We start from the raw sequence: 55,921 nt of genomic DNA, 5'->3' as shown, positions 1-55,921 counted from the left end.
AAGACGACCGCCGGCGTCTCGGTGAACCGATTCTGCTCGTCGGGACTGCAGACCATCGCAATGGCCGCCAACTCGATCCGCTCCGATGGCGCCGACTGCATTGTCGCCGGCGGTGTCGAGAGCATCTCGATTCCTGGCGGCGGCTCGCCAAAGGAATCGATCGATCCGGAACTCTTGAAGGTTGCGCCCGACATCTTCATGGCGATGATCGACACTGCCGATATCGTCGCCGAGCGCTACAAGCTCAGCCGCGAATATCAGGACGAGTTCTCGCTGGAATCGCAGCGCCGCATGGCGGCCGCCCAGCAGGCGAACAAGTTCAAGGACGAGATCGTTCCGATGAAGACCAGGATGAAGGTGGTCGACAAGCAGACCAAGGCCGAGTCGATCGTCGATTACGTCGTCGATCGCGACGAGTGCAACCGGCCGGAGACCACGATGGAAGGTCTCGCCAAGCTCGAGCCGGTCAAGGGCCCCGGCAAGTTCGTGACCGCCGGCAACGCCAGCCAGCTCTCCGACGGAGCTGCGGCCGTGGTGCTGATGGAAGCCAAGGACGCGGAGAAGCGTGGGCTTCAGCCGCTGGGCCGCTTCGTTGCCTGGGCGACCGCCGGCTGCGAGCCGGACGAGATGGGCATTGGCCCGGTCTTCGCGATCCCGAAGCTGTTGAAGCGCACCGGCCTGAAGATCGACGACATCGATCTCTGGGAGCTCAACGAAGCCTTCGCCAGCCAGTGCCTGTATTGCCGCGACAAGCTCGGCATCGATCCCGCCAAGTACAACGTCAACGGCGGCTCGATCGCGATCGGTCATCCCTTTGGCATGACCGGCGCGCGTCTCACTGGTCACCTCTTGCAGGAAGGTCACCGCCGCAAGGCGAAGTGGGGCGTGGTGACCATGTGCATCGGCGGTGGCCAGGGCGGCGCCGGCCTGTTCGAGATCTATTAGCTAAGCAGACACCGCGGCACGCGACGACGAAGGCATGACGCTCCCGGGCGCCGTGCCTTTTTCATGCATCGCTGGCCGCACGCCCTTGCGCCAGTCGGTGATGGAGCAGCCGAAGCGGTGGCGGAACCAGCGCGCCATGGCGCTCTGCGCGGAAAAGCCGAGCTGCTCGGCGATCGCAGAGAGCGGCCGGCCGGGTTCTTCGATCAGCTGGGTGACGAGTTCGGCGCGCTGCGTGTCGAGGATCTCGGAAAAAGTGGTGCCGCATTCGGCAAGATGCCGATGGATGGTGCGGCGGGTGCAGGCCAGATGCTCGGCCACGCGCTCGACCGTGCATTCGCCACTCGAGAGCAGCGAGCGCACGACTTCGTCGACCTTCTCGTCCCAGCTCGCAGGCCGCGCATCGAGAGCCTCGATACGCTTGCGCAGATAGCTCGCGACCAGGGGATGCGCGCTGGGGATTCGGCGCTCCATGTCGTGGGCCGATAGCAGCAGCGCGTTGGCTGCGGCATTGAAGGTCACCGGGCAGCCGAAGAATTCGCGATAGCGCTTGCGGTCGCGGGGCGGCGGATAGTGGAGGTGAACCTCCAGCGGCCGCCAGTCGCTGCCGAACAGCGACTGGATGATGCGGTGGACGCTGCCGAGCGCCATGTCGATGGACTGGCGCGGCGCACGCGGACGCCGTCCGCGCAAATGCATCGTGATGGTCACGATCTTCTTGTCGCGCGTGACGTCGAGCCGCATGCCATCGTGGTGGATATGGATGAAACGCGACAGCGCCTGGATTGCATCACCAATGGTGGCCTGCTCGCGAACGATGAGCCCGACCGGCCCGAGATTGGTCAGGCCGCCGAGCTCGGCGAGGCGCAAGCCGAAATCTTCGGCACCGGAGGCTTCCGCCGATGTTTCAAGCAGGCGGCGAAGACCCGCGACGGCGATGCGAACGTCGGGCTTTTCAAGGCAGGCCAGCGGAAGCCTGACCTTGCGCATCATCTGCTTAGGATCGAGGCCCGACGACCGGGCGACCTCGGGATAGTAGGTAAGGCCTGCGCTGCGAATGAGATCGGTCATGCGAACCGCTCCTGCCAGCCATTCCCGCAGTTGTCCCGAAATGTAAAATTTCTGTCCCAATCAGTCAAATCCCGGAACCAGGCTGAACATACATATCGAAAACCGAAGCACCGGCGTGGATGCCGGTTCATGACGGCGCGGCAAGGCGATGCAGCCTCGACGCCGTCTCGGCCCTTTTGACCAAGACATTGCTGAGCAGGATGATGCCGGGAAACACGCTTTCCAAGGGTGAGGTATTCGTCATCGATACTGACGCGTCCTTCCGCGAACAACTTTCTATGGCGCTCGAGCAGCAGGCCTATGAGGTCATCTGCTTTGCCGATGGTGCGTCTCTCTTGTTGGAGGCGAAGGTGCGCATGCCGGCCTGTGTTCTGCTTGAGATGCAGGCGCCGGATCAATCCGGCCTCGACGTCCTGAAGCGACTGCGCGCGGAAAATTGCATGGCGCCGGTCCTGGTGACGTCTGCCAATGGCAGCATCGCCATGGCGGTCGATGCCATCAAGAGCGGTGCGTTCGATTTCATCGAGAAGCCGTTCGAGAGTCATGAGATTGTCGGCCGGATCGATGCCGCCATCGATGAATTCGCCCAGCCGGATGCGAACCGGCAGCGCTGGCTTGCCGGTTGCGAGCCACTCACGGGGCGCGAAAGCGAGGTGCTGCAGCACCTTGCGGCCGGTTACACCAACAAAGAGATCGCTCGGGCGATGCGCCTGAGCGCGCGGACGGTTGAGGGCTACCGCGCCAGCATTCTGAGAAAGGCCGGCGCGAAGAACGTCACGGATATGCTCCGCCGGATCTACGGCCAAGGGTGAATCAAGCGTGAACCAAGGCTGAACCGGAGCTGTGCGCTGACGCGGCCAGATGACGCGTTCCGCGGCCATGGGGCGGCCGCGGTGCCGCCGCACGGAAACCCCAATCGAACCGGTTCCTTACCTGCTGCGTCTCACCACGATGGCGAGGCGTTTTTCGCCGCATCCGGCTGGCGATGTGGCGACATTGGCAGGAGGGAAATTCATGCGAACGATCGCGAAGAGTCTGGCGACGACGAGCCTGGTCCTGGTCACGTCGGCGATTGCGCTGCCGTCATGGGCGGCCGATCTGGATGCGACGTCGGCCATCGATGCCGTCACGGTCTACCCGGACGGCGCGAGCGTCACCCGCGTCGTCACGCTGGACCTGCCGTCGGGTGACTCGACGCTGGTCGCAAAGGATTTCCCGCTCGGCCTCGACACGTCCTCCTTGCGGGTTGAGGGCGAGGCGGGTGCAAAGCTCACCATCGGCACGATCGACGCGCGGCCGCCACGCCTAGCACCTCCGGTCAATCTGCCGGAACTCGACAAGCGCATCGAGACCTTGAAGGACGAGCGCGCGGATTTGCAGGGCGCGATCGATGCCGCCAATGCCCGACGCAAGTTTGCCGAACGCTTTGCCGAGGCCTCTCCCGCCGGCATCGGCGAGAAGGGCGAGGCCCGGCCGATGACCGAGTGGCGCGCGGCCTTCTCCGCGGTTGCCGAGGAAATCGCCACTGCCGATACCGCGATCCGCGATGCCATGCGAAAGCAGCGTGAGATCGATCGCCAGATCGCCCAGCTCGAAGCCGATCGCGCGGCCAAGCCGCCGAGCAAGCTGGAGGTGCGGGCCGAAATCGCCTCCGCAGCCGCGACGAAGGCGACGCTGCGGGTGACCTACAACGTGCGCAATGCGCGCTGGGCGCCGCTCTACGACGCCCGCCTCGACACTGGCGCCAGGGACCACAAGCCGCAACTCGAACTGGTACGCCGCGCGGAAATTACCCAGTCGACCGGCGAGGACTGGTCGAATGTCAGCCTCGGAGTCTCCACCGTTCGAGTCAGCCGCGGCGGCAGCGCGCCGGAGCTGAATTCGCTGGTCGTCCGCTATCCGCAGCTTCCGAAGCCGCTGGCCTTGGGAGGGCGGTCCGACGTGGCGATGCCTGCGCCGGACATGACGCGGCAGGCGCAGTCGCCGGCAATGGCCAAGGCCATAGAGGCCCCGGAGCCCCGCGAGCGTGCGGATGAGCAGCAGGCCAATGCCGAGATCGGCGATTTCCAGGCCGTCTACCAGATCGCGGGCCGCGTCAGCCTTGGGGCCAACGAAGGCGCCAAGAGCCTGCTCATCTCCACCATGACGGTCACGCCGGACCTCGCCATCCGCGCCGCGCCGGTGGTGGATCCGACCGCCTATCTCGAGGCCTCGTTCAAGCTCTCCGACGACACCAATCTTTTGCCCGGCAAGGTCGCGATCTTCCGCGACGGCGTGTTCGTCGGCCGCAGCAAGTTCTCCACCGCCGCGCGGACGGAGGCGATCCGCCTCGGCTTCGGCGCCGACGACAAGATCAAGATCGAGCGCGCGGTGATTCGGCAGAACGAGGGCACGGCGGGCGTGATCTCTTCGTCAAAGACCGACGCGCGCTCGTTCCGGACCGTCGTGCGCAACGGTCACGATTTCCCAATCCGCATCGCGATCGAGGATCAGCTCCCGGTCAGCGAGAACGAGGACATCGCGGTCGAGATGCTGTCCGCGACCACGCCGCCCACGTCGACCAATCTGCGCGACAAGCGCGGTGTGCTGGAATGGGCGTTCGACGCCAAGCCCGGCGAGGTGAAGGAGATCAAGTTCGGCTGGCGCGTGCGCTGGCCCAAGGACAAGGGCATCGTCATGGTGCCGGCGGGCTGAGGCGTTCTTAACCTCGCCCCGCACTCTCTGTTTGTCATGCCCTGGCTTGACACGGGCATCCAGTACGCCGCGGCTTCTCGATTCAAGCTCAGGCGTCTCTGGAATACTGGATCGCCCGGTCAAGCCGGGCGATGACAGCTTGGGTGTGGAGATGGCAAACCTCACTTCGCCTTCAGGAACTCGCCGACCTCGAGCAGCACGAACTCGTCGTCATCGGCCTTGTTCGGCTCGCGGCTGGAGGAGAACGGCAAATTGTTGTCGTTGCCGACGATGATATGCGTCTCGTCCACGCGATCGACATTCTCGATGGTGAAGAACGGGAAGGTGAGGACGCCGTCATTGAGCGGCTTCCGCGCCTTCTTTTCGGGATCCTTGATCTTCATCAGGTCGATATAGCCGATCTTGCGCACGGGCTTGCCGACATTGGCATCCGAGAGCTCGATCTTGTAGACGCGCTTGAACTTCGCGACGTCGGGGAAGCAGTTCTCGCCGCGCACGCCTTGCGGGCAGGCCTTGTCGGCGGTGCCTTCGCCATTGTCGCGTTCGATGACGAGACCGCTGGCCGGGTCGATCATGTTGAAGTCGCCGATGGCGTTGCCGTTCTGCTCGAATACATATTGCCAGTAGCGGCCGGTGAACTTCTCCGCGCCGACGTCGAATTCGAGGATGCGCGAGGCTTCCTTGCCGTCGACCTTCTCCCAATCCTTCTTCTCGGCGTCCCACAGCGGGCCTTCCAGCAGGCCGTAGAGGAACTTGCCGTCCTTCGACGACGCAAAGCCCTCGAAGCCCTTGGAGCGGCGCAGATTGACGTTGGTGTAGCTCGCGCCCGGCGCACCAGGGGATTGCACCGCCCAGTGGTCCGGCGAGCGCACCGGCTTGCCGTCAGCGATCGTCTCGAACACGCCAAGGATCTTGCCGGTCTTGTCGGCCTTCAGGATGTAGGGGCCGAACTCGTCACCGATCCAGAAGGTGTCGCCAATGATCTGGAAGCCTTCGGTGTCGAAGTCGGAGCCGGTGAGATAGCGCTTCTCGGTGTCCTCATGCACGATGCGGAAGGGCACCTTTTTGTCGGGATCGTGCAAAAACACCGTTTCCTGCCGCTCGATCTTGCCGCTGGTCCAGTCGATCTTGTAGTGGTTCAGGTACAGCATCGAGTCCGTCGAGTTGTAGCGCGAGCCCATGCCATTGTCGGTGATGACCCAGAAGGTGCCGTCGCCCATCGACTTGATGCCGGAATGGCCCTGGAGCGGCTGGCCTTTGAACGGCAGCGACACGCCGGTCGAACGCTCGGCGGACTTGCCCATGACGGTACCGAGCGCGTCGACGCGCTTGCCGGTGGTGTATTTGCCTGACGTTTTGAGGTCGGCGGGCGCGTCAGTCGGCGCATCGATGAAGGACTCGGCCGGCATCACTGCGTGGGCAGTCAGCGTCGCCGGGAATTCGCCCTCGTTTTGGGCAAGCGCGGCACCCGCGGTGAAAATGATCGTTGCGACGGAGGCAAGAAAGGTCGCGCGCATATGCGTCTCCTGTTAACGGACGCACGCCTTATGCGGACCACATATTGCAGTTTTGTGAAGCCGGGCAAAACCCCGCAGGCGCGGTTTACTCTTTTACCGCGCCGGTGAGCGAGGATACGTAGTAATCCACAAACAGTGAATAGAAGATCGCAACCGGCAGCGAGCCGAGCAGCGATCCCGCCATCAGCGCTCCCCATTGATAGACGTCGCCGGTGACGAGCTCGGTCAGGATCGCAACCGGCACCGTCTTGTTGGCGCCGCTCTGGATGAAGGCGAGCGCATAGATGAACTCGTTCCAGGACAGGGTGAAGGAGAAGATGCCGGCCGAGATCAGGCCGGGCACCGCTAGCGGCAGCGTGATCCGTCGCAGGATCTGCAGTCGCGTCGCGCCGTCGACCAGGGCGCATTCCTCGAGCTCGTAGGGGATCGACTTGAAATAGCCGATCAGGAGCCAGGTGCAGAACGGCACCAGGAAAGTCGGATAGACCAGGATCAGGGCAAGGGGGCTGTCGAACAGGCCGAACTGCACCACGACGGTTGCGAGCGGAATGAACAGGATCGACGGCGGCACCAGATAGGCGAGGTAGATGCCGAGGCCGACATAGGGGCTGCCGCGAAAGCGCAGGCGCTCGATCGCATAGGCCGCCAGCGTGCTCGCGAATAGCGACAGCGTGGTCGCGCCGATCGCGACGAACATCGTCGTCTTCAGCCAGCGCGGATAGGCCGTGTCGAACAGGAGGTGCTTGATGTGGGCCAGCGTCGGCGAGGTGATCCAGAACGGATTGTGCGCCTTGTAGTTCATCAGCTCGGCGTTCGGCTTGAACGCGGTGATGGCCATCCAGTAGAACGGAAACAGCAGGATCAGCACGAAGCAGCCGAGCGGCAGATAGATCATCATCACCCGCCGCGCGCGGGAATCCCAGGCCATCGTATCGGGCGTTGCGTTGGCAATGGCGGACGGGTGGGCGACAGCGTCAGTCATTGGCCTCTCCCTGCTGCCATTTGCGCCGCGCCAGGCCAAAATAGGAAAACAGCGTCGCGAACACCAGGAACGGGATCATCGAGACCGCGATTGCCGCGCCTTCGCCGAGCTCGCCGCCGGCGATGCCGCGCTGGAAGGCCAGCGTCGCCAGCAAATGCGTCGAGTTCACGGGGCCACCGCGTGTGATGGCGTAGACGAGCTGGAAGTCGGTGAAAGTGAAGATGATCGAGAAGGTCATGACGATGGCGAGGATCGGCATCATCATCGGGAAGGTGATGTAGCGGAAGCGCTGCCAGGCGCTGGCGCCATCGAGCATCGCGGCCTCATAGAGCGCGGGCGAGATGGTCTGCAAGCCCGCAAGCAGCGAAATCGCGACGAAGGGAATGCCGCGCCAGATGTTGGCTGCGATCAGCGAGAAGCGCGCCGGCCAGGGCGTGCCGAGGAAGTCGATGTTGGTGGTGCGCCAATGCAGCACGTCGACCAGCAGATACGAGATGATCGAAAATTGCGGATCGTAGATCCACCAGAAGGCGAGTGCGGAGAGCACCGTCGGCACGATCCAGGGCAGCAGCACGATTGCGCGTAGCACGCTCTTGAACGGGAAGTGATTGTTGAGCAGCAGCGCCAGCCAGAAGCCAAGCGCGAATTTCCCGAACGTCGCGACGGCCGTGTAGAAGATACTGTAGAACACGGCGCCCCACCACAGGGGATCGGTGAGCAGATACTGGAAATTCTCAAGACCGACGAAGACGCCGCGCCGGCCGATCGTGGTGTCGGTGAAGGCGAGCCAGATGCCCAGACCCAGCGGATAGGTGAGGAAGACCGCAAGCAGCCCGATCGCCGGTGCGAGACACATCACGATCAGGAACGGTTTGTAGTCGAACAGGCGCACGAGCCGTGATTGCTGCCGGTGGGCAAGCGCGGCGGAGGGCAGTGTGGTCACGGACATTGGCTGACTGTCCTCTCTCGAACTGTCACCACACCGTCATTGCGAGCGAAGCGAAGCAATCCAGTCTGGCTCCCCGGATGCAGTCTGGATTGCTTCGTCGCTTCGCTCCTCGCAATGACGGTCTTGCTACCTGCGGAAATACCGCTTCGCCCGGCGCTCGGCTTCCGCAGCAGCTTGCTCCGGTGTCGCGGCATCGGTTGCGACCGAGGCGAACATCTGCACCAGCACGTAATCGGCACGGATTGCGCCGGTCGCGGTCGAGATCGGGCCCTCGTAACCGTCCCAGTACCGGTTCGACATCGTGTCCTTGAAGATCTTCAGCTTCGGATCGCCGGACCACACCGCGGACTCCGCGTAATTGGCGAGCGGCTGCGCCCAGTAGCCGCTGTTGGCGATCAGCCAGGGGTCGTACTGCTCCTTCTCCATCATGAATTGCAGGAACGCCTTCGCCGCGTTCGGATACGGGCTGTGCTTGAACACCATCGCGTTCAGCGTCAGGCCGCCCATGGGCGATGACTTGGCGACCCCCTTCGGCAGGAACTGATGTTCCGTGTCCTCGGCGATCTTCGCGGTCGCCGTGTCGTTCTTCAGCGAGAAGTACAGTGAAATGCCGTTCGCCGTCAGCGAGATTTCCTCGGACGAATAGGCACGGTTGTTGCTGACGTCGTTCCAGGACGCCGTGCCTGCGATGAACGTCGGAAAGAGCTGCTTCACATATTTCAACGCTTCCACGGTCGCCTTGCTGTTGATCGTGAGATTGCCGTCGGCGTCGAGCAGTGATCCGCCGAACGACCACAGCATCCAGCTTGCGAAACCGTTGCCGTCGCCGACGGCATTGCCGAGCGCGAACCCGGCCGGCTTGCCCGCCTTGTGGAGCTTTTGGCAAAGATCGAGGAAGCCGGCGTGATCGTCCGGCACCTTGTCGAAGCCGGCGGCCTGGATGATCGACTTGCGATAGACCAAGGGGCCGCCAGTCGCGCCGAACGGCAGGCCGATCCAGTTGTTGCTCTTGGCTCGCTTGCCGTACTTCTCCGCCAGGAACAGCCAGCCACCGTAGCGCTTGCCGAGATATTCGGCGACGTCGGACAACTCGATCAGCTTGTCGACATAGATGTGCGGGGCGTCGGAAAAGCCGATGATGATGTCGGGGCCGGCGCCGGAGTTGGCGGTGACCGCGGTCTGCTGGTTGATGTCCTCCCAGCCGACAAAATCGACCTTGACTTCGACGCCGGTCGCCTCGGTGAAACGTCTTGCGTTGGCACGGAACACGTCCTCATCCGGCTGCACGAAGCGCACCGGCCGCAGCATGCGCAAGCTTGCGCCCTTCTCGATCGGCAGCGACGGCGCTGCGACGTCGGCAGCCTTGATGCTGGATGGCGTTTGCGCTGCAGCGCCGGCGGCTGCAAACGCCGCAACGGACAGCCCAAGCCCGAGGGCATCACGACGGGTGATGTCATTCCTCATCAGTTCCTCCCTTTTTGTCCCTTCCCGGCGTTGATCGCCGGTGAAGGGTCTTCCATGTGGCTTATTCTTTCACGCGAACCGGTCTCCATTCATCCGAAGGTGCATCGCAGGCTTAGCTGTTCGGACCGCGATCCATGCTGAAGGGTTGCCAGCGTCGCAGCGCCGTGTTCTGCAGCACCGACGGATTGACGCAGCTTACCGGCCACATCCCCTGAAGCACCAGTGACAATTCGTAGCCCACGCGCCGCTTGCGCGCTTCGTCAAACCGTGCCGAAGCCGATGCAACGTGCGCGGTCAGGGTCACGTTCTCCATGCCGAGCAGTGGGTTGTTGTGCGACGGCGGTTCCTTCTCCAGCACGTCGAGCGCGGCATGCGCGATCCAGCCTTCCTGCAGGGCCTTGATCAGGCTCTGCTCGTCCACGGTGGCGCCGCGCCCGGTGTTGATGAAGATCGAGCCCTTCTTCATTTGCCGGAAATGCTTCTCGGTCAGCATGTGGTGGACCTCCGGCCGGGCCGGCGCGTGCATCGAGACGAAGTCCGATTGCGCCAGCACCTCGTTCAGCGTCGCCGGCATCACGCCGTGATCGTACATCAGCGTTTCCTGGATGAAGGGATCAAAGGCCATCATCCGCAGGCCGAAGGGTGCGGCGCGCTTGGCAACCGCGCGTGCGACGCGGCCGAAGGAGATGAAGCCGAGCGTCTGGCCCATCAGCCGCGGAATTTTCAACAGCGCCGGCCGGCCTTCGGCCCAACGCCCCTCGCGCACCATCCGGTCCTGCTCGACCAGGCGGCGGAAGCCCGCAAGCAGCAGCATCATGGCGTGGTCGGCGACCTCCTCGATGAAGGTATCGGGGATGTTGGTCACGGGAATGCCGCGGGCAGTTGCTGCCTTTACGTCGACGCTGTCGACGCCGACGGAGCCGAGCGTGATCGCCTTGCAGTTTTCCAGCGCGTCGATGATGGCTTTGGTGATCGGGATGCCCTTGGCGTAGATCGCATCGGCGTTGCGGGCTGCGGCGATGAACTCGGCCTCGTTGGCCGGCGCCTCGACGATCTCCGCATCGATCGGATCGAGCGCCTCCCGCTCGAGGGAATAGTCGCTTCCCGCCACCGTGAAGCTCGCGCCCTTCGGCGTCACCACCCTGAATTTCGGCATTTCCTGCTCCGATTTGGTTTGTCGGTTCTTGTTGTCTGATCCGGCCTTGGCGCCGGGTCCTTGCGTCTTTTACGCGAAATCGAGCTTGGCGCGTACAATCGTCGGTTGTCGAAAGCTGCGGCGTTTGCGGGTTTTTGGCCTCCTCTGCGGACTTCTACGGAGGCATCGTAACAAGTTGCTAATGGGTCCCACACTAAAAGTTGATTCAAATTCGATCGATCCACCCGCGTGCCGTTTCCTCTTGTCCGCCGGAGCCGCCTCGTGAAGTTGAGCAATCTGAAGATCGCCCCCAAGCTCGGCATTGTTGTCGGCGTCACCCTGTTGGGGCTCTGCATCTCCGGGGTTCTGGCCGGATATCTGATGAAGCGCGATATGGTGAGCGCGCGCATCGACCAGACCAAGGCGATCGTCGACATGGCCCGGAACTATGCTGCCGCGTTGATGAAGCGAGTGAATGCCGGAGAGATGACCAGGGATGCCGCATTGGCGGAACTCCGCCGTTACGGCAATGCGATGACCTACGACAAGGGCTCTGGCTACCTGTTTGGCACGACCTCTGACGGCATCACGCAGCTTGCGCCTGATCCCAAGCAGGTCGGCACCAATCGCATGGAGGTCGAGACCAACGGCCGCAAGCTGTCGAAAGAGTTGATGGACGGCGTCAAGGCCAATGGCGAGATCCTGCTCTTCTACGAATACGTGAAGCCTGGCCAGGAGAAACCGATCCGCAAGCTCGGCTATGCCGTCGCCGTTCCCGGCTTCGACATGTATCTCGGGACCGGCGCCTACCTCGACGACATCGATGAGAAGATGGGCCCGGTCTACTGGTTGCTCGGGCTCTCTATGCTCGGCATCGTCATTGTCGCCGGCAGCGTTGCCTGGCTGCTCGGCCGTAGCATCAGCCTGCCGCTGAACAGGCTCGGTACGCGCATGAGCGAACTCGCGGACGGCAAGCTCGAGGGCGATATCCCCGGCGTCGGTCGTGGCGACGAGGTCGGTGCGATGGCCTCGACCGTTCAGATATTCAAGGACAATGCGATCCGCATCCGCGATCTCGAGAAGACCGAGGCGCTTGCAAAGGAAAGCGCCGCTACAGAACGTCGCAGCGCGATGGAAGGCATCGCCAGCGATTTCGAGCGCAGCGTGAACGGTATCGTGCGTTCGGTTTCTTCGGCTGCTGCCGGCATGCAGACCACGGCGCGGTCGATGACCGCGACCGCGAGCGATGCCAGCGCGCGCGCGGCCACCGTCGGCGCCGCCTCGCAAAGGGCATCCGGCAATGTCGGCACGGTTGCGGCCGCCGCCGAAGAGCTGTCGAGCTCGGTCACCGAGATCTCGCGTCAGGTGACGCGCTCCACCGAGGTCGCGAGCAGGGCGGTCAGCGATGCCGAGCGTACCAACACCACCGTGCAGGTGCTGTCCTCCGGTGCCGAGAAGATCGGCGAGGTCGTCAAGCTCATCCACTCGATCGCGGCGCAGACCAATCTGCTCGCGCTCAACGCGACCATCGAGGCGGCGCGCGCCGGCGAATCCGGTCGCGGCTTCGCGGTCGTCGCCTCCGAGGTCAAGGCGCTCGCCAACCAGACCGCGAAGGCGACCGAGGAAATCTCCGCCCAGGTCGCGGCGATGCAGACCTCGACCAGCGACGCGGTCGCCGCGATCGCCGGCATCACCCAGACGATCGCCGAGATGAGCGAGATCACCGCAGGAATTTCCGCGTCGATCGAGCAGCAGGGCGAGGCGACGCGCGAGATCGCCCGCAACATCCAGTCGGTCGCAGCCGGCTCCAGCGAAATCAACGCCCATATCGGCAGCGTGACCTCGGCGGCCGAGGCGACGGGTACCGCAGCCTCCGACGTGCTGTCGAACGCACGCGAGCTCGACAACCAGTCCGGCGCACTGCGAAGCGCCGTCGATGGCTTCCTCGCCAAGGTGCGGGCGGCGTAACATCCGCGATGAATTCGTAGGGTGGGCAAAGGCGCGTGAGCGCCGTGCCCACCTTTTCTTTTGAAGTCGTGGTGACTCTGCGGTGGGCACGCTTCGCTTTGCCCACCCTACGGCGCCGCCACGCGTGGCAGCTCTAGCACTGCTGTCATGCCCTCGCGAAGGCGGGGCATCCAGTACGCCGCGGCTTCTCGGTTCAAGCTGCGCTGCCTCTGGAATACTGGATCGCCCGCTTTCGCTTTCGCGGGCGATGACAGCCTCCTAGGTGGCCCCTTACTGCTTGGCGCGCTCGCGCCAGCAGCGCAGAATCATTGCGACGCCGAGCCCTGCCGCGATGCGATCACGACGCCGGCGAGCACCAGCGCGTAGCCGACGAGATGGAAAAGTTGCAGCCGCTCGCCGAGCAGGAGGATCGCCATCGCCGAGCCGAACACCGGCACCAGATGAAAGAACGGTGCGGCCCGGTTCGGTCCGATCAGCGCCACGCCGCGGTTGAAGAAGAGATAGGCAAGGGTCGAGGGGAAAATCAGGATGTAGGCCAATGTCGCTAGCGTCGTTGCGTCGGGCTTCAAGACGTTGCCCGCGGAAAATTCCCACACCGCGGCCGGCAGCAGCATCATCGCCCCGCAGCAGGTGGTGAAGGAGAGGAAGGAGAGTTGATGGATTTTTGGCCGGCGCGGGATGAAGGCGGAATAGAGCCCGAACGCCACCAGCGAGGAGGCGAACATGATGTCGCCCCGGTTGAAGCTGATGCCGGCAAGCGCTGCGAGATCGCCACGCAGGATGATGATGAGGACGCCGAGCAGCGAGATCGCGATGCCGGCGAATTGCGCAGCCGTCAGGCGGACGCCGAACAGCACCAGCGACCATAGTGCCACGAACAAAGGTCCGGCCGACTGGATCAGCAGCGCGTTCAGCGCCTCGGTATATTGCAGGGCCCAGAACGAGATCGCGTTGTTGAAGGCGAAGCCGACCAGCGACAGGAACAGCATCAGCGGCAGATGCGCGCGCAATGCCTTCCAGTCGCACCTCAGATACGGCCACGAAAACGGCAACAGGATGAGGAAGACCCCGAACCAGCGGATCGTGGTCAGCGTGAGCGGCGGCACATGCGCGCCGACATGGCGTGCGAGCACGATGTTGCCGGCCCAGAACAGCGAGCTCAGGCTCAGGAGCAGATAGGGTTGGTTGTTGAGCCAGCCGGCCGGATTCGAGGCCGGTGGCGCGGGCGAAGCGATCGTCATTGGTTTTCGTGAGGAAGCTTGCGCCGGATCGCGGCTGCGCCACAAGTCCCACCGCCGCAATGCTACAATGCAACGGAGATCAGGCAGGCTGCTTTGACGGTCAATATGTTGAACATCGGCGCGCGATCTCATCGTTTCCGCTTACAAGGGGGAGAACGGATGGGTGCGGCGCGCTCGGATGAATGCGCCGTTCAGGTCGCCTGCTTGCGCGAGGCGACGAACACGCCCGACAGTACCAGCGCAAAGCCGACGAAATGGAAGGCCTGCGGCAACTCACCGAGAAAGATCATCGCCATGATCGAGCCGAACACCGGCACAACATGGAAGAACGGTGCGGCGCGGTTGGCGCCAATCAGCGCGACACCGCGGTTGAAGCAGAGATAGGCAAGCGTCGAGGGAAACACCGCAACATAGACCAGCGTCAGAACGTTCGGCAGATCGAGCTTCATCACCGGGCGGGCCGATAACTCCCAGATCTCCAGCGGAACGAGGCACGCCGCGCCGCAGCCGAAGGTGAAGGCGAGGAACGACAGGCCGTGGATCGCTGGCCGCTTCAGGGTCAGCACCGAGTAGAGCGCGAAGATCACCAGCGCGACCATGAAGATCAAATCGCCCTTGTTGAACTCGATGTTGGAGAGCGTGGTGAAATCGCCGTGCAAGAGGATGGTCAGCACACCGCAAAGCGAGAGCAGCACGCCGAACGCCTGCGCCGCGGTCAGCCGGACGCCCAGGATGATCAGCGACCACAGCGCGACGATCAGCGGCGCGGCCGATTGCAGGAGCAGCGTGTTCAGCGCCTGGGTATGTTCGAGCGCCCAATATTGCAGCGTGTTGAAGGCGCCGATGCCGGTGATCGACAGCACGATCATCAGGTAGAGCTTGCTGCGGATTGCCGGCCAGTCCTTGATCAGATGCTTCCAGGCGAATGGCAGCACCAGCAGGAACGCGAAGGACCAGCGCAGGAAGGACAGTGTCACCGGCGGGATGTGGCCAGCGGCGAGCCGCCCGACGACGGCATTGCCGGCCCAGCACAGCGCGGTGATGCTGAGCAGGAGATAAGGCTGGTTGGCGATCCAGTGCTGCCTCGGTGCGGCAAGGCGCGTGGTCTGGTCGGCGGCGGACATCGTGATTGTTATGGCCCCGGTTCATGCACCGAGCCGCCCAGCCCGGCGGCGGCCGGGCCGGCTCAAACCCGGCGTGTCCACAGACACGGAAATCGGCCTGATATCAATGGCGCGCGACGCATCGCGTCCATGCGCCCGTCCAATGCGACGGGAACCCTGTCTTCAAGTCTTCTGCTTGGTGCGGATCGCAAGCGGCTTCAACAACTCGGCACAGCCGAGATAGACGACGACCAGGGCCGCGATGCCGGCCAGCATCAGCGGCGGCGGAGCGACGAAGCCGAACCAGGCGCCGACCGGCGTAAGCGGCACGATCATCGCGACCATGAGGGCGATCAACGAGGAGACCGACAGCACGGGATCGGGCCAGTTATGCCAGGGACGTCCATTGGTGCGGATGATGAAGATCACGAGAATCTGCGTCGCCATGGATTCGACGAACCAGGCGGTGCGGAATTCGTCCGGCGTGGCGTTGAACAGGAACAGCAGGGCGCCAAAGGTCAGGAAATCGAACACCGACGACAGCGGTCCCATGATCGCGGCGAAGCGCACGAGGCGCGACATGCTCCATACCTGCGGCTGGGCGGTTGCCTGCGCCGAGACGCGGTCGAAGGGGATGCCGAGCTCGGAGAGATCGTAGAGCAGGTTGTTGAGCAGGATCTGCGTCGGCAGCATCGGCAGGAATGGCAGCGCGATGGAGGCGATCGCCATCGACAGCATGTTGCCGAAATTCGAGCTCGCGCCCATGCGGACATATTTGAGAATGTTTGCGAAGGTGCGCCGGCCCTCCTCGACGCCATCGGCGACGACTTCGAGATCCGAGGCAAGGAGGATCATGTCGGCTGCGGCCTGCGCCACGCCGGTGGCGCCTTCGACCGAGAGTCCTATATCGGCGACCTTCAGCGCCGGTGCGTCGTTGATGCCGTCGCCGAGGAAGCCGACGACTTCGCCGCCTGTTTGCAGCGCCTTCACGATGCGCGACTTCTGGTCCGGCGCGAGCCGCCCGAAGGCGTCGGCGGATTGCACCCGAACCGCCAGCGCCTCGTCGCCGAGTTCGGCGATATCAGGCCCTGAGAGCACGCGCTCGGCGTTCAGCCCGACGAGGCCCGCGAGCCGCTTCACCACCACGGGATCATCGCCCGAGAGGATCTTGAGCTTGATGCCTCCGGCGGCGAGCCGGGCGATCGCGGCCGCAGCGGTCGGCTTTGGCGGGTCGGCGAAGGCGCAAAAGCCTTCGAAGGTGAGATCGATCTCATCATCGGTCTCGACCTCGCGCATCGCGCCTGTCCACCGGCGCGAGGCAATGGCGACGGTGCGCAGGCCCTCGGTCGCGAGCTGACGCACGCGCGCCATTGCCGCCGCACGTGTGTCGTCGTCGGTCGTGCAGAGTTCGAGCACGGCCTCCGGCGCGCCCTTGACGATCAGCATGGCGCCTTCGGGGCCGTTCGCCAGCACCGATCCCAACCGCCGCGAGAAATCGAACGCCTGGCGGCCCGCGAGTGTCCAGCCCTGCGTGGCGCCGGCGCAGCCTGCGACCAGCGCCGCATCGAGCGAGCCGCGGTCGCCGCCGAGCGCGGCCGCGATGGCGCCGAGCCTTGCAGCGCGCGCATCTTCCTTGCCGCTGGCGTCGAGACTCTGCGCAAGCGTGATCTCGGCCGAAGTCAGCGTGCCTGTCTTGTCGGTGCACAGGACCGTCATGGCGCCGAGATCGTGGATCGCCGCGAGGCGTTTGACGATCACCTTGCGGCGGGCCATGCGTAGCGCACCGCGCGACAGAGTCACCGTGGTGATCATCGGCAGCAGCTCCGGCGTCAGCCCGACCGCGAGCGCCACCGCAAACAGCAGCGAGTCCAGCACCGGGCGGCCGAACACCACGCGGATGGTCAGCACGACCAGCACCAGCGCCAGCGTCGCGCGCGCGATGACGAGGCCGAATTCGCGCAAGTCGCGCTCGAACGGCGAGGGCGCCCGCGCTTCCGCAAGTGCGGAGGCCGCAGCGCCGAACACCGTGTCGCGGCCGGTGCGCACCGCGAGTGCGATCGCCTCGCCGGTCTGCGCCACCGCGCCGCGGAACAGCGCATTGGACGTGTCGTCCGGGACATCGGCGGCGCCGGCGCGCTTCTGCACGGGGTAGGGCTCGCCGGTGAGCGCCGCTTCGCCGGCGGTGAACGCCGTGCTCTCGAGGATCAGCGCGTCCGCCGGAATGATGTCGCCGGCGCGGATGCGCAGGATGTCGCCGGGCACCACCTGTTCGACGTCGATCTGGCAGAACGTGCCATCGCGCTTGACCTCGGCCTTCAGCGCCACCGAACGGCGCAGGATTTCGGCGGCCCGGACCGCATGTCCTTCCTGGACGGTGTCGAGCCCGATCGACAGCGTCAGGATCAGGACGATGATGAGTCCGCCGATGTCGTCCCCCGTCAGCATCGAGATGATGCCGGCGACCAGCAGGATCAGCGACAAGGGCTCGAAGAGCCGCCGCAGGATCGCGCGCAACGCGCCCTCGATCCGCGGCGGCGCGTCGCTGTTCCGGCCGAAGCGGCTGAGCCGCTCGGTGGCATCACGCGTGGTCAGTCCCTGCAAGCCGCATCCGAGCTGCCCGGCGAGCGCGTCGGCTGAAAGGCACCAGAACTGGCTGGCCTGGTTTCCCGAGGGTTCGGTCACGGCATGTCCGAAAAGGGTCTTGCGGCCCGCAGAAGGTAAAGGGTGGAGGTGACAGCCATCCCTTAGGCAACCCGGCGAACGAGGTGGTTGATGCGTATCAAATCCACGGTTCCAAAGGTTGCCTGCGCGGTCCCGAACCTTTCCGGATTTTAAGGGTATATCAAAGGCTTGGATCGCGCGTTAGGCCTCGAAAAGGCCCCGTTCTTGCTTGCCTAGAGAGGCCGCTTCCGTTATCCGGTTGGCTGCCTCGCATGCGAGCGGCCCCGGCCGTGGATTGGGCTGGGCGCCGGCATGATCCCGGAAAAGTGGGTACCGGTTTTCCGCTAGGATCATGCCACTTAAAGACATCTGCATAGGGAATACCCGCGAATGGCCAATGTTGTCGTCGTCGGCGCCCAGTGGGGCGACGAGGGAAAGGGCAAGATCGTCGACTGGTTGTCGGAGCAGGCCGACATCGTCGTCCGTTTCCAGGGCGGCCATAACGCCGGCCATACGCTGGTCATCAATGGCGAGACCTACAAGCTCGCGCTGTTGCCCTCCGGCGTGCTGCGCGACCAGAAGCTGTCGGTGATCGGCAATGGCGTGGTGTTCGACCCGCAGGCCTTCCTCGACGAGGTCACCAAGCTCAGGTCGCAGGGCGTCGCAGTCAGTCCGGACAATCTGCGCGTCGCCGAGAACGTCACCCTGATCCTGCCGCTGCATCGTGAGCTCGATGCGCTTCGCGAATCCTCCAATGCAGCGACCGCGATCGGCACCACTCGCCGCGGCATCGGCCCCGCCTATGAGGACAAGGTCGGCCGCCGTGCCATCCGCCTCATGGACCTCGCCGATCTCGACACGCTGCCGCACAAGATCGATCGACTCCTTGCTCACCACAATGCATTGCGCCGCGGTCTCAATCTGCCGGAGTTCGACGGCAAGGTTATCCTTGCCGAGCTCAGCGCGCTGGCGCCGCAGTTATTGCCCTATGCCGAGACGGTGTGGCGGCTGCTCGACATCAAGCGGCGCGAAGGCAAGCGCATGCTGTTCGAGGGTGCGCAGGGCGCGCTGCTCGACGTCGACCATGGCACCTATCCGTACGTCACCTCGTCCAACACCGTGGCGGCGCAGGCCGCGACCGGCGCTGGCCTCGGGCCCGGCGCGGTCGGCTATGTGCTGGGTCTGTGCAAGGCCTACACGACCCGCGTCGGCCAGGGGCCGTTCCCGACCGAGCAGGACAACGAGATTGGCCGCAAGATCGGCGAGCGTGGCCGCGAGTTCGGCACCAACACCGGCCGTCCGCGCCGCTGCGGCTGGTTCGACGCCGTGCTGGTCCGCCAGGCGGTCAGGACCTGCGGCATCAACGGGCTGGCGCTGACCAAGCTCGACATCCTCGACGGTTTCGATTCGATCGAGGTCTGCACCGGCTATCGGCTGGATGGCAAGGAGATCGACCATTTCCCGGCCGGCGAGGGCGCGCAGGCCCGGGTCGAGCCGATCTACGAGACCATCGAAGGCTGGAAGGAGCCGACCGCGAACGCCCGCTCCTGGGCGGATTTGCCGGCTCAGGCCATCAAATATGTGCGCCGGATCGAGGAACTGGTGGGCTGTCCGGTCGCGCTTCTTTCCACGAGCCCCGAACGTGAAGATACTATTCTGGTACAAAACCCGTTTGAGGCTTAACGATATCTTACCGGGACAGGCGCATAGTTGAGTTGAAATGGCTGATTACTATCCGCTGATCGCCCGCGCTATTGCCGCCCTGGATCCTAACGCTCCCGGCGAAAGCCGCCGCGCGCTCTATGAACGGGCGCGCACGGCGCTGATCGCGCAGCTCCGCAGCGTGCAGCCGCCGCTCTCCGAATCCGAGATCACCCGCGAACGGTTGTCGCTCGAAGAGGCCGTCCGCAAGGTCGAATCGGAAGCCGCCCAGCGCGCCCGCGAGGCCGCGCGTCCCGGCGGAGGCTCCCGCACCGGCAGCGGCAGTGGCAGTGGCGATGCCTTCCGCCGGGCCAGCGCCCGCGCCACCGAAGGCACTCCACCGGCCGCGCCGCCTTCGGCCTCGTCGCCGGCCCCGCGCGCCGCGCGTCCCCCCGCGCCGCCGCCGTCGCGCAACGACCGACCTCCGCTTGTTGGGGACGAGCTCGGGGACCGCGACGCCCAGCGTCAGGCCCGTCCTTCTCGTCCGCAGGCACCGCCTCCGCCGCCAATGCCGGAGCCGCCGGCAGCGCGCGATCGTTCCGCCTCGCGCCGTCCGCCTGAAGGCGCCCCACCGCCACCGTCACTGCCGCCGCAGGCGCCGGGCGTCCGCGGCTTTCGCGACATCACCGCGGATGCCGACGACCTTGGCCGTGCCGCGGCGCAGGCCAACCGCGCGGCGCGCCGGACCTACGCCAACGTGCCGTCGCCCTCGCCTGAGTTCGACCGGCTCGAGCCGAATCTGGAGAACCGCGGCGGCGAGCCGCCGGACGCCCCGTATTCCTATGACGAGTCGATCGAGGAGGCTGAGCGCTATGCGCCCCGGCCGGCGGCACCGCGCCCGCACATCCCCGTCCTCGACCGCGACACCAAGAAGCGCCGCTCCGGCTCCGCCTTCCCGTTCAAGAGCGCGATCGCCGTCGGCATCGTGCTGATCCTGGTCGGCGCCGGCATCCTCTGGGGCAAGCAGGCGTTGCAGACCGTGAGCGGTCTGTTCAAGCCGTCCCAGACGCAGGTCGTGGAGGCGCCGAAGGATGCGTCGCAGCCGGCGCCAAAGCCGAAGATTCCGGATCGCGTCGGCCAGCCCTCGTCGACCGAGCAGCCGGCCGCGCCAGTGGCGCAGAAGGTCGTGCTCTATGACGAGGATCCGTCCGATCCCAAGGGCAAGCAATATGTCGGCTCCGTGGTCTGGCGGACCGAGCCGATCAAGGCCTCGGGCAACCAGAAGGCTGACGTCGCCGTGCGCGCCGACATCGAAATCCCCGACCGCAAGTTCAAGATGACGATGTCGTTCCGCAGGAACACCGATTCATCGCTGCCGGCGAGCCACACCGCGGAACTGACCTTCATCCTGCCGCCGGACTTCCCCGGTGGAGGTGTCGCCAACGTGCCTGGCATCCTGATGAAATCGAACGAGCAGGCACGCGGCACGCCGCTCGCGGGCCTCGCCGTCAAGGTCACCGACGGCTTCTTCCTGGTCGGGCTTTCCAACGTCGATGCCGACCGCGCGCGCAACGTCCAGCTCCTGAAGGAGCGCTCCTGGTTCGACGTGCCGTTGGTCTACACCAACCAGCGCCGCGCCATCATCGCCATCGAGAAGGGCGCTCCCGGTGAGCGCGCCTTCAACGACGCGTTCGCGGCGTGGGGAGAGTAGGTCTTCGATCCCTGCCGCCGTCATTCCGGGATGCGCGCGAAGCGCGCAGGTCCTGAAATCCATTTGGCAGCGCGTTGAATGGTGAGATGGATTCCGGGTTCGCGACTTTCGTCGCGCCTGTGAATGACGACATCAGTGTGTGGTTCCACCCACCTCGATCACGCCGACCTTGTTGACGAGACTGTTGGCCATCACCGGGTTGCCGTTGCGGTCGATGTCCATGTTGCGGACGATGTCGCCGCCGCCGGGGATCGCCCAGCTCTGGAATTTTTCGCTTTGGGGATCGAAGCGGACGATGGTGTTGGGTTTGGCAGCAGACTCGCTGTACCAGATCGCGCCCTTGGTGAAGACGATGCCGTAGGGCTGTGACTTTGGCCCGCTCGGTGAAGCCCATTCCTTCACCGAGCCCGTCGCCGGATCGAGCCGGCCGAGAAAGCCGCGAGCGAAATCGACATACCAGATCGCATCGTCGGAACCGACAGCGAGGCGGCGCGGCCGGGCGGCTGCATCCGGCAGCAGGTACTCGCGGATCTCCATGGTCTTCGAATCGATGGTCGCGATCTTCGGTGCGCCGAACTCGACGAACCAGACGGTGTTCTTCGCATTCACCACGATGCCGTAGGGCCGCGCATTTGCCGTCGGCGGCGTGACGAGTTTGATCTCGCCGCTTGCGGGATCGAGGCGGCCGACCTTGTTGCCGGCCTGCACGGTGAACCAGATGATGCCGTCATGGTCGAAGACGAGCGTGTGCGGATCCCTGGCCGATGCATCCGGCAGCCGATACTCCTTCACGTCGCCGGTCCTTGGATCGAGCCTGCCGATCAACCCGGCGAAATTGCCGGTGAACCAGATGTTGCCGTCCTTGTCTTCCTTCAGCCCGTGCGGGCCGGTCTGCGGATTGAGCTTGTATTCGCGGATCGCGCCGGTGGCGGGATCGAGGCGGCCGAGCACGTTGGCCAGTTGGCCCGAGTACCACACCGATCCGTCGTGGGCGGCGAGGGGATCGTGCGGCCGCGAGCCTTCGGTTGCGACCGGCCACTCCTTGATATCGATCTGCGTGTCGCCGGCGATCAGCACTGCTGCGGGACGCGGCCGTTCGGGAAAGCTCTTGATGAGATAGTCAGTGATCCCGGCGACTTCCTCGGGCGGGATCGGCGCGCCAAAATTCTGCATCATGCGGATCACAGTGTGCCAGCCGTCGGGCGTGTAGCCCGCCGTGAGCCGGCTGATGTCATGGCAGGAGCCGCAGATGCCGACGACGGTGCTCTTACCGGGGCCATCCGGAAGGTTGATGCCGACCTGCTGGGCGGGCGCCGCGCAAGGCGCCAGTGCCAGCAGGGCGGCTGTGCTCGCGGGGATAAGGGGTTGCCGCCAGCCACCCGCGATCAGGATCCTCGCCGAAATCCTCGCCAAAAACCTCGCCAAAATCCTCGCCATGTCTGTTGCTCCAGCTCTCTTGGCCGGGCCGCAGCATAGCGTCGATCACGGCAGGACGCCGCTCAACTTGCAGTGCGCGCGATGGATCAGTTCGCGGCAGCTTCCCGCTTGCGCGCGGCAGCGGCCTCGCGGTCCATTACGGCGCGGCAGCCCGGGCTGACATGGTGCTTGTTGCGGACCATGCAGGCAGTGACCCGCGAGATGTCGGGGATTTCGTTGGCGCACAATCGCATGGCGTCGCCGGTGCACATCTGTTGCGCCTCGGAGGAGAAGGCGAAGCAGGGTGTGACGTGAAGCACGGTGACAGTTGCGGCAATGGCGGCAAGAGTGGCGATCTTCCCGATCCGGTAACTAAACATGTGAGATGCATCCCCAAGGTTTTGGCGGTGTCGGCCGCTTGTGTATTGGAGGCGCCGCACGCGGCTTGCGCTGCCGCACGTCAGATCCAGCACGCGGGGAGATGCCCCCGGTGTGGTTGCTCGATTACGCTTGAGATTTCGAATCGAAAGTGCTGCGCCGCCCCGATTCGGATTATGCGCGAATGTCGCGAAGCTTCAATGGTTCGCGTGAACGATTTCACGATTGTTGCGCGTTCGTCACGGCAACAGTCGCCTCACGCGTTAGTCGAGGGCGCATCGGCGAGAGCGGCAGCACGCTCCTCGATCGCCGTGACACCTTTGGGCGTCAGCTCGAACAGGTCTCCGTCCTTCATGACGTAGCCTTCGATGATGAGTTCCTCGATCTCGCCATGGCGGTCGTCCGCGAACGCGATGGACTGGCTGATGTCCTTGAGGATCGCGAGTTGTTCATCGCGCAGCATGGTGGCATCTCCGTCTCAAAGCGCGATGAGGTCCGGATGAATGGTCGTCGCGCTTTAGGTTATTGTTTGCGCATGATCTTTCCGGAAAGCCGCTTCACACTTTGCGCTAACGCGGCCCTTCGGGTCCGGATCATGCTCGAGGGCGCCGCAAGCGCCTCACATGCCGTGGCTCTCGAACACCTTGCGGCAGGAACGCGACAGCCTGGCGCGGTTGGCCTGGAGGCAGGACTGGACCGCGCCGTCATTGCCGAGATCCTTGCGGCACAGGCGTTCGGCGTCGCGCGAGCAGGCCTGCTGCTCCCCCGGGGTTCCGGCATGGCCTTGTGCGAGCGCGGGCAGGCTTGCGAGACCGAATGCGGTGAGCGTGATCGTCGCCAGGAAAAGGGTCATCCAACGCATGGCCAAATCCAATCTCGTGAAAGGGCACACATGATCCGTTCACAGAACCCGGCTGGCTGCCACTTGTTCCCCGGCCGTCCCATCCGGCTATCCAAGCTTCTCGAGGCGCTGCTATAACGGGCGGGACTTAAGGTGAGGGGTGCTTGATGAAACGCTATCTGGTTTTTGCGCTGGTGGGTCCGTTTGTCGGTGGATTCCTGCTGCTGCTGACGACGACCTACCAGTCCGGCTATTGGACCCAGACCAACTGGGGCGAGGTCGGCAAGCTGTTCGTGGTGTTCTTCAAGACCCTGCAATACAGCTATCTGTTCGGCTTCCTGCCGTCGTTGATGATCGGTGCGGTCGACGACATCCTGTTTCACGTCAAGCGGATCGGGCCCGTGCTGCGCATGCTGCTGGTCGGCCTGTTCGCGTTCATCCTCGCCGCCATCACCTATGGCTCGCGCGGGGCTGACACCGGCGCGGTGCAATGGGTTCTCTACGGCCTCGTCGGTTTCGTGCCGAGCGTGATTTCGTCCTGGCTCGTGCATAAGTATGTCGAAGAGCCGCAACCGGCTCCGGCGCCGACCTGAAAGCAGGGGCGGCGTTTGGGCGCGGTGCAGCAACCGAAGCGAGCCATGCGCGTTTGCCTCAAGCGATGACGCTCAACCAATGACGATGTCTGACGACGATATTCTTGCAACGCGCCGTCCCCGTTCGGGGAGGACCTCGCGCGCGGCCTTCTCGGGTGATGAGGCGCGTGGGCCGATCATCGATCAGGACGGCCGCGAGATCCGCCCCGAGACGCTTGGAGAGGGTTTTCGCGAATTCGGTTTCGAGTTCGGTAGCGCCAATCCCTTCGGCAAGCTGACGCGCGAGCAGCGGCTGGCGCGGTTCGAGGCGATCGCAAAGCTGCTTGATGTCGCCTTCATCATGCCCGGCACCAATATCCGCTACGGCATCGACGGTCTGATCGGCCTGATTCCCGTCATCGGCGACATCATCACCACGGCGATCTCGCTGTGGCTGGTGCGAGAGGCCCGCGCGCTGGGCGCGCCCTGGTACATTACGGCGCGGATGCTCGGCAATGTCGCGGTCGACGGCGTGGTCGGCATGGTGCCATTCGCGGGCGATGCGTTCGACGTCATGTTCCGCGCCAACATGCGTAACGTCCGCCTGTTGCGCCGCTGGCTGGACAAGCAGCCGCGTTAAACGCGAAAAGCGCGGTAACCTTTCGGCTACCGCGCTCATTGCGCATCGGAGGATGAAAAAAGCTTACGCCGCGTCGGCGTCGGTGTTCGCGGCCGGCTTGCGGCGGCGCGGCAGCGGGAACGACTCGCTCTCATAGAGAGAGCGGATGCCGTTCTGGTCGAAGCGAGCTTCCTCGACCTGCAGGTAGGCGCCGTTCAGCGAGTCCGTCGGCAATTCCTCGATCGCGAAGCGCACGGCTTCAGCCGCGGTGCCAAACCGCCGATAGGTGAAGCCCGCACGCTTCTTCTTGCGGATCGCGGCGGGGAAAAGCTCGGCGGAGGTGTTGAAGTTGAACGGACGCAGTGGACGCATGGTCAAAGACCTCGTGATCTTCTTCGGTTTCGGCGTGTGGGGTTTGTGAGCGAGGGCCGCAACCAGGCAGCCATGTCCTTTTCGCCCTCTAATATAAGCCGATTTGACGGAAATGCGACCCCTGCGAACGGAGATCGTGAATCCGCGCATGGCAGCCCCGCGAAGGAAATAAGTCTATTTAATTCAATACCTTATGTGGTTTACAGCTTGCCAAGAAGCAGCAGCACGATCAGCACCACCAGAACCACGCCGCCAATCCCCATGCCGGAATGGCCCATGCCATAGCCATAGCCACCAAACCGGCCGGACATGCCGCCCAGCAGGTAAATGATCACGAGAATGATCAGAATGGTTCCGAGGGTCATGGCGTCCTCCCTGGCGGTCCTCCGGAATGCATCCTCCGGCCGCACCGTCAGAAGAGAAAAGCACAGCCGGCCGCCGGGTTCCACGCTGGAACCCGGCTCTTGCCATTATCTGGGCTTGAGCTTCAGCGCCGCCGAGTTGATGCAGTAGCGCAGGCCCGTCGGCGCCGGGCCGTCGGGGAAGACATGGCCGAGATGGCCGCTGCATTTGGAGCACAGCACCTCGGTGCGGATCATGCCGTGGCTTTGGTCCGTCTCCTCGTCGATATGGCTCTCGGCCGCGGCTTGCGTGAAGCTTGGCCAGCCGCAGCCGGAATCGAACTTGGCATCGGACTCAAACAACACGTTGCCGCAGCCGGCGCAGACGTAAGTGCCAGCGCGGTGGTCGTGCTCGTATTCGCCCGAGAAGGGACGCTCGGTCGCTTTTTCGCGGAGTACCGCATACTGCATCGGCGTGAGCTCGCGCCGCCACTGCTCCTCGCTCTTGATGACCTTGGTTTCGTTCGTGGGTGTCTTGGTGTCGGGCATGGATCTCCCGTTTAGCTGGTGATTTTGCAATCAGTTGGTGACCTTGCTGGCGCTGACCAGCGTCGGCTTCTCGATATAGTTATCCCCGAACAGCTTTTTCAGGTTTTCGACCTTCGGGATGTCGTTGTAGGCGATGTAGGGCTGGTTTGGGTGCAGCGTCAGATAGTCCTGGTGATAGCCCTCCGCCGGGTAGAATGCTTCCAGCGCGCCGATCTTGGTCACGATCGGCTTGCCGAAGACCTTGGCCGCATTGAGCTGCGCGACATAGGCGTCCGCGATCTTCTTCTGCTCGTCGGAGGTGGTGAAGATCGCCGAGCGATATTGCGTGCCGGTGTCGGGACCCTGGCGATTGAGCTGGGTCGGATCGTGCACGACCGAGAAGAAGATCTGGAGGATCTTGCCGTAGGAGATCTTCTTCGGATCGTATTTGATCTCGACCGACTCCGCGTGCCCCGTCGTGCCCGACGAGACGGTGTGATAGTCGGCCGTCGCCTTGGTGCCGCCGGCATAGCCGGAGACCGCGTTGACGACGCCGGCAGTGTGCTGGAACACGCCCTGCACGCCCCAGAAGCATCCGCCGGCAACAACCGCGGTCTGGATACCGCTTGCGGCCGCAGCGTCAACAGTGGGGGCGGGGATCACCACGGCATCTTCCGCAGCCCGTGAGGGCGCGGCGAAGGCCAGCGTCAGCGCGGCGGTGACGGCGAGGACGGGAAGAGAGTGGAAGGTGGGGCGGCTCATGGCGGATCCTCGTTCGGTCGGTGCGACAGTCTAGGGTGGTTGGGGCCGGGCGAACAGCCCGCCAGGTCCCGCATCCGGGCCTTCCCAAAATACGGGCGGACGGGCCGGATGTTACGCTCTGCCTGACACGAGCCCGTGAAGAAGGCATGCTAGCGTCGCCGGAACGGGGAAAATCCGGCCGCCATGAACCCCTCCCTTGAAGTACCGACATAGAATCAGTGGCGCTGGAGCTTGTTCGACGAAAATGCTGCGCTTTGTTTCCCTAATCCTTCTCGTCCTGCTGTCATCTGCTCCAGCCGTTCTGGCCGACCCCCAGCTTGGCGATGATCTCGAGACTTGCCGCGAGCGCAAGCTCGACTTGCAGGCGCGGTTCGCGGCCTGCGAAAACCTGCTCAGCTCGGATCGCGTGGCTGGGAAGGACAAGTCAGTTGCGCTGACCGTGCGGGGCTTCTCACTGCTGAACAAGCGCGACTTCGACCATGCCCTCGAAGCGTTCGCCGCGGCGCGCGAGGCCGATCCCGACAACATGGTCGCGCTCGACGGCCAGGCCCAGGCCCACCAGCGCAAGGGCCAGGACGACCTGGCGATGGCCGACTACAATCTCGCCCTCCAGAAGCGCCCCAACTACGGCGGCGCCTATAATGACCGCGGCACGCTGTACTTGCGCAAGGGCGCGCTCCAGAGCGCGCTCGACGATTTCAACCTCGCGATCAAATACACGCCCAGTCTGCTGGTCGGTCACACCAACCGCGCGCGGACGCGGACCTTCTTGAAGAATTATGACGGCGCGCTCGCCGACTTTGCCGATGCGCAGAAGATCGATCCGAATGCGCTGCAGATTCCCAACCATCGCTGCGTGACCTTTGCCGCGATGCGGCGCTTTGACGAGGCGCTCGCCGATTGCAACAGCATTTTGGAGAAGCAGCCGAAGAGCCAGTATGCGCTCGCCAATCGCGCCGATGCCTACGTCGCCAAGGGCGACCTCGACTCCGCGCTGAAGGATTACAACGCCATCCTCGAGATGAATCCGAACAACGTCCGCGCCCATGCCGGCCGCGGCCAGGTGTTCGAGCGCAAGCAGGATCTCGCGCAGGCGCGCGCCGACTACCGCGCTGCCGCCTTCGCGCTCACCCCGTTCGACGAGATCGACGTCGCGCTGGCGCGCACCGGCGCGCGGAGCCGCCTGGCCGTGCTCGAACCCAGGACGCCTTCGACGCGCTCGACGCTGCGCCGGGTGGCGCTGGTGATCGGCAACGGCGCCTACCGCAACGTTCATGCGCTCTCCAATCCGCCGCGCGACGCCAAGCTGATCGCCAGCGCGCTACGCGACGTCGGCTTCCAGACCGTCACGATTTCGACTGATCTTTCCCGGGACCAGTTCTTCGAGACGCTGCGCAGCTTCGCGGCGGATGCGGAGAAGGCGGATTGGGCCGTGGTCTACTATGCCGGCCATGGCTTCGAGATCGGCGGCGTCAACTATCTCGTGCCGGTCGATGCAAGACTCGCGGTCGACAAGGACGCGGAGACGGAAGCCGTGGCGCTGGAGCAGGTGATCGCGGCAGTCGGTGGCGCGCACAAGCTGCGGCTCGTGATCCTTGACGCCTGTCGCGACAATCCCTTCGCGCCGACCATGCAGCACACGCTGGCGCTCAAGTTGGTCGACAAGGGATTTTCCAACATCGAGCCTTCCCTTGGCTTCATGGTGGTCTACGCCGCCAAGCATGGCGAGACCGCGATGGACGGCGATGGCAATGACAGCCCGTTCGCGCTCGCGCTCGCCCGCGACGTGCGGCAGCCGAATGTCGAGGTCCGCAAGCTGTTCGACATCGTCCGCGACGACGTCTGGCTCCAGACCAAGCACGTGCAGCAACCCTTCACCTATGGCTCCCCGCCGGGCAGCGAGGATTTTTACTTCGTGGCGGGGAAGTGATGGGAGCGCAGATTTCGTAGGGTGGGCAAAGCGAAGCGTGCCCACCATCTCTCCGCGAAATTGGATAGATGGTGGGCACGGCGCTTCGCCCTTTGCCCACCCTTGGATCACACCACCACGCTCAGTCTCTTCGCCGCCCTGGTGATCCCCGTGTACAGCCACCTCGCGCGGCTGTCCTGGAACGCGAAGCTCTCGTCGAACAGCACGACGTCGTCCCATTGCGAGCCCTGCGACTTGTGCACGGTCAGCACGTAGCCGTAGTCGAACTCGTCATAGGGCTTGCGCTGCTCCCAGGCGATCTGCTCGACCCCGCCCTCGAAGCAGTCGGCGCGAACCGAGACCTTCGTCACCTTGTGACCGAAGTCCTCGTCTGGCGACAGCCGCATGCTGAGGATGCGCGACTTCGAGCGCGAGGTGTTGCGCGATTTCACACGCCACAGGCCGCCGTTGAACAGGCCCTTCTTGCGGTTGTTGCGCAGGCACACAAGCTTGTCGCCCGCGACCGGAAACTGGTCCTCGATATTCTGGCGCTGGCGCACGCGCATGTTGTAGGCGCGGCGGGTGTTGTTGCGGCCGACCAGGACCTGGTCGGCGCTCATGACGCGGTCAGGATCGAGCTCCTTGCGCGAGACGACCTCGCTCTCGCCATAGCGGCCGATTTCGAGCTCGCGGCCCTCGCGGATGTCCATCGACATCCGCACGATCGGATCGTCCTGCGCCTGGCGATGTACCTCGGTCAGCATCGCGTCGGGCTCGGTATTGGTGAAGAAGCCGCCGCCCTGGATCGGCGGCAACTGTGCGGGATCCCCGAGCACCAGCAAGGGACAATCGAACGACATCAGGTCGCGGCCCAATTCGGCATCGACCATCGAGCATTCGTCGATCACGATCAGCTTCGCCTTCGAGGCCGGCGCATCGTCCCACAGCTCGAAGCTCGGCTGCTCCTCGCCGGATTCTCGGGCGCGGTAGATCAGCGAGTGGATGGTGGAGGCGTTGTCGCAACCCTTGTTGCGCATGACGAGCGCCGCCTTGCCGGTGAAGGCGGCAAACTTGACCTCGCCGTCGACACCGTCCGCGATGTGCCGCGCCAGCGTGGTCTTGCCGGTTCCGGCAAAGCCGAACAGGCGGAAGATCGGCGGCGTGCCGTTGCGGCCGGGCTTTGCCTTGAGCCAGTCGGCAACGGCGTTGAGGGCGGCGTCCTGATGCGGGGTAAATGTCGGCATTTTCGTATTGAGTGAGGGCGAAAATGATCGATTCGCCGTCCCCAAAACTAACCATTCCCCCCGCCGGTTCAAGCGGCAGCGCATGATCCGGAAAAGTGCGCAGCGGTTTTCCCTCGCGACAAACGCGGAACGCGTTTGCGCGGAGATCATGCTCAAACAACAACTAAAGCGCGATGACATCGCGCTTTGCCCTATTGCCAGCCGGGAACGCCGCGCATGTCGGGCAGGTGGTGGGCGATGCCCTTGTGGCAGTCGATGCAGGTCTTCTCGCCCGTGAACAGGAAGCGCTGATGCGCGACGGAAGCCCGCGGCGACTGCTTGGTGATGTCCATGGAATCGGCGCTGTGGCAGTTGCGGCATTCCAGGGAGTCATTGGCCTTGAAGCGCGCCCATTCATGCGCCGCGAGCTCGAGCCGGTGGTCGAGGAATTTCTCGCGGGTGTCGATCGTGCCGAAAATCTTGCCCCAGACTTCCTTGGAGGCCTGCATCTTGCGCGCGATCTTGTCGGTCCAGTTGTGCGGGACGTGGCAGTCCGGGCAGGTGGCGCGCACGCCGGAGCGGTTGCTGAAGTGAATGGTCGATTTCAGCTCGGCGTAGACGTTGTCCTTCATCTCGTGGCAGCCCGTGCAGAATTTTTCGGTGTTGGTCAGCTCCAGCGCGGTGTTGAAGCCGCCCCAGAAGATGACGCCGGCCACGAAGCCCGCGAGCACCAGCGTTCCCAACGCGAACACCGTGCTCGGCCGCGTCAGCGTGCCCCACAGCTCGAGCGCGAAATCCCAGCTTCGGGCGAGAAAGCCGCGTTTGGCCTTCGGATCTGTATTGGGGTCTACATTGGGGTCGTCGGTGGTCGTCGTCATCTGCGGCCACCCGGGCTTGAACGCGAGAGCAGCGTGTCGATGTCAGTGAAGTCGTTGCTTACAGGCGGCGTGGCGCTGTTCTGTGGAACGTGGCATTCCGTGCAGAAGAAGCGCCGAGGCGAGATCGAGGCCAGGAACTGACCGTCACGGTCCATGAAGTGCGTGATCGAGACCATCGGTGCCTGTGATTCCGCCGTGCGCGAGCGCGCATGGCAGGACAGGCACTTGTTGCTGTTGAGGTCGATCTGGTAGCCGTCGATCGAATGCGGGATCACCGGCGGCTGCTCCGGATAGTTGCGTGCCTCCCTCTCGGAGGTGTTGCGGTTCGGCAGCATCGGCGGCGCCGGCCCTTCGTCGTTGAGCGGGGTCGGCCCGCGCAGGCCCGAGGTCACCGTCTGCGCGGTCAGCGAGCTCGCGCCCGCGGCAATGGCGAGCGCCAGAAGGACGATACCGGATCGTTTCATCATGGTCACACCCGCTCGATGCGCACGGCGCATTTCTTGAAGTCGGTTTGCAGCGAGATCGGGTCGGTGGCGTCCAGCGTCACCTTGTTGATCAGCTTGGACTCGTCGAACCAGGGTACGAACACCAGCCCGCGCGGCGGCCGGTCGCGGCCACGCGTCTCGACGCGGGCGCGGATGTAACCGCGGCGGGACACGACCTTCACTTCGTCGCCGCGGCGCAGCTTTGCGTCCTGCGCGTCGTCGGGATGCATGAAGCAGACAGCCTCCGGGAAGGCCTTGTAGAGCTCGGGCACGCGGCGCGTCATGGTGCCGGAATGCCAGTGCTCCAATACGCGGCCGGTCGAGAGCCAGTACGGATAGTCATTGTCCGGCGACTCCGCCGCCGGCTCGAAAGGCAGCGCGAAGATGCGCGCCTTGCCGTCGGGGTAGCCGTAGAACTGCACGTCCGTGCCCTGCTTCACATAGGGATCGCTGCCCTCGCGGAAACGCCATTTGGTCTCCTGGCCGTTGACGACGGGCCAGCGCAGGCCGCGCTCGCGGTGATAGCTTTCGAACGGCGCAAGGTCGTGACCATGGCCGCGGCCGAAGGCGGCATACTCCTCGAACAACCCCTTCTGCACGTAGAAGCCGAACGCCTTGGACTCGTCGTTGGCGTAGCCCTCCTCGATCTCCGAGGTCGGGAATTTGTCGACTTGCCCGTTCTTGTACAGCACGTCGAACAGCGTCTTGCCGCGATATTCCTGCTTCTTGGCGATCAGCTCCTCGGGCCAGACCTCCTCGATCTTGAAGCGTTTGGAGAATTCCATGAGCTGCCAGAGATCGGATTTGGATTCGCCGGGAGCCGAGACGAGCTGGTGCCAGAACTGCGTGCGCCGCTCGGCGTTGCCGTAGGCGCCTTCCTTCTCAACCCACATCGCCGTCGGCAGGATGAGGTCGGCCGCGAGCGCCGTCACGGTCGGGTAGGCATCCGAGACCACGATGAAATTGTCGGGGTTGCGGAAGCCCGGATAGGTTTCCTCATTGATGTTGGGTCCCGCTTGCAGGTTGTTGTTGACCTGCACCCAGTAGGCGTTGAGCAGGCCGTCTTTCAGCATCCGGCTCTGCAGCACGGCGTGATAGCCGGGCTTGTCGGGGATGGTACCCTCGGGCAGGAGCCAGATGTGCTCTGTCTTGTCGCGATGCTCCTTGTTGGTCACGACCATGTCGGCCGGCAGGCGATGCGAGAAGGTGCCGACCTCGCGTGCGGTGCCGCAGGCTGATGGCTGGCCAGTCAGCGAGAACGGGCTGTTGCCGGGCGAGGCGATCTTTCCGGTCAAGAGGTGAATGTTGTAGACGAGATTGTTGGCCCAGACGCCGCGGGTGTGCTGGTTGAAGCCCATGGTCCAGAACGAGACCACTTTGGTCTTGGGATCGGCGTAGAGCTCGGCGAGCGCCTCGAGCCGATTGAGTGGCACGCCGGACATCTTTGCGGCTTTCTCCAGCGTGTAGTCCGACACGAATTTTGCGAACTCCTCGTAGCTCATGTCGGTGGAGTCGTTGGCCTTCGCCGCGCCGGTGGCCTTCTTCTGAAGGGGATGATCGGGCCGCAGGCCATAGCCAATGTCGGTCTGCCCGCGCCTGAAGATGGTATGCGCAGTGACGAAATCCTTGTTGACGCGACCGGTCTTGATGATGTGGTTGGCGATCGCGTTGAGGATGTAGAGATCGGTCTGCGGCACGAACACCATGCCGATATCGGCAAGGTCGAACGAGCGGTGCTCGAAGGTCGAGAGCACGGCGACGCGGACATGTGGTGCGGAGAGGCGGCGGTCGGTCAGCCGCGTCCACAGGATCGGGTGCATTTCCGCCATGTTGGAGCCCCACAGCACGAAGGCGTCGGTGGCCTCGATGTCGTCATAGCAACCGGCCGGCTCGTCGATGCCGAAGGTGCGCATCATGCCGGCAACCGCCGAAGCCATGCAGTGGCGCGCATTGGGATCGATGTTGTTGCTTCGGAAGCCGGCCTTGTAGAGTTTCGAGGCCGCGTAGCCTTCCCAGATCGTCCACTGCCCGGAGCCGAACATGCCGACGCCGCTGGGCCCGCGCTTCTTCAGCGCGTCCTTCCACTTCTCGGCCATGATGTCGAAGGCTTCGTCCCACGACACGGGCGTGAACTCGCCGTCCTTGTCGTATTTGCCGTTCGTCTTGCGCAGCATCGGCTGCGTCAGGCGATCATGGCCGTACATGATCTTGGAGAGGAAGTAGCCCTTGACGCAGTTGAGGCCGCGATTGACCTCGGCCTTGATGTCGCCGTGGGTGGCGACCACGCGGTTGTCCTTGGTCGCGACCATGACGGAGCAGCCGGTGCCGCAGAAGCGGCAGGCGGCCTTGTCCCATTTCAATTCGCTGCCGTCACGCTCGGTGACGAGGTTTGCGGCGAGCGCCGGCGCCGGCATGCCCGCGGCGGCCGCTGCGATCGCGGCGGCCTCCAGCTTCAGCATCTGGCGGCGGTCGATCTTCGGTGAGGTCATAACGGTTCTCCCGGCGTCAAGGACGCGGTCTCAGGCAGTTTCGATGGCGTGAAAGACGAGCGCCGCCGAATAGACGTGCGGCATGGACTGGATGTCGTTGAGCATGGCGCCGAGCCTGCCGGCATCCGGGGCTTCGACAACGACGACGAGCTTGCCGCGCGTATCGCGGCCATGGATTTCGCAACCGGGCAACGCGGCGATCGCAGCCTCGACGTCGGCGAGACGCTCCGGCCGCGCCTGCACCAGAATGCTTGCGATCTCGCCTCCAGGCGGCGGGATGATGCGTTCGGCGCTGAGCACCCTGCCGGTGATCAATGCGCGGCGATTGAGTGTGGCTTGGGCCATGATCTCGGTCTTTCGCTGCGGGGGTTCAATGTGGGGGAGGCGGGCCGGGAGGGCCTGCGAACATCTGGTAGATCCACACGGCGAGCCCGTAGCTGCCGACCGTTCCGACCGCGAGGGCGGGCATCACAACCGCGGTCAGGAACAGGAACGCAAAGATCTCCATGCGCTTGCGGCGCACGCGCCCAGTCGTGTCGTCAGGGGCCGACATATTCGGTCTCTCTGAAATTTAGGAATTGGACGGCTTCCGGGCCGTTACCTCGACGAACCATAGGTATCGGGCGGCAGATCACCTTGATCTGAATCAACGGTTCGCGTCTGCGGGCACTTGGCCGCACGGCCGCGACGGGAAGCTATCGGCTACTTTGCATGGGGTTGTTTTCGATATTTTTGTCCTCTGGGCCGCCATGGACAGTCCGGTCCCGCTCAATAAAATGCTCGCAATAAAAACAATCTCGGGAGAGGCGTCATGAAGTTCGGCATCTTCTATGAGCTGCAATTGCCGCGTCCGTGGGTGGCGGGCGACGAGCTCCGGCTCTACCAGAATGCCCTGACGCAGATGGAACTCGCCGATCGCCTCGGCTACGACCACGCCTGGGTGGTCGAGCATCACTTCCTCGAAGAATACTCCCACTCGCCGTCGCCGGAATCCTTCCTCGCCGCCGCGAGCCAGCGCACCCAGAATATCCGGCTCGGCCACGGCATCCTCCAGCTCACCACCAACCATCCCGCGCGCGTCGCCGAGCGCGTCGCGGTGCTTGATCTCCTCAGTAATGGCCGCTGCGAGTTCGGCATGGGCGAAAGCGCCTCCATCACCGAGCTCGAGCCGTTCGGTCGCGACATGGAGACCAAGAAGGAGATCTTCGAGGAGGCGGTGCGCGCGATCTTCCCGATGTTCAAGGATGGTGGCTGCGAGCATCACGGCAAGTATTTCGACATGCCCCTGCGCAACGTCGTGCCGAAGCCGGTGCAGAAACCGCACCCGCCGCTGTGGATGGCCTGCTCGCAGCTTCCGACCATCGAGCGCGCCGGCCGTCACGGCTTTGGCGCGCTCGGCTTCCAGTTCGTCAGCGCGGATGCCGCGCACGCCTGGGTGCATGCCTATTACAACGCGATGACCAAGCGGCTGCACAAATTGGCAGACTACGAGATCAACCCGAACATGGCGCTGGTGTCGTTCTTCATGTGCGCGAAGACCGACGAAGAGGCGCGTGCGCGGGCCGATGGCGCCACCTTCTTCCAGTTCGCGCTGCGCTTCTACGGCGCCTCGCAAAACCGCCAGCGGCCGGCGCCCGGCACGGTCGACATGTGGGACGAGTACAACAGATGGAAGCGCGATAATCCGGAAGCGCAGGAGGCCGCGCTGCGCGGCGGCCTGATCGGCTCGCCCGAAACGATCCGGAAAAAGCTGCGGCGCTTCCGCACCTCCCGTATCGACCAGGTGATCCTGCTCAATCAGGCTGGCAAGAACAGCCATGAGCACATCTGCGAATCGCTGGACCTCTTCGCGCGTGAGGTGATGCCGGAGTTCCAGAATGATCCGGAGCAGGAGGCCTGGAAGAAGGGCGTAATGAGCGGCGAGATCGAGCTCGAGGAGATCGACACGCAGGCCTTCACTGACCGCTACGGCAAGCTCGCGATCAACGTCGCGCCGGCGACGGCGGTGGCGGCGGGGTAGGGTGCTCAACGTTTTGTGGCCTAGGCTCCGGCTCAGCAGCGCACCGTTTTACGCTGCGCTGCGTCCGGGGCACGAGACTGTCCAACAACACGCTTCCTCTCTTGTCCCGGACGCGCTGCAGCGTGCAACGCTGCTGCGCAGAGCCGGGACCCATGTGGCATTGGAACGGCTGGCTTCCGGTACGGAGCCCTTATATCCTCCGAGAGAGGCAAACAAGAATCCCGAGGAAACAAGCTTGAGCACCGCGCCGCGCATCGACATCGACCCTGCCTCGTTCTGGCAGGATCCCTATCCGATGCTTGCGAAAATGCGCAAGGAGGCGCCGATCGCCTTCGTGCCGCAGCTCGGCTCGACGCTGCTCGTGAGTCGCGACGACATCTCGATCTCCGAGAAGCAGATCGACGTGTTCTCCTCGCACCAGCCCGAGGGGCTCATGAACAGGCTGATGGGCCACAACATGATGCGCAAGGACGGCGAGGCGCACCAGGTCGAGCGCCGCGCGCTGTTTCCGGCGGTCTCGCCGAAAACGGTGAAGGCGCACTGGACCGCGCAGTTCCAGGCTCACGCCGATCGCATCGTCGGTGGCCTCGAGCCGGGCACGCGGATCGATTTCATGCGTGAGTTCGCGCTGCCGTTCTCCGGCGAATGCCTGAAATCGATCACCGGCCTCACCAATATCGACTTTGTCGAGATGGACGCCTGGTCGCAGGCGATGATCGATGGCATTGCAAATTATGCCGGCGATCCCGCCGTGGAAGCACGCTGCCATGCGGCGACCGCCGGCATCGACGCGGCGATCGACGACATGCTGCCGGTCATGCAGAAAAATCCGGACCAGAGCTTGTTGGGCGTGATGGTCGCGTCCGGCATGCCGATGCAGAGCGTGCGCGCCAACGTCAAGCTGGCGATCTCCGGTGGCCAGAACGAGCCGCGCAAGGCCATCGCCGGCACCGTCTGGGCGCTTCTCACCCATCGCGACCAGTTCGACCTCGTCCGGCGCGGCGAAGTGTCCTGGCTCCAGGCCTTTGAGGAATATGCCCGCTGGATTTCGCCGATCGGCATGTCGCCGCGCCGAATTGCAAAGCCGTGGACCATCCGCGACGTCTCGTTCGAGGCCAATGAGCGCGTGTTCCTGATGTTCGGCTCGGCCAACCGCGACGAGAAGCATTTTGAGCACGCCGATCAGTTCGACGTGCGGCGCGACACATCGAAGAGCGTCGCCTTCGGCGCCGGCCCGCATTTCTGCGCCGGCGCCTGGGCTTCGCGCGCCATGATTGCGGATGTCGCACTGCCGACGGTGTTTGCGCGTGTCAGGCGACTCGAGATCGCCGATGACGAGCCGGTTCGGATCGGCGGCTGGGCGTTCCGCGGTCTTCTGAATCTGCCGGTGCGCTGGAACTAGCGCGTGAGACTGCCTCAGGAAGCGGCAGCCTCACATTCGCGTGCAGAAAAATTCCATCCTCATTCGCTTCGCCGTTTGAAAGATTAATCATGCGCATTGCCAAGGCAGCAGTGCGCGCATCGCTATTTTCTCGGCCTTCTCGACAGCTTTCGCGGCCCGCACCATCATTCTCCAAACATGGATGAATGACGGCCGCAGGCGGCCGGGAGCTTGGTATGCAGCGTCGGGACTTTCTCAAATTATCGGTTGGAACGGTGACCGCCGCTGCGTTCGCCTCACGCGCCAGCGCGCAAGGCGCGGTGAAGGAAATTCGTATCGGCTACCAGAAGACCGGCGTGCTGGTTATCACGCGCCAGCGGGCGACCTTGGAAAAACATTTCGCTCCGCAAGGCATCGACGTGAAATGGGTGGAATTCTCCTCGGGGCCGCCGATGATGGAGGCGATGAATGTCGGCAGCGTCGATTACGGCGCCGTCGGCGATTCCCCGCCGGTGTTCGCGCAGGCGGCCGGAGCGGCAATCGTCTATGCCGCCGGCCAGCCCATCACCAACGGCCAGGGCATTCTGGTGCCGAAGGATTCGTCGATCCGCTCCATCGCTGACTTGAAGGGGAAGCGCGTTGGCTTCACCAAGGGCTCCAGCGCCCACAACGTCGTTGTGCAGACGCTGGAGAAGGCCGGCCTGACCTACGCCGACATCACACCGGTTTATCTGACGCCGCCGGATGCCGGTCCCGCCTTTGCCAATGGCAGCATCGAGGCCTGGGCAATCTGGGATCCTTATTTTGCGATCGGCGAGACCAAGCAGAACGGCCGCATCCTGATCAATGCGCGCGAGGTCACTAAGACCAACTCGTTCTACATCGCCAACCGCGAGTTCGCGAAGAACCACGGTCCGATCCTGCAACAGATCGTCGACGTGACGACCGCCACCGGTCAATGGGCCGAACAGCACCGCGACGAGGTCGCTAGGTCGCTGGCCGCGATCACCGGCGTCCCGCTGGACATCCAGGCCGTCGCGGCCGACCGCGCGAATTTCGTGATCGGCCCCGTCACCGACGATATCGTCGCGACCCAGCAGGGTGTCGCCGATCGCTTCTACAAGCTCGGCCTGATCCCGAAGCCCATCGTGATCAGGGACATCGTCTGGCGCAACACGGCAGCCTGACGTGCCGACCAGCCTTCCCATTTCTAAAGGTTCGAACATGAGGCGTATCGTTCAACGTGTGATCGCGGCCATCGTCCTGTCGCTCGGCATCGTGGCGGCTGCTGTCGGGACATCCTACGGCCAGGACAAGGTCGTTCGCATCGGCTACCAGAAATACGGCAAGCTGGTGCTCCTGAAGAGCAAAGGCACGCTGGAGCCGAAGCTCGCGGCGGAAGGCTACAAAGTGGTGTGGACGGAATTCCCGTCCGGCCCGCCGCTGCTCGAAGCGCTCAATGTCGGCGCGATCGATTTCGGCAACACCGGCGAAGCCCCGCCGATCTTCGCGCAGGCCGCCGGTGCGCCGATCCAGTATGTCGCCTATGAGCCGCCGGCGCCCAAAGGCGAGGCGATCCTGGTGCCGAAGGATAGTCCGCTGAAATCGGTCGCCGATCTCAAGGGCAAGAAGGTCGCGCTCAACAAGGGCTCCAACGTCCACTATCTCCTGGTCAAGGCGCTGGAGAAGGCCGGTGTCAAATATTCCGAGATCGAGCCGGTGTTCCTGGCACCCGCTGATGCCCGCGCCGCCTTCGAGCGCGGTTCGGTCGATGCCTGGGTGATCTGGGATCCGTTCCAGTCGGCCGCCGAAGCCGCGACCGGTGCGCGGACGCTCGCCGACGGCACCAACATCGTGGCGAACTATCAGTTCTATTTCTCCTCGAAGAAGTTCATCGAGGCCAATCCAAAGATCGTCGACGCCGTGCTCGATGAGCTGCGCGCGGTCGATGACTGGGCCAAGGGCGACATTCACGCGGTCGCCGAGCAATTGGCGCCGTCGATTGGATTGTCGGTGCCGGTGGTCGAGGTCGCGCTCAAGCGCCAGTCCTACGGCATCAAGCCGATCACCGACTCTGTGATCGCCGATCAGCAGCAGGTTGCGGACGCGTTTTTCGCGCTCAACCTGATCCCCAAAGCAATCAAGATTTCCGACGTGGCGCGGAGGCCAGGAACGTGAGCAAGGTCAAGAGCAAGCAAGGTAACGCCAACATACTCTGGTTCCTGCCGACCCACGGTGACGGCCGCTATCTCGGCACCGGCATCGGCGGCCGCGAGGTGAATTTCAACTACCTGCGCCAGATCGCACAGGCGGCTGACCAGCTCGGCTACTACGGCGTGCTGCTGCCGACGGGACGATCTTGCGAGGATTCCTGGATTGTGGCCTCGGCGGTTGCCCCGTTCACCGAGCGGCTGCGCTATCTCGTGGCTGTCAGGCCGGGTCTGCAATCGCCGAGCGTTGCCGCGCGCATGACCGCGACGCTCGACCGCGTCACCAACGGCCGGCTCCTGGTCAACGTCGTCACCGGCGGCGATCCCGTCGAGAACAAGGGCGATGGCATCTTTCTCGCCCATGACGAGCGCTATGAGGTCACCCGCGAGTTCCTCAACGTCTATAGTGACCTGCTTGCCGGCAAGACCGTAAATGTCGAGGGCAAGCACATCCACATCGAGGATGGCAAGCTGCTGTTCCACCCGGTTCAGTCGCCCCATCCGCCGCTTTATTTCGGCGGCTCGTCGGATGCCGGCATCGATGTCGCCGTCGACGCCGTCGACAAATACCTCACCTGGGGCGAGCCGCCGGCGCAGGTCGCAGAGAAGATCGCCAAGGTGAGGGAGGTTGCGGCGCTACGCGGGCGAAAACTTTCCTTCGGCATCCGTTTGCATGTCATCGTCCGCGAGACCAATGAAGAGGCCTGGCAGGCTGCCAACGAGCTGATCAAGCATGTCAGCGACGAGACCATTGCGCTGGCGCAGAAGAACTTTGCGCGCATGGATTCGGTCGGCCAGCAGCGCATGGCGCAGCTGCATGGCGGCAGGCGCGACAAGCTCGAGATCAGCCCGAACCTCTGGGCCGGTGTAGGTCTCGTGCGCGGCGGCGCTGGAACGGCTCTGGTCGGTGACGCCCAGACCGTGGCGGCCCGCATCAAGGAATACCAGGATCTCGGCATCGATACCTTCATCCTGTCGGGTTATCCGCATCTGGAGGAAGCCTATCGCTTCGCCGAGCTGGTGTTCCCGCTGCTCTCGCTCGAGCTGCCGAGCAACGTGACGAAGCTTCACTTCAATGGCGGTCCGTTCGGCGAGACCGTCGGCAGCGATTTCCGCCCGCAGAAGCAGGTGTCGCAGTCATGAGCCTTATCGACAGTATTTCCCTTCCGCGCAGCGTCCGCCTGCCGCGCGCCGACGGCCTGATCCAGTGGATCGTGCCGCTCGCCATCATCGTCGTCTGGCAGATCGCCTGCGTTGCCGGTCTCGTGCCGACACGGGTGCTGCCGGCACCGAGCGATGTTGCGCTCGCGGGCTGGAAGCTGCTGCTCTCCGGCGAGCTCGTGCGCAACATCTGGGTCAGCTTCTGGCGGGCCTCGATCGGCTTTCTGATCGGTGGCAGCATCGGCTTTGCCTTTGGTTTGGCCAACGGTCTTTCGCAGCTTTCGGCAAAGCTGACCGACACGACGCTTCAGATGGTACGCAACGTGCCACATCTGGCGCTGATCCCGCTCGTCATCCTGTGGTTCGGCATCGACGAGAGCGCAAAGCTGTTCCTGGTGGCGCTCGGCGTGTTCTTCCCGATTTACCTCAACACGCTGCATGGCATTCGCACCGTCGATCCGCAGCTCATCGAAATGGGCCGTATCTACGGCATGAGCGACGGCGAGCTGTTCCGCCGCGTGATCTTTCCGGGCGCTCTGCCCTCGATCTTCGTCGGCATCCGCTTCGCGCTCGGCATCATGTGGCTGACGCTGATCGTCGCCGAGACCATCGCGGCGTCCTCCGGCCTCGGCTACATGGCGATGCAGGCGCGCGAGTTCATGCTGATCGACGTCGTCGTGCTGTCGATCCTGATCTACGCGTTGCTCGGCAAGCTCGCCGACAGCGCCTCGCGCGTTCTCGAGCGCCTGACGCTCGCCTGGCACCCCGCCTTCCAGAAACATTGAGACCGACATGCAGACAGCCCTTCTTCTTCCCGAGGCCGAACGTGCCGAGCGCGCCAGCTTCGCCCCGCAGGCACGCGTCGCGCGCCAGGACCAGCCGACACCCGGCCTGTCGCTCACCATCCGCGGCTTGCGCAAATCGTTTGGCGACAACGAGGTGCTGCGCGGCATCGATCTGCACATTCCCGCCGGCCAGTTCGTTGCAATCGTCGGCAAGAGCGGTTGCGGCAAGAGCACGCTGCTGCGGCTGATCGCCGGTCTCGACAAGATCGATGCCGGAGCCATCAGCTTCGGCGAGGCAGCGCGGCCCGAGGATATCAGGGTGATGTTCCAGGAGCCGCGGCTGTTGCCCTGGGCGCGCGTGTTGTCGAATGTCGAGGTTGGCCTCGGGCGCGATCGCGCCTCGTCGGATGCGCATCCGCGCGCCGAGCGCGCGTTGAGCGAGGTTGGGCTCGCCGACAAGCGCGACCAGTGGCCTTCGGTGTTGTCGGGCGGCCAGAAGCAGCGCGTGGCGCTGGCGCGCGCGCTCGTTAGCCAGCCCCGCGTGCTCGCCTTCGACGAGCCGCTCGGCGCGCTGGACGCCCTGACCCGCATCTCGATGCAGCGACTCCTGGAGCGAGTCTGGCGCGACCAGGGTTTTACGGCGATCCTGGTGACGCATGACGTCGCGGAAGCCGTTGCGCTGGCCGATCGCGTGCTCGTGATTGAGGAAGGTCGCATCGCGCATGATGTCACGGTCAATGCGCCGCGGCCGCGCGAGCGCGGCTCGGTGGAGCTCGCGGGCCTCGAAGGCTCGATCCTGCGCCATCTTCTCTCGGCGGACGATCGTACCTAGATAACAGGAGCCCTGATTCAGGGAGCATGCCATGAACGTGATTGCCCGCCATATCATGACCGACACCAATATCTCCTCCGCCGATTTCCGCGGCGCCATGCGTCACCTCACTGGTGGCGTCAGCGTCATCACGGCCGGCCGCGGCAGGGACATCACCGGCATGACGGTGACTTCGGTGACGTCGCTGTCGGTCGATCCGCCGACGCTGCTGGTCAGCATCAACCGCGACGCCTCCTCGTTCCCGCTGATCAGGCGTCACGGCGCTTTCGGCGTGAACATCCTTAACGCCGACCAGCTCGACATTGCCGAGCGCTTTGCCGGCAAGGGCGGGCTGAAGGGCGCCGACCGCTTCGCCGGCAGCGACTGGGTGACGGCCGTCTCCGGCGTCCCGCTGCTCGCCGGCGCGCTGAGCGCCCTTGATTGCGAGGTCGAGGAGATCGTCGAGCGCCACTCGCATGGCATCGTCATCGGCCGCGTGCGCGATATCAGGAGCTCGAGCCGCAGCGCGGCGCTCGCCTATTGGCACGGACAGTACGTCGCGGTCGACCAGGATGAGGACGCGGCGAGGCTCGCCGAGGTCAGTGTTCCCACGCGGGGCCGGGGCGTCATCTGACCGCCCGGCGGCCTTCCGGGCTGGCCTTTTCGTTTCTCTCGATCTAGAAGCCCTGCCAGAGCCTCCCGTAGGAGGCGATGGAGCCGGCATGAAACGCGTTGCGACCTGGGCCTTCTATGCCGTCGGCGCGCTCGCGATCGCGTATCTCGCGCTCTACGCCTATGCGATGTTCACCGGACGGCACATCGTGCCCGGCGACCCCATCCACATCTTCCGCAATCCCGACGCGCCGAGCTATTCGTGAGGAGGATCTCGTGGGCAAAGCCACCGGGTCGCGCGAATGCGCGCCCGATGACAGGCTCCGCGTGCCCACCTCTTCTTTCGCAAATCATGGAGAGATGGTGGGCACGGCGCAAGCGCGCCTTTGCCCACCCTACGAGAGCTAACCCGCCTTACGAACTGCGCAACCATCAACTCCGCAAGATCGCCAGCGCCAGCGCCTGCGCGCGCGGCACGATGCTGTCGAGCTCGAGATATTCCTCCGGCGTGTGCGCAAGTCCGCCGACCGGGCCAAGGCCGCAGATCGTCGGCGTGCCCACGGCGGCGGTGAAGCCTGAATCGGCGCAGCCGCCGGAGAACTCGCCGGTGAGCGTGGTCAGCCCGACGTCACGTGCGGCACCCTGGTAACCGTCGAACAGCGTCTTCGACGCCTCGCTCTGAACCGCCGGCACGAACTCGCCCTTGATCGTCAGGGTGGCGCTCGAGCCAGGCACGTAAGAGGTGGCGACGATCTTCTCGATCGCGGCCATCACCGCGTCGCGATCTCTCGGCTCGACATAGCGCAGATCGATCTGGCCCTCGGCATAAGGCGCCGTCGTATTCACGGACTGTCCGCCAGAGATCAGCCCGACGTTGAGGGTGATTCCCTTGGTCAGATCGGTCAGCGCGTGGATATGAACGATCTTGTGCGCGAGCTCGCCGATCGCGCTGACGCCGGCCGCAAAATTCGCTCCGGAATGCGCGGCCTTGCCGGTGACCGCAAGGTGCATGAAGATGCCGCCCTTGCGGCTGGTCACGATGTTGCCGGTCGGTCGTCCCGGCTCGGAATTGTAGACGGCGCGCGCGGACCGTCCCTCGCGCTCGATCACTGGCCGCGACGAGGGCGATGCGATCTCCTCGTCCGAGGTGATCAGGACCTTGATCGGGTGCGGGCTGCCGCCGAATTTCTGGAAGGCTGCGGCCACGAACACGTTCATGACGAGACCTGCCTTCATGTCGGCGACCCCCGGGCCATAGGCGCGGCCGTCCTTGATGGTGAAGGCGCGTCGTTCGGCTTCGCCCTTGCCGAACACCGTGTCGCGATGCCCCATCAGCAGGATCGGCTTTTCGTTGCTGCCGGGCTTGGCCACGATCGCATGAAGCGCGTCGCCATAGGTGTCGTTCGGCTCGCGCCAGCTCGAAATGCCGTGCTCGGCAAAATGCCGCTCGAAGCGCGCGCCGACCGCGTCCACGCCGGCCTTGTCGTAGGATCCGGAATCGATGTTCACGACCTCGCGCAACAGGTCGATCATCGCCTGCTTCTGCGATGCCAGCCAATCCGTGATTTGACCCTCAGACATTGTCACCTCGCGTGGTTCTCGTGCGCGGTTATAGGGCCTGTCGCACCGATGACCTAGTCGGAGAACGCGGCCCCGCCATGATGGCGGTGATTGAAGCGCGGTCTCCCCCGACGTCGTCCTGGCGAAGGCCAGGACCCATACCGCGGAATCTATCGATTGTGCGGGGTGGGCGTACCGAACGACGAGTCTTCGCCAAACTCCTCCCTGGGATATAATGGGTCCTGGCTTTCGCCAGGACGACACCGTGAGCGTGGCGCGCGGGTTGCCTTACACCCAAGAAGAAATGCCCGGGACTTGGCCCGGGCATCTACGTCGTCAGCAATTGAAAGCTCTCTCACACCCCCATTGCCGGCATCCGTGGGTATTCGCCCGGTGTGCCGGCGGGCGGGATCGGGATGCCGCCGTCGGCATATTCGTTGAGCTTGTTGCGCAGCGTGCGGATCGAGATGCCGAGGATGTTGGCGGCATGGGTCCGGTTGCCCAGGCAATGCTTCAGCGTCTCCAGGATCAAATCGCGCTCGACGTCGGCGACGGTGCGTCCGACCAGCGACCGCGTCACCTGTTCGGCGGCCATCGTGGCGTGTGCCACCGCTGGCGCGGTGCGCGCGACGTCGAGGCGGTCGCCGTCCGGCGTGATGATGGCGTCAGCGCCGATTTCGTCGCCCTGCGCCATCAGCACCGCCCGGTGCATGGTGTTCTCGAGCTCGCGGACGTTGCCCTGCCAGCGGTTGGTCGAGAGCACGCGGCGCGCTTCCGCCGAAATGGGGCGCAGCGGCACGCCGTTGGCCTCGGCATATTTCTTCACGAAGTGCTGGGCGAGCTCCAGGATGTCGGCGGGGCGCTCGCGCAGCGGTGGGATCTTCAGGTTCACGACGTTGAGGCGGAACAGCAGATCCTCACGGAAGGTGCCTTCACGCACCGCTTCCGCAAGGTTGCGGTTCGAGGTCGCGATGATGCGGATGTCGACGGGGACAGGCTTGGTGCCGCCGACGCGGTCGATCACGCGCTCCTGGATCGCGCGGAGTAGTTTTGATTGCAGGCGGACATCCATCTCGGAGATTTCGTCGAGCAGCAGCGTGCCGCCGGTCGCCTCCTCGAACTTGCCGATGCGGCGGGCGACCGCGCCGGTGAAGGCGCCCTTCTCGTGACCGAACAGCTCGGATTCCAGGAGATGCTCGGGAATCGCGGCACAGTTGATGGAGATGAAGGGGCGTTTGGCGCGGGCCGAGCGTGTATGGACGTAGCGCGCCAGCACTTCCTTGCCGGTGCCGGATTCGCCGGTGATCATCACCGAGGCGTCCGAGCCCGCGATCTGCTGGGCGAGCTTGACCACGCGCGCCATGGCGTCGTCGCGATAGATCAGGTCACGGGAATCGTTGGCGACCGCGGCGAGCACGGCGGCGATCAGCTCCGGCTCCGGTGGCAGCGGGATGTATTCCTTGGCGCCGGCGTGGATCGCGGCGACCGCGGCGCGAGCGTCGTTGGTGATGCCACAGGCGACGATGGGAGCGTGGATGTGCTCGGCTTCCAGCCGCATCACGAGATCGCGGATGTCGAGGGCGACGTCGACCAGCAGCAGGTCGGCGCCTTTGCCGCCGCGCAGCACGCGCATCGCCTGCTCGTGGTCCTCGGCGTGGGTCACGGTGGCGCCGTTCTCCATCGCGATCTTGGTGGCGGTGGTGAGCTGGCCCTTCAGTGTGCCAACGATGAGAAGCCGCATGTCAGTCTCCTGTCCGTCTGTTCGCGCTGCCGCGCGTCATTCCCCGATTAGCTGCGTTCGGTCCTGATGATCTCGGTCATGGTCACGCCGAGCTTGTCCTCGACCAGCACCACCTCGCCGCGGGCGACGAGGCGGTTGTTGACGTAGATGTCGATGGCCTCGCCGACGCGCCGGTCGAGCTCGAGCACGGTGCCGGGACCGAGCTTCAACAGCTCGCCGACGTCCATCTTGGAGCGGCCGAGCACGGCGGAGACCTGCACCGGCACGTCGAACACGGCCTCGAGGTCGGCGGCGACGCGGGCTGCGTATTCGTCCTCGTTGTAGCCGACATCGGTGCCGGTCGGCGGCATCGGGCCGTTGAGATCGGGAAGCGGGACCTGCCCGTCGGTGTCACTCATGGCTTAGTTCCCCTTGCGGGACGCGATATAGCGTCCGACGAGTTCGTCGATCTTGCCGAGAATGGCGCCGCGCTCGAGCACGACGCCGCCATCGGCCCATTCGATCCGGCAGTCGCCGGTCGCAATCTCCGGCTCGGCCAGGATCACCAGCCGGCCCTCGAAGCCGCTCTGCTTGGCGAGCCGTTCGATCCGATCGCGTGCACTCTCGTAGAGCGCGTCGTTGATGCGGACGACCAGGTGCGGCGTCGCGACGAGGTGCGAGAAGCAGTCCTTGACCAGCGCGACGATCTCGCCGAGCGGCTCGGCGGCGATCAGGTCAGCGCACAGCTTGCGCGCCACCGCGACCGCGACGTCGACCGCCTCGGTCTCCATCCTGGCCTCGATATTGCCGATGCCCGAGGCGATGCCCCTGACCGAGATGTTGATCTCCTCCATGGCAAGCGCGACGCGGCGGTCGCTCTCGGCCTTGGCCTCGCGCTGTCCGGCGTCGAAGCCGGCCTGGTAGGCGCGCGCCTCGGCGGCCGCGATCTTCTGCGCGACCTCGGCTGCGCTCGCGGCCTTCTCGCGCGTCCGGTCGGGCGCGGAGAAGTCGTTGTCGAACAGGAATTTCGCAGGCGCCGCCATCAGTACACCAATTCGTCGTCAGCGCGGTTCTTGGTCAGCATGATCTCGCCCTTGGCAGCGAGATCCTTGGCGAGATTGACCAGCAGCGCCTGCGCCTCGTCGACGTCGCGCAGGCGGACCGGTCCCATCGCCGCCATGTCGTCCTGGAGCATCTTGGCGGCGCGGGAGGACATGTTGCCGAAGAAGAAGTTGCGGACGTCCTCGTTGGCGCTCTTCAGCGCGACGGCGAGCTTGTCCTTGTCGACGTTACGCATCAATGTCTGGGCGGAGCCGGAGTCCAGCTTGACGAGGTCGTCGAAGGTAAACATCAGGGCCTTGATGCGCTCGGCCGATTCCCGGTTCTCCTCTTCCAGCGAGGTGATGAAGCGGGTTTCGGTCTGGCGGTCGAAATTGTTGAAGATTTCCGCCATCACCTCGTGGGCGTCGCGGCGGCGGGTCTGCGACAGGTTTGACATGAATTCGACGCGAAGCGTCTTCTCCACGCTCTCGATGACCTCCTTCTGTACCGCCTCCATCTTCAGCATGCGGTTGACGACATCGAGCGCCAGCTCCTCGGGCAGGATTCCGAGGACGCGCGCGGCATGCTCGGGCTTGAGCTTGGACAGCACCACCGCGATGGTCTGCGGGTATTCGTTCTTGAGGTAGTTGGCGAGCACCTCTTCCTGCACGTTGGAGAGCTTCTCCCACATGTTGCGCCCGGCAGGGCCGCGGATCTCGTCCATGATGCCGTTGACACGCTCCGGCGCCAGGTATTGCTGCAACAGTCGCTCGGTGGCGTCGAAATTGCCCATCAGCGCGCCGGAAGCCGACATGCGCGAGACGAATTCGAGCAGCATGTCCTCGACCGTGTCGACCTCGACCGTGCCGAGGGTGGACATCTCCAGCGAAAGCTGGCGCACCTCCTCGTCGTCGAGCAGCGACCAGATCTTGCCGCCATATTGCTCGCCGAGCGCCAGCATCAGGATTGCGGCGCGCTTCGGTCCCGCTAGCGGCTCGGACCTGCCGTCCTTGGCTCGGTTGCCGGCGCGCTGTGCGAGCGTCGAGATCACGCTGGTGATGTCGTTCGAGTTGGCGTTTTGCAAGGAGGCGGCCATGTCAGTTCACTTCTCGAATCATTTCGCGGGTTCGCTCAGCCATTGGCGGATGATGGCGACGGTTTCGTTGGGGTTGCGCTCGGCGAGCTCGCCGACGCGATGAACGGACTGGGCGTGGACCTGGCCCTGGATGGTGGCGACGTCGATCGCGCTCGCCGTGGCGTTGCCGCTCGGGACCAGCGCGTGGCCGCCGCCCGAGGCGGAAGCGGATTCGTTGGTCAGCGCAGGGGCGCTCAGCGCGCTGGTCAGGGCTGCGACCTCGTCCGAGGCAAGGATCCGCTTCACCAGCGGCCGGATCACCATGAACATCACGACGAGGCCGAGCAGCATCATCACGCCGAGCTCGACGAAGTACATCACGTCGTCCTTGGTGAACTGGAGCGTGCCAAGGAAGCCCGATGGTTCGGCGATCGGGGCAGTCGAGGGCGCGTCGGCAAAGCGCAGGTTGACGACCTCGACCTGGTCGCCGCGCTTCTGGTCGAAGCCGATCGCCGAGCGCACCAGCGTGGCGATACGGTCGAGCTGCTCCTTGGTGCGGTCGGTGTAGGCGAGCTCGCCCTTGTCGTTCTTGGTGTAGATGCCGTCGACCAGCACCGCGACCGAGATGCGGTTGACCCGGCCGGCCTCGGTCACCTCGGTCTTGGTGGTGCGAGAGATCTCGTAATTGTTGGTCTCTTCGGTCTTCTTGCTCTGGTCCTTCGCCGCGACGCCGCTGTTCTGCTGGTTGCCGGGGAGCTCGTTATTGACAGTGACTTGGCCGTTGTTGTCGGCGGTCATGCTCTGCTCTTCGCGGGTCTGGCTCGAGCGCAGCACGCGGCCTTCAGGATCGAACTTGTCGGAGGTCTGGGTGATCTTGTTGAAGTCGAAATCGGCGGAGAGCTGCACCCGGGCGCGGCCCGAGCCGACCACCGAGGAGACGATGTCCTCGACCTGTTTGCGCATCCGCTTCTCGAACGCGGTGCGGCGCTCGTCGCCGAGCGCCTGGTCGGGATCGGTCGCCGCGCCATCGGCGAGCAACTGACCGGACTCGTCGACGATCGAGACGCGCTGCGGCTTCAATCCGTTGACGGCGGAGGCGACGAGATGGCGGATGGCTCGGATCTGCTGCGCTTCCAGCGAGCCGCGGACCCGCACCACGATCGAGGCCGACGGCTCCGGCGCCTCGCGCGAGAACAACGGACGCTCCGGCAGGACGAGGTGGACGCGGGCGGCCTGGATCCGGTCGATGGCGCGGATGGTGCGGGCGAGTTCACCCTCCAGCGCGCGCAGATGATTGATGTTCTGGACGAAGCTGGTGGTGCCGAGCGCGTCCGACTTGTCGAACACCTCGTAGCCGACGCCGCCGCCCTTGGGCAGGCCGCCCTCGGCGAGCTTCATGCGCAGCCGCGTGACCTTGTCCTTGGGCACCATGATGATGGTGCCTTCATTGCGCAGCTCGAACTGGATGCCCTGGCGTTCCAGATCCTTGATAATGCTTGAGGAATCTTCAACGCTGAGGTCGGTGAACAGCGTCGTCATCTGCGGCGTGGTCACGCGCATGATGACGAAGGCAAAGAAGCCGATGAGCGCGGCGGTGACCGCGATCATGGCCCCGAACCGGGCGGCGCCGATACCTTTCAGGAAGTCCAACAGACCTTGCAAGCAATCGCCCCGCCAGATTCGGCCTGCAACCGGCAAGCCGACTGGGCAATTATTGCCTAGGTGATGGTTTCGATATGGTTAACGAAGATTAAGAGGTGGGACAAAAGTGGCGACATGAAAAAAATCGGCCTCGCAGAGCGAGGCCGATTTGCGTCAAACTTGGCGAATTTCCAGATCGCCTACTGGCGATACTGCTGGATGCGCGTGGTGCGCAGTCCGGCAAGACCATGCTGGTCAATGGAAAACTGCCAGGAGAGGAATTCGTCGACTGTCAGGGTGTAACGGCTGCAGGCTTCCTCGAGGGAAAGGAGGCCTCCGCGGACCGCGGCAACAACTTCGGCCTTGCGTCGGATGACCCAGCGTTTGGTCCCCGGTGCAGGCAGGTCCGCGATCGTCAAAGGGCTGCCGTCCGGCCCGATGACGTATTTCACCCTCGGGCGATGGGGTTCTGTCATGGCGTACTCACAAACTCTCAACCACTGAACTCACGCCGAAACCCTACGCCGGTCGGCTTAAAAATTGGCTAAGCCTAAGGCTTCAATACAATTCTCGTTGAAAATGGCTGGAACACGATCGGCCCGGCGGGCTGAAAACACGTTTTCAGACGGCCGGGCGGGGGTCTTCGTAAATACTTTACTAACGAACGAGGCGCGCAACCACGACGCGTCAGGCGAAGCGCGCCGCCTTAGTTGCTCGTGCTGCTGGTCGCGACGATGCTCTTCACCTGGCTCAGCGTGTAGCTGTTGCCGTCGATCGAGAGCAGCGGCGGCGACTGGGTCAGGTCGACGGAATTCACCGTGCCCTGCACCTGCGCGGCGACGCCGACATTGTTGCCCGAAGCGTCCTGGCCGGTCGCCGAGATCGTGTACTTGCCGTCCGGCCACTGCGTGCCGTCATTGCCTTGACCGTTCCAGGTAAAGGGAATGTCGGCGCCGGCGCCGGCCGTATATTTGCCGGTGAACACGGTTTGGCCGCTGGAGTTGGCGATCGAAATATCGACCGTGGCGCTGGAGGGCACGTTGAGGTGCCAGGTCGCCGACGAGTTCGTCATGGTCGCGGTGGTGCCATCGACCACGGCGGTCTTGCCGACGAAGCCCAGCGCCTGCGTTGCCTGCGTGGTCTGTTGCAGGGTGACGAGCTGGGACAGCGAATCGTTGGTCTTGAGCTGCTGTTCGACGCCGGCGAACTGCACCAGCTGCTGGGTGAACTGGTTGGTGTCGAGCGGATCAAGCGGATTCTGGTTCTGAAGCTGCGTGGTGAGCAGCGTCAGGAAGGTCTGGAAATTGCCCGCCAGCGTCGATCCCGTGGTCGAGCTCAGGCTGGAGCTCGACGAGGATGACGAGGATGACGTCTGGGTCGTGCCTGAAACCACTGACGGGGCGGTGGCGGCATTCGTTGTGGTCATGTCGAATACTCCTCACACTCTGATATCGACGCCGCTGCTCGATCCGTGCATGCGGCCGTAGCCGCGTCCCACGGGTGCGGCCTGCACTGCGTCCTCGTCGCTGATGATCAGCCGGCGGGCATTACTGCCATTGTCGTTGTTGTTGCTCGAGTTCTGCCCGGACGAGTTCTGGTCGCGCAGGCTGAATGACAGGCCGTTGCTGCCGGTCTTCAGGCCGGCATCGTCGAGCGCGCGCTGCAATTGCGGCGCATCCTGCCGCAGCATCGAGAGCGTCTCCGGCTTCTCGACGGTGAGATGCGAGGTAACCTGTCCGTTGCGGTCGACGTTGATGCGCACGTCGATGCGGCCGAGCTCGGCCGGATCGAGACTGATGTCGAACCTGGTCTTGCCGGCGCGCGCGGCCGCGGCGATCTCGACCGGCACCCCGCTGATCGGCACGGCTGTGGAAGTGGCGGCGGTCGCGGTCAGCGTCGCCGTCGATGCGCCTGCGACCGAGGTCGTCGTGGTCTGCGGCGCCTGCACGGCGGCAGCGGCCTGGGCGCCGGTGTCCGTCGTGCTGGTCAGCGCCTGAGTGCTGGCCGCGTGGTCGTGCGTCGGTGCCGTGCCTGGTGCAGCCGAAGCGGTCTTGTCCGATACGTCGGCCTTGGCCTCGGTCGTGTTGCCCTCGACCTGCGGCTTGGCGGCTTGAGGATGCGCGGCCGTGGTTGCAGTTGCCGGCGCCTGGTTGGACGCCGTGCCGGTCGTGCTCGTCTTGCTCGTATCCTGCCCGAGATTGGAAACGTCGGTGTTCTGCTGCGTCGTGGCGGCGGCCTTGAATGACGTCTTGGGCGTCGCCTGTGCGACAGTGGCGGTCAGCGCACCCTGGGTTTGCGGATCGGTCGGCGAAGCACCGGCCGTCTCGCTGGCGGCCGCATCCGTCAGCGCCGCTTTCGCTGCGGTGCCGGCATCGGCGGTCTTGTTGCCGGTTGCGTCGGTCTGGACGGCCGGCGCAGTGATCTGCGCCGCGGTCGAGGCGCTCGCGGCGATCCCAGCGGCGGCGATCGTCAGCGGAGAGTTTGAATTGCTGGCCGCCTGGCTGGCGGCCGCGTTCGGATCGACCGGCACGACCGGGGCCGCGACGATGACGGCGTTCGGATCAGGCGTAGTGGACGCCACGGCTGCCTGCGTGGGATCGGCCTGAATGGCGGCGGCGACACCGTCGGTGTCCTCGGTCTTGTCGCCCTTGCTGTCATTGGATTTTTCGGTCGATTTCGTGCCGGAGGCGTCCGACCTGCCTTTGGTCTTGTCGGGCGCCTTGGCGGGATCGGCGGGCGTGTCGGTGGCGGCAGACGTCGAACTGTCGGTCGCGTCAGTCGATCTGCTCTGCGACGACGGATCGCTCGAGGAAGTGTCGTGCGTGCTCTTGTCGGAGGAGGACGACGAGGAGCTGTCGGTGCGGCGCGGCGCCGGGTCGGAGGTCGTACTCGGCGTGCTGCCGGCAGCCGTCGTGTTACTGTCGACGAGCGCACCGAACTGGTCGTTCGCCGCAGCCCCCTGCGAGCGGGCAGGTTTTGGCGGTGTGGTCTGGACCGACACGCTTGCGGCTACATCTGACGTCACGCTGACCACGGACACGCCCCTTGAAATGAAACTCAGGACAAGGGGTTAGCAAGGAGCGGGCCAGCCAGGCTAAGTATTGCTTTATACAACAAGATCAAATACTTAATACATGGGGCGGGACGCCAGGAAGGCCTCCGAAGCCCAGCCCATTTCTGCCTCCCGGCAAGAATTGCCCTAAGCGCCCGGCGAAAGCCTCCCCTGCGATTGCTTCAGGGGAATACGGCCTATATTAAAGGGTAGCTCTCAGCCGCTTTCGACCGGGCAAGCCGACTCGTGGAACTATTCCCGTTCCCTGAGACCGTCCCTTTCCCGACCGATCAACGCGGGATCAGCGGAACACTTCCGCCGCAAGTCGCCTTCAACAGCCGGAACCATGCGCAACAGTCTGGATCTCAAAGGCCGTCCGCAGGACACCAGGGTCGTCGTCGCCATGTCGGGCGGCGTGGACTCCTCGACGACGGCTGCGCTGCTGAAGGCCGAGGGCTATGACGTTGTCGGCATTACACTCCAGCTCTACGATCATGGCGCGGCGACCCATCGCAAGGGCGCTTGCTGCGCCGGCCAGGACATTCACGACGCGCGCGATGTCGCCGCCAAGCTCGGCATTCCCCATTACGTGCTCGACTATGAGGACCGCTTTCGCGAATCCGTCATCGACAATTTTGCCGACAGCTATGCGCTCGGCGAGACGCCGGTGCCGTGCATCGAGTGCAACCGCTCCGTCAAATTCCGCGATCTCCTGAAGACCGCGCGCGAACTCGGCGCGGTCGCGCTTGCCACCGGTCACTATGTCGCCTCGCGCGGCCTTGCCGACGGCTCCCGCGCGCTGGTGTGCGCTGCAGATAGCGAGCGCGACCAGAGCTATTTCCTGTTCGCGACCACGCGCGAGCAGCTCGATTATCTACGCTTCCCGCTCGGCGACATGACCAAGACCGAGACGCGCGAGCTCGCCCGCCGCTTTGGCCTCAGCGTGGCCGACAAGCATGACAGCCAGGACATCTGCTTCGTGCCGACCGGGCGCTACACCGACATCATCACGCGGCTGCGCCCCAATGCGATGGAGCCCGGCGACATCGTCGATCTCGATGGTCGCGTCATCGGCCAGCATCACGGCATCGCCAATTTCACCGTCGGCCAGCGCCGGGGCTTAGGCATCGCCTCCGGCTCGCCGCTCTACGTGGTGCGGCTCGAGGCCGCGACCCGCCGCGTCGTGGTCGGCCCGCGCGATGCGCTGAAGATGCACCGTATCGTGCTGCGCGACGTCAACTGGATCGGCGACGGCGATATCGATCGGGCCATCGGCGGCGGCCTCGAAATGTTCGTGCGCGTGCGCTCGACCCGCGCGCCGCAGCCAGCGTGGCTGCGCGGCGGCAACGGCCATTACGAGGTCGAGCTGGTTGCGGGCGAAGAGGGCGTCTCGCCGGGACAAGCCTGCGTATTCTACGACGCGCCATCGGGGCAGGCGCGCGTGCTCGGCGGCGGCTTTATCCAGAGCGCGGCCGCGAAGATCGCAAGCGATGCGGCGCGGCCGCTCGCGGAAGCGGTGCGCGGTTAAAATCTTTATAGGGCAGGGGGCATGGCAGCAGATATCTCGCGCGCCGGGGTCGAGAAGGCCTATGGCCGCTGGGCGCCGGTCTACGATCTCGTCTTCGGCAAGGTGTTCGACGCGGGACGCCAGTCGACCATTGCGGAGGCCGACAAGATCGGTGGCCGCATCCTCGACGTCGGCGTTGGTACCGGCCTGTCGCTGTCGGATTATTCGCGCTCGACGAAAATTTGTGGCGTCGACATTTCCGAGCCGATGCTGCGCAAGGCGCAGGCGCGTGTGCGCGCGGAAAAGCTCGGCAATGTCGAGGTGCTCAGCGTGATGGATGCAAAGAACCTCGCATTCCCCAATTCCTTCTTCGACGCGGTGGTTGCGCAATACGTCATCACCGCGGTGCCCGATCCCGAAGGTACGCTCGACGAATTCGTGCGTGTGTTGAAACCCGGCGGCGAATTGATCCTCGTCAATCACATCGGCGCCGAGAGCGGACCGCGAAAAATCTTCGAACTCGCCTTTGCACCGCTCGCGCGCCGGCTCGGCTGGCGCCCCGAGTTTCCCTGGGACCGCCTCGTCGACTGGCAGAAGCGCCACGGCGGCATCACGCTCGCCGAACGGCGCCCAATGCCGCCGATGGGCCACTTTTCGCTGATCCGCTACCGCAAATCGTGAACGTAGCTGGCTGGAACATGCGCATATCCCCGCGCGTTTCCGTCTCATGCGCACGACATCAAAGCTCATCCTTGCAAGCCTCCTGATAGCGGCCTCAGGCACCGCGATGGCTCAGGCTCCGCCCAGCCCGGCGACGCCGCCACAGGCGACCGCGCCGCCGCCCCCGCAACGCGCCAGCGACTGCACGCCGACCCAGAGCGATCAGCCCCGCGGCACGGTGAGGCCCGACGGCCAGACCACCGGCCAGGCTCGGGAACCGCTCGGTGACAAACTGGCCAAATCCGACGGCGTGCTGTGCCCGCCCTCCGGCGTCGATCCCGAAATGCGCGCCCCCGCGCCCGAGGTCGGCAAAACCCCGATCATCCCGCCCCCCGGCAGCCCTGGCGGCGACCCCAATGTGAGGCCGAAGTAGGCCTATTTCTTCACCTCTCCCCACATCCGGGGGGAGAGGCCGAACTCCACGGAGCGCGAATTTCGGGTGAGGGAGCTTCTACGAGTCTGATGCCGAAAAGGGCGCGCTGGGCGGCCACCTTGCTTGACAGCCCGCTGCCCCCTTCCTTATATGCCGCGCGTTCGCGAGATCGGCCGTTTCGGCCCCGCGAGCCCTGTGGCGGGGTAGCTCAGCTGGTTAGAGCACGGGAATCATAATCCTGGGGTCGGGGGTTCGAGTCCCTCCCCCGCTACCAAATCCGGCGTGTCCGGCCCGAAGACATGGGTAACGGACCGTACCTAAGACATGGGTGACAGCCTCGTGCCGAACGGGTTGTCGAGG

The 55,921-nt window shown here is 64.5% G+C and carries 53 protein-coding genes and 1 tRNA gene (1 of these 54 cut by a window edge); 22 read left to right on the top strand and 32 right to left on the bottom strand.

Annotated elements, in window-relative coordinates:
- Positions 1-945, top strand: partial view of a thiolase family protein gene (locus SO140_RS28105; RefSeq protein ID WP_449377905.1) — the 3' portion only. It extends 225 nt beyond the left edge of the window; 945 of the gene's 1,170 nt are visible here — the last part of the coding sequence; the start codon falls outside the window, past its left edge; its stop codon occupies positions 943-945.
- Here SO140_RS28105 and SO140_RS28100 read toward each other — a convergent pair whose 3' ends face one another.
- The gene (locus SO140_RS28100; RefSeq protein ID WP_474798358.1) at positions 946-2,013 is read right to left on the bottom strand and encodes an AraC family transcriptional regulator; all 1,068 of its coding nucleotides are present in this window, start codon (positions 2,011-2,013) and stop codon (positions 946-948) included.
- A 203-nt stretch (positions 2,014-2,216) separates the two neighbouring features.
- On the opposite strand from SO140_RS28100, the gene SO140_RS28095 reads away from it, so the two are divergent.
- Together SO140_RS28095 and SO140_RS28090 are read left to right on the top strand one after the other, a co-directional pair.
- A complete protein-coding gene (locus tag SO140_RS28095) occupies positions 2,217-2,825 on the top strand; it encodes a response regulator transcription factor (RefSeq protein WP_449377907.1) in 609 nt (202 codons plus the stop codon).
- Between the two features lie 202 nt (positions 2,826-3,027).
- Positions 3,028-4,707 carry a mucoidy inhibitor MuiA family protein gene (locus SO140_RS28090; RefSeq protein ID WP_449377908.1) on the top strand — a complete coding sequence of 560 codons (1,680 nt, stop codon included), beginning with the start codon at positions 3,028-3,030 and terminating at the stop codon, positions 4,705-4,707.
- A 161-nt stretch (positions 4,708-4,868) separates the two neighbouring features.
- On the opposite strand, the gene SO140_RS28085 is transcribed toward SO140_RS28090, so the two are convergent.
- From SO140_RS28085 to SO140_RS28065, 5 genes are all read right to left on the bottom strand, one after another.
- Positions 4,869-6,224: an esterase-like activity of phytase family protein gene (locus tag SO140_RS28085; RefSeq protein WP_449377909.1), complete on the bottom strand. Its 1,356-nt coding sequence runs from the start codon at positions 6,222-6,224 to the stop codon at positions 4,869-4,871.
- An 85-nt stretch (positions 6,225-6,309) separates the two neighbouring features.
- Entirely contained in the window at positions 6,310-7,206 is an 897-nt protein-coding gene (locus SO140_RS28080) for a carbohydrate ABC transporter permease (protein WP_449377910.1), read from the bottom strand.
- Entirely contained in the window at positions 7,199-8,155 is a 957-nt protein-coding gene (locus SO140_RS28075; RefSeq protein ID WP_449377911.1) for a carbohydrate ABC transporter permease, read from the bottom strand. Before SO140_RS28075 ends, SO140_RS28080 begins: the two co-directional genes overlap by 8 nt.
- A gap of 126 nt (positions 8,156-8,281) precedes the next feature.
- The gene (locus SO140_RS28070) at positions 8,282-9,619 is read right to left on the bottom strand and encodes an ABC transporter substrate-binding protein (RefSeq protein WP_449377912.1); all 1,338 of its coding nucleotides are present in this window, start codon (positions 9,617-9,619) and stop codon (positions 8,282-8,284) included.
- 112 nt (positions 9,620-9,731) lie between these two features.
- Complete coding sequence (locus SO140_RS28065; RefSeq protein ID WP_449377913.1) at positions 9,732-10,775, bottom strand: C-terminal binding protein; 1,044 nt, start codon at positions 10,773-10,775, stop codon at positions 9,732-9,734.
- Between the two features lie 261 nt (positions 10,776-11,036).
- Between SO140_RS28065 and SO140_RS28060 the strand changes: the two genes are divergently transcribed.
- Positions 11,037-12,722 (top strand): methyl-accepting chemotaxis protein, encoded by a 1,686-nt coding sequence (locus tag SO140_RS28060; RefSeq protein WP_449377914.1) that lies wholly within the window; start codon positions 11,037-11,039, stop codon positions 12,720-12,722.
- Between the two features lie 305 nt (positions 12,723-13,027).
- Here SO140_RS28060 and SO140_RS28055 read toward each other — a convergent pair whose 3' ends face one another.
- From SO140_RS28055 to mgtA, 3 genes are all read right to left on the bottom strand, one after another.
- Positions 13,028-13,963: a DMT family transporter gene (locus tag SO140_RS28055; RefSeq protein ID WP_474798365.1), complete on the bottom strand. Its 936-nt coding sequence runs from the start codon at positions 13,961-13,963 to the stop codon at positions 13,028-13,030.
- A 191-nt stretch (positions 13,964-14,154) separates the two neighbouring features.
- Positions 14,155-15,087 carry a DMT family transporter gene (locus SO140_RS28050; RefSeq protein WP_474798367.1) on the bottom strand — a complete coding sequence of 311 codons (933 nt, stop codon included), beginning with the start codon at positions 15,085-15,087 and terminating at the stop codon, positions 14,155-14,157.
- Positions 15,088-15,249: 162 nt separating this feature from the next.
- Positions 15,250-17,748 carry a magnesium-translocating P-type ATPase gene (gene mgtA, locus SO140_RS28045; protein WP_449377917.1) on the bottom strand — a complete coding sequence of 833 codons (2,499 nt, stop codon included), beginning with the start codon at positions 17,746-17,748 and terminating at the stop codon, positions 15,250-15,252.
- 369 nt (positions 17,749-18,117) lie between these two features.
- Here mgtA and SO140_RS28040 point away from each other — a divergent pair, with 369 nt between their 5' ends.
- Both SO140_RS28040 and SO140_RS28035 read left to right on the top strand, forming a co-directional pair.
- Positions 18,118-19,410, top strand: a complete 1,293-nt coding sequence (locus SO140_RS28040) for an adenylosuccinate synthase (protein WP_449377918.1) — start codon at positions 18,118-18,120, stop codon at positions 19,408-19,410.
- 37 nt (positions 19,411-19,447) lie between these two features.
- Positions 19,448-21,079 (top strand): hypothetical protein, encoded by a 1,632-nt coding sequence (locus tag SO140_RS28035; protein ID WP_449377919.1) that lies wholly within the window; start codon positions 19,448-19,450, stop codon positions 21,077-21,079.
- Between the two features lie 132 nt (positions 21,080-21,211).
- On the opposite strand, the gene SO140_RS28030 is transcribed toward SO140_RS28035, so the two are convergent.
- The 4 genes from SO140_RS28030 to SO140_RS28015 form a co-directional block, all read right to left on the bottom strand.
- On the bottom strand, positions 21,212-22,516 hold the full coding sequence (locus SO140_RS28030) for a Vgb family protein (RefSeq protein WP_449377920.1): 1,305 nt from the start codon (positions 22,514-22,516) through the stop codon (positions 21,212-21,214).
- An 86-nt stretch (positions 22,517-22,602) separates the two neighbouring features.
- Entirely contained in the window at positions 22,603-22,875 is a 273-nt protein-coding gene (locus tag SO140_RS28025; protein ID WP_449377921.1) for a hypothetical protein, read from the bottom strand.
- 254 nt (positions 22,876-23,129) lie between these two features.
- Positions 23,130-23,336: a hypothetical protein gene (locus tag SO140_RS28020; protein WP_449377922.1), complete on the bottom strand. Its 207-nt coding sequence runs from the start codon at positions 23,334-23,336 to the stop codon at positions 23,130-23,132.
- A gap of 156 nt (positions 23,337-23,492) precedes the next feature.
- Positions 23,493-23,735, bottom strand: a complete 243-nt coding sequence (locus tag SO140_RS28015; RefSeq protein ID WP_449377923.1) for a hypothetical protein — start codon at positions 23,733-23,735, stop codon at positions 23,493-23,495.
- Between the two features lie 146 nt (positions 23,736-23,881).
- On the opposite strand from SO140_RS28015, the gene SO140_RS28010 reads away from it, so the two are divergent.
- Both SO140_RS28010 and SO140_RS28005 read left to right on the top strand, forming a co-directional pair.
- Positions 23,882-24,307: a DUF5413 family protein gene (locus SO140_RS28010; RefSeq protein ID WP_449377924.1), complete on the top strand. Its 426-nt coding sequence runs from the start codon at positions 23,882-23,884 to the stop codon at positions 24,305-24,307.
- Between the two features lie 79 nt (positions 24,308-24,386).
- Positions 24,387-24,926, top strand: a complete 540-nt coding sequence (locus SO140_RS28005) for a DUF4112 domain-containing protein (RefSeq protein ID WP_474798372.1) — start codon at positions 24,387-24,389, stop codon at positions 24,924-24,926.
- A gap of 63 nt (positions 24,927-24,989) precedes the next feature.
- Here the strand turns inward: SO140_RS28005 and SO140_RS28000 are convergent, their stop codons facing one another.
- The 4 genes from SO140_RS28000 to msrA all read right to left on the bottom strand — a co-directional run bounded on the left by SO140_RS28000 (position 24,990) and on the right by msrA (position 26,908).
- A complete protein-coding gene (locus SO140_RS28000) occupies positions 24,990-25,277 on the bottom strand; it encodes a hypothetical protein (RefSeq protein WP_449377926.1) in 288 nt (95 codons plus the stop codon).
- Positions 25,278-25,477: 200 nt separating this feature from the next.
- The gene (locus SO140_RS27995; protein WP_080586674.1) at positions 25,478-25,642 is read right to left on the bottom strand and encodes a DUF3309 family protein; all 165 of its coding nucleotides are present in this window, start codon (positions 25,640-25,642) and stop codon (positions 25,478-25,480) included.
- A 105-nt stretch (positions 25,643-25,747) separates the two neighbouring features.
- Positions 25,748-26,167: a peptide-methionine (R)-S-oxide reductase MsrB gene (msrB, locus tag SO140_RS27990; RefSeq protein ID WP_449377927.1), complete on the bottom strand. Its 420-nt coding sequence runs from the start codon at positions 26,165-26,167 to the stop codon at positions 25,748-25,750.
- Positions 26,168-26,197: 30 nt separating this feature from the next.
- Complete coding sequence (gene msrA / locus SO140_RS27985; RefSeq protein WP_449377928.1) at positions 26,198-26,908, bottom strand: peptide-methionine (S)-S-oxide reductase MsrA; 711 nt, start codon at positions 26,906-26,908, stop codon at positions 26,198-26,200.
- Positions 26,909-27,152: 244 nt separating this feature from the next.
- Between msrA and SO140_RS27980 the strand changes: the two genes are divergently transcribed.
- Positions 27,153-28,838 (top strand): caspase family protein, encoded by a 1,686-nt coding sequence (locus tag SO140_RS27980; RefSeq protein ID WP_474798375.1) that lies wholly within the window; start codon positions 27,153-27,155, stop codon positions 28,836-28,838.
- Positions 28,839-28,945: 107 nt separating this feature from the next.
- Here SO140_RS27980 and SO140_RS27975 read toward each other — a convergent pair whose 3' ends face one another.
- The 6 genes from SO140_RS27975 to napE all read right to left on the bottom strand — a co-directional run bounded on the left by SO140_RS27975 (position 28,946) and on the right by napE (position 34,445).
- On the bottom strand, positions 28,946-30,061 hold the full coding sequence (locus SO140_RS27975) for an ATP-dependent DNA helicase (RefSeq protein WP_449377930.1): 1,116 nt from the start codon (positions 30,059-30,061) through the stop codon (positions 28,946-28,948).
- A 191-nt stretch (positions 30,062-30,252) separates the two neighbouring features.
- Positions 30,253-30,918 (bottom strand): NapC/NirT family cytochrome c, encoded by a 666-nt coding sequence (locus tag SO140_RS27970; RefSeq protein ID WP_474798378.1) that lies wholly within the window; start codon positions 30,916-30,918, stop codon positions 30,253-30,255.
- Positions 30,915-31,385, bottom strand: coding sequence for a nitrate reductase cytochrome c-type subunit (locus tag SO140_RS27965; protein WP_449377932.1), 471 nt, complete (start codon positions 31,383-31,385; stop codon positions 30,915-30,917). The genes SO140_RS27970 and SO140_RS27965 overlap by 4 nt, the downstream gene beginning before the upstream one ends.
- A gap of 2 nt (positions 31,386-31,387) precedes the next feature.
- Positions 31,388-33,892, bottom strand: a complete 2,505-nt coding sequence (gene napA / locus SO140_RS27960) for a nitrate reductase catalytic subunit NapA (protein ID WP_474798380.1) — start codon at positions 33,890-33,892, stop codon at positions 31,388-31,390.
- A 30-nt stretch (positions 33,893-33,922) separates the two neighbouring features.
- Positions 33,923-34,237: a chaperone NapD gene (locus SO140_RS27955; protein WP_474798382.1), complete on the bottom strand. Its 315-nt coding sequence runs from the start codon at positions 34,235-34,237 to the stop codon at positions 33,923-33,925.
- Positions 34,238-34,262: 25 nt separating this feature from the next.
- Positions 34,263-34,445 (bottom strand): periplasmic nitrate reductase, NapE protein, encoded by a 183-nt coding sequence (gene napE / locus SO140_RS27950; protein WP_027523184.1) that lies wholly within the window; start codon positions 34,443-34,445, stop codon positions 34,263-34,265.
- Between the two features lie 258 nt (positions 34,446-34,703).
- On the opposite strand from napE, the gene SO140_RS27945 reads away from it, so the two are divergent.
- From SO140_RS27945 to SO140_RS27905, 9 genes are all read left to right on the top strand, one after another.
- Complete coding sequence (locus SO140_RS27945; protein ID WP_474798384.1) at positions 34,704-35,912, top strand: LLM class flavin-dependent oxidoreductase; 1,209 nt, start codon at positions 34,704-34,706, stop codon at positions 35,910-35,912.
- 235 nt (positions 35,913-36,147) lie between these two features.
- Positions 36,148-37,314 (top strand): cytochrome P450, encoded by a 1,167-nt coding sequence (locus SO140_RS27940; protein WP_449377936.1) that lies wholly within the window; start codon positions 36,148-36,150, stop codon positions 37,312-37,314.
- A gap of 215 nt (positions 37,315-37,529) precedes the next feature.
- Complete coding sequence (locus SO140_RS27935; protein ID WP_498543465.1) at positions 37,530-38,480, top strand: sulfonate ABC transporter substrate-binding protein; 951 nt, start codon at positions 37,530-37,532, stop codon at positions 38,478-38,480.
- 37 nt (positions 38,481-38,517) lie between these two features.
- Positions 38,518-39,471, top strand: a complete 954-nt coding sequence (locus SO140_RS27930; RefSeq protein WP_449377938.1) for a sulfonate ABC transporter substrate-binding protein — start codon at positions 38,518-38,520, stop codon at positions 39,469-39,471.
- On the top strand, positions 39,468-40,646 hold the full coding sequence (gene ssuD, locus SO140_RS27925) for an FMNH2-dependent alkanesulfonate monooxygenase (protein WP_474798388.1): 1,179 nt from the start codon (positions 39,468-39,470) through the stop codon (positions 40,644-40,646). The genes SO140_RS27930 and ssuD overlap by 4 nt, the downstream gene beginning before the upstream one ends.
- Positions 40,643-41,449 carry an ABC transporter permease subunit gene (locus tag SO140_RS27920; protein WP_449377940.1) on the top strand — a complete coding sequence of 269 codons (807 nt, stop codon included), beginning with the start codon at positions 40,643-40,645 and terminating at the stop codon, positions 41,447-41,449. The genes ssuD and SO140_RS27920 overlap by 4 nt, the downstream gene beginning before the upstream one ends.
- Before the next feature lie 7 nt (positions 41,450-41,456).
- Complete coding sequence (locus SO140_RS27915; protein WP_449377941.1) at positions 41,457-42,281, top strand: ATP-binding cassette domain-containing protein; 825 nt, start codon at positions 41,457-41,459, stop codon at positions 42,279-42,281.
- A gap of 31 nt (positions 42,282-42,312) precedes the next feature.
- Entirely contained in the window at positions 42,313-42,894 is a 582-nt protein-coding gene (locus SO140_RS27910; RefSeq protein ID WP_474798390.1) for a flavin reductase family protein, read from the top strand.
- Positions 42,895-42,982: 88 nt separating this feature from the next.
- A complete protein-coding gene (locus SO140_RS27905; RefSeq protein WP_027523194.1) occupies positions 42,983-43,138 on the top strand; it encodes a hypothetical protein in 156 nt (51 codons plus the stop codon).
- Positions 43,139-43,304: 166 nt separating this feature from the next.
- Here SO140_RS27905 and SO140_RS27900 read toward each other — a convergent pair whose 3' ends face one another.
- The 9 genes from SO140_RS27900 to SO140_RS27860 form a co-directional block, all read right to left on the bottom strand.
- Positions 43,305-44,453 (bottom strand): M20 family metallopeptidase, encoded by a 1,149-nt coding sequence (locus tag SO140_RS27900; RefSeq protein WP_474798392.1) that lies wholly within the window; start codon positions 44,451-44,453, stop codon positions 43,305-43,307.
- Between the two features lie 334 nt (positions 44,454-44,787).
- Positions 44,788-46,173: a sigma-54-dependent transcriptional regulator FlbD gene (gene flbD / locus SO140_RS27895; RefSeq protein ID WP_449377944.1), complete on the bottom strand. Its 1,386-nt coding sequence runs from the start codon at positions 46,171-46,173 to the stop codon at positions 44,788-44,790.
- Positions 46,174-46,220: 47 nt separating this feature from the next.
- On the bottom strand, positions 46,221-46,571 hold the full coding sequence (fliN, locus tag SO140_RS27890) for a flagellar motor switch protein FliN (protein ID WP_449377945.1): 351 nt from the start codon (positions 46,569-46,571) through the stop codon (positions 46,221-46,223).
- A gap of 3 nt (positions 46,572-46,574) precedes the next feature.
- Entirely contained in the window at positions 46,575-47,195 is a 621-nt protein-coding gene (locus SO140_RS27885) for a FliH/SctL family protein (RefSeq protein ID WP_449377946.1), read from the bottom strand.
- On the bottom strand, positions 47,195-48,289 hold the full coding sequence (gene fliG / locus SO140_RS27880) for a flagellar motor switch protein FliG (RefSeq protein ID WP_449377947.1): 1,095 nt from the start codon (positions 48,287-48,289) through the stop codon (positions 47,195-47,197). The genes SO140_RS27885 and fliG overlap by 1 nt, the downstream gene beginning before the upstream one ends.
- Before the next feature lie 18 nt (positions 48,290-48,307).
- Entirely contained in the window at positions 48,308-49,930 is a 1,623-nt protein-coding gene (fliF, locus tag SO140_RS27875; protein ID WP_449377948.1) for a flagellar basal-body MS-ring/collar protein FliF, read from the bottom strand.
- 179 nt (positions 49,931-50,109) lie between these two features.
- Entirely contained in the window at positions 50,110-50,385 is a 276-nt protein-coding gene (sciP, locus tag SO140_RS27870) for a CtrA inhibitor SciP (protein WP_002714638.1), read from the bottom strand.
- Positions 50,386-50,615: 230 nt separating this feature from the next.
- Positions 50,616-51,335: a flagellar hook assembly protein FlgD gene (locus tag SO140_RS27865; RefSeq protein WP_449377949.1), complete on the bottom strand. Its 720-nt coding sequence runs from the start codon at positions 51,333-51,335 to the stop codon at positions 50,616-50,618.
- 12 nt (positions 51,336-51,347) lie between these two features.
- Complete coding sequence (locus tag SO140_RS27860) at positions 51,348-52,943, bottom strand: flagellar hook-length control protein FliK (protein WP_449377950.1); 1,596 nt, start codon at positions 52,941-52,943, stop codon at positions 51,348-51,350.
- Between the two features lie 364 nt (positions 52,944-53,307).
- Here SO140_RS27860 and mnmA point away from each other — a divergent pair, with 364 nt between their 5' ends.
- From mnmA to SO140_RS27840, 4 genes are all read left to right on the top strand, one after another.
- Entirely contained in the window at positions 53,308-54,489 is a 1,182-nt protein-coding gene (gene mnmA / locus SO140_RS27855; protein WP_449377951.1) for a tRNA 2-thiouridine(34) synthase MnmA, read from the top strand.
- A gap of 21 nt (positions 54,490-54,510) precedes the next feature.
- The gene (locus tag SO140_RS27850; protein ID WP_449377952.1) at positions 54,511-55,149 is read left to right on the top strand and encodes a class I SAM-dependent methyltransferase; all 639 of its coding nucleotides are present in this window, start codon (positions 54,511-54,513) and stop codon (positions 55,147-55,149) included.
- Between the two features lie 46 nt (positions 55,150-55,195).
- Positions 55,196-55,561 carry a hypothetical protein gene (locus SO140_RS27845; RefSeq protein WP_449377953.1) on the top strand — a complete coding sequence of 122 codons (366 nt, stop codon included), beginning with the start codon at positions 55,196-55,198 and terminating at the stop codon, positions 55,559-55,561.
- Between the two features lie 197 nt (positions 55,562-55,758).
- Positions 55,759-55,835 (top strand) — tRNA-Met (locus SO140_RS27840).
- Positions 55,836-55,921 lie beyond the last annotated feature (86 nt).

Source organism: Bradyrhizobium sp. UFLA05-108, from assembly GCF_059803455.1.
Note: the sequence above shows the minus strand (reverse complement) of the source record. Positions and strands in the feature narration are given on the sequence as shown.

What these genes read in the sequence shown, in the direction of transcription:
- SO140_RS28100 (WP_474798358.1), bottom strand. Translation starts at nt 2,013, where the DNA reads ATGACCGATCTCATTCGCAGCGCAGGCCTTACCTACTATCCCGAGGTC.
- SO140_RS28095 (WP_449377907.1), top strand. Translation starts at nt 2,217, where the DNA reads ATGCCGGGAAACACGCTTTCCAAGGGTGAGGTATTCGTCATCGATACT.
- SO140_RS28090 (WP_449377908.1), top strand. Translation starts at nt 3,028, where the DNA reads ATGCGAACGATCGCGAAGAGTCTGGCGACGACGAGCCTGGTCCTGGTC.
- SO140_RS28085 (WP_449377909.1), bottom strand. Translation starts at nt 6,224, where the DNA reads ATGCGCGCGACCTTTCTTGCCTCCGTCGCAACGATCATTTTCACCGCG.
- SO140_RS28080 (WP_449377910.1), bottom strand. Translation starts at nt 7,206, where the DNA reads ATGACTGACGCTGTCGCCCACCCGTCCGCCATTGCCAACGCAACGCCC.
- SO140_RS28075 (WP_449377911.1), bottom strand. Translation starts at nt 8,155, where the DNA reads ATGTCCGTGACCACACTGCCCTCCGCCGCGCTTGCCCACCGGCAGCAA.
- SO140_RS28070 (WP_449377912.1), bottom strand. Translation starts at nt 9,619, where the DNA reads ATGAGGAATGACATCACCCGTCGTGATGCCCTCGGGCTTGGGCTGTCC.
- SO140_RS28065 (WP_449377913.1), bottom strand. Translation starts at nt 10,775, where the DNA reads ATGCCGAAATTCAGGGTGGTGACGCCGAAGGGCGCGAGCTTCACGGTG.
- SO140_RS28055 (WP_474798365.1), bottom strand. Translation starts at nt 13,963, where the DNA reads ATGACGATCGCTTCGCCCGCGCCACCGGCCTCGAATCCGGCCGGCTGG.
- SO140_RS28050 (WP_474798367.1), bottom strand. Translation starts at nt 15,087, where the DNA reads ATGTCCGCCGCCGACCAGACCACGCGCCTTGCCGCACCGAGGCAGCAC.
- SO140_RS28040 (WP_449377918.1), top strand. Translation starts at nt 18,118, where the DNA reads ATGGCCAATGTTGTCGTCGTCGGCGCCCAGTGGGGCGACGAGGGAAAG.
- SO140_RS28035 (WP_449377919.1), top strand. Translation starts at nt 19,448, where the DNA reads ATGGCTGATTACTATCCGCTGATCGCCCGCGCTATTGCCGCCCTGGAT.
- SO140_RS28030 (WP_449377920.1), bottom strand. Translation starts at nt 22,516, where the DNA reads ATGGCGAGGATTTTGGCGAGGTTTTTGGCGAGGATTTCGGCGAGGATC.
- SO140_RS28025 (WP_449377921.1), bottom strand. Translation starts at nt 22,875, where the DNA reads ATGTTTAGTTACCGGATCGGGAAGATCGCCACTCTTGCCGCCATTGCC.
- SO140_RS28020 (WP_449377922.1), bottom strand. Translation starts at nt 23,336, where the DNA reads ATGCTGCGCGATGAACAACTCGCGATCCTCAAGGACATCAGCCAGTCC.
- SO140_RS28015 (WP_449377923.1), bottom strand. Translation starts at nt 23,735, where the DNA reads ATGCGTTGGATGACCCTTTTCCTGGCGACGATCACGCTCACCGCATTC.
- SO140_RS28010 (WP_449377924.1), top strand. Translation starts at nt 23,882, where the DNA reads ATGAAACGCTATCTGGTTTTTGCGCTGGTGGGTCCGTTTGTCGGTGGA.
- SO140_RS28005 (WP_474798372.1), top strand. Translation starts at nt 24,387, where the DNA reads ATGACGATGTCTGACGACGATATTCTTGCAACGCGCCGTCCCCGTTCG.
- SO140_RS28000 (WP_449377926.1), bottom strand. Translation starts at nt 25,277, where the DNA reads ATGCGTCCACTGCGTCCGTTCAACTTCAACACCTCCGCCGAGCTTTTC.
- SO140_RS27995 (WP_080586674.1), bottom strand. Translation starts at nt 25,642, where the DNA reads ATGACCCTCGGAACCATTCTGATCATTCTCGTGATCATTTACCTGCTG.
- msrB (WP_449377927.1), bottom strand. Translation starts at nt 26,167, where the DNA reads ATGCCCGACACCAAGACACCCACGAACGAAACCAAGGTCATCAAGAGC.
- msrA (WP_449377928.1), bottom strand. Translation starts at nt 26,908, where the DNA reads ATGAGCCGCCCCACCTTCCACTCTCTTCCCGTCCTCGCCGTCACCGCC.
- SO140_RS27980 (WP_474798375.1), top strand. Translation starts at nt 27,153, where the DNA reads ATGCTGCGCTTTGTTTCCCTAATCCTTCTCGTCCTGCTGTCATCTGCT.
- SO140_RS27975 (WP_449377930.1), bottom strand. Translation starts at nt 30,061, where the DNA reads ATGCCGACATTTACCCCGCATCAGGACGCCGCCCTCAACGCCGTTGCC.
- SO140_RS27970 (WP_474798378.1), bottom strand. Translation starts at nt 30,918, where the DNA reads ATGACGACGACCACCGACGACCCCAATGTAGACCCCAATACAGATCCG.
- SO140_RS27965 (WP_449377932.1), bottom strand. Translation starts at nt 31,385, where the DNA reads ATGATGAAACGATCCGGTATCGTCCTTCTGGCGCTCGCCATTGCCGCG.
- napA (WP_474798380.1), bottom strand. Translation starts at nt 33,892, where the DNA reads ATGACCTCACCGAAGATCGACCGCCGCCAGATGCTGAAGCTGGAGGCC.
- SO140_RS27955 (WP_474798382.1), bottom strand. Translation starts at nt 34,237, where the DNA reads ATGGCCCAAGCCACACTCAATCGCCGCGCATTGATCACCGGCAGGGTG.
- napE (WP_027523184.1), bottom strand. Translation starts at nt 34,445, where the DNA reads ATGTCGGCCCCTGACGACACGACTGGGCGCGTGCGCCGCAAGCGCATG.
- SO140_RS27945 (WP_474798384.1), top strand. Translation starts at nt 34,704, where the DNA reads ATGAAGTTCGGCATCTTCTATGAGCTGCAATTGCCGCGTCCGTGGGTG.
- SO140_RS27935 (WP_498543465.1), top strand. Translation starts at nt 37,530, where the DNA reads ATGCAGCGTCGGGACTTTCTCAAATTATCGGTTGGAACGGTGACCGCC.
- SO140_RS27930 (WP_449377938.1), top strand. Translation starts at nt 38,518, where the DNA reads ATGAGGCGTATCGTTCAACGTGTGATCGCGGCCATCGTCCTGTCGCTC.
- SO140_RS27920 (WP_449377940.1), top strand. Translation starts at nt 40,643, where the DNA reads ATGAGCCTTATCGACAGTATTTCCCTTCCGCGCAGCGTCCGCCTGCCG.
- SO140_RS27915 (WP_449377941.1), top strand. Translation starts at nt 41,457, where the DNA reads ATGCAGACAGCCCTTCTTCTTCCCGAGGCCGAACGTGCCGAGCGCGCC.
- SO140_RS27910 (WP_474798390.1), top strand. Translation starts at nt 42,313, where the DNA reads ATGAACGTGATTGCCCGCCATATCATGACCGACACCAATATCTCCTCC.
- SO140_RS27905 (WP_027523194.1), top strand. Translation starts at nt 42,983, where the DNA reads ATGAAACGCGTTGCGACCTGGGCCTTCTATGCCGTCGGCGCGCTCGCG.
- SO140_RS27900 (WP_474798392.1), bottom strand. Translation starts at nt 44,453, where the DNA reads ATGTCTGAGGGTCAAATCACGGATTGGCTGGCATCGCAGAAGCAGGCG.
- flbD (WP_449377944.1), bottom strand. Translation starts at nt 46,173, where the DNA reads ATGCGGCTTCTCATCGTTGGCACACTGAAGGGCCAGCTCACCACCGCC.
- fliN (WP_449377945.1), bottom strand. Translation starts at nt 46,571, where the DNA reads ATGAGTGACACCGACGGGCAGGTCCCGCTTCCCGATCTCAACGGCCCG.
- SO140_RS27885 (WP_449377946.1), bottom strand. Translation starts at nt 47,195, where the DNA reads ATGGCGGCGCCTGCGAAATTCCTGTTCGACAACGACTTCTCCGCGCCC.
- fliG (WP_449377947.1), bottom strand. Translation starts at nt 48,289, where the DNA reads ATGGCCGCCTCCTTGCAAAACGCCAACTCGAACGACATCACCAGCGTG.
- sciP (WP_002714638.1), bottom strand. Translation starts at nt 50,385, where the DNA reads ATGACAGAACCCCATCGCCCGAGGGTGAAATACGTCATCGGGCCGGAC.
- SO140_RS27865 (WP_449377949.1), bottom strand. Translation starts at nt 51,335, where the DNA reads ATGACCACAACGAATGCCGCCACCGCCCCGTCAGTGGTTTCAGGCACG.
- mnmA (WP_449377951.1), top strand. Translation starts at nt 53,308, where the DNA reads ATGCGCAACAGTCTGGATCTCAAAGGCCGTCCGCAGGACACCAGGGTC.
- SO140_RS27850 (WP_449377952.1), top strand. Translation starts at nt 54,511, where the DNA reads ATGGCAGCAGATATCTCGCGCGCCGGGGTCGAGAAGGCCTATGGCCGC.
- SO140_RS27845 (WP_449377953.1), top strand. Translation starts at nt 55,196, where the DNA reads ATGCGCACGACATCAAAGCTCATCCTTGCAAGCCTCCTGATAGCGGCC.